The 57671-nt window shown below is 42.2% G+C and carries 52 protein-coding genes, 7 tRNA genes and 7 pseudogenes (1 of these 66 cut by a window edge); 16 read left to right on the top strand and 50 right to left on the bottom strand.

The window, feature by feature from the left end:
* The 3 genes from BTA30_RS11145 to BTA30_RS11135 all read right to left on the bottom strand — a co-directional run.
* On the bottom strand, positions 1-629 hold the 5' portion of the coding sequence (locus BTA30_RS11145; protein ID WP_076761312.1) for a class A sortase. It extends 10 nt beyond the left edge of the window; 629 of the gene's 639 nt are visible here — the first part of the coding sequence; the start codon lies at positions 627-629; its stop codon lies beyond the left edge, outside the window.
* 117 nt (positions 630-746) lie between these two features.
* Positions 747-6668, bottom strand: coding sequence for a SpaA isopeptide-forming pilin-related protein (locus BTA30_RS11140; RefSeq protein ID WP_076761311.1), 5922 nt, complete (start codon positions 6666-6668; stop codon positions 747-749).
* A gap of 327 nt (positions 6669-6995) precedes the next feature.
* Entirely contained in the window at positions 6996-8072 is a 1077-nt protein-coding gene (locus tag BTA30_RS11135) for a response regulator (RefSeq protein WP_076761310.1), read from the bottom strand.
* A gap of 236 nt (positions 8073-8308) precedes the next feature.
* Here BTA30_RS11135 and BTA30_RS23850 point away from each other — a divergent pair.
* From BTA30_RS23850 to BTA30_RS22755, 3 genes and pseudogenes are all read left to right on the top strand, one after another.
* Positions 8309-10183: pseudogene (locus tag BTA30_RS23850) on the top strand (sensor histidine kinase); the annotation flags it as partial.
* A gap of 177 nt (positions 10184-10360) precedes the next feature.
* Positions 10361-11314: a histidine kinase gene (locus BTA30_RS23845; protein WP_239693636.1), complete on the top strand. Its 954-nt coding sequence runs from the start codon at positions 10361-10363 to the stop codon at positions 11312-11314.
* Positions 11315-11431: 117 nt separating this feature from the next.
* Positions 11432-11578: pseudogene (locus tag BTA30_RS22755) on the top strand (NADH-dependent alcohol dehydrogenase); the annotation flags it as partial.
* A 45-nt stretch (positions 11579-11623) separates the two neighbouring features.
* Here the strand turns inward: BTA30_RS22755 and BTA30_RS11125 are convergent.
* From BTA30_RS11125 to BTA30_RS11105, 5 genes are all read right to left on the bottom strand, one after another.
* Positions 11624-12850, bottom strand: coding sequence for a Bcr/CflA family efflux MFS transporter (locus BTA30_RS11125; RefSeq protein ID WP_076761308.1), 1227 nt, complete (start codon positions 12848-12850; stop codon positions 11624-11626).
* 289 nt (positions 12851-13139) lie between these two features.
* Complete coding sequence (arsC, locus tag BTA30_RS11120; RefSeq protein WP_076761307.1) at positions 13140-13559, bottom strand: arsenate reductase (thioredoxin); 420 nt, start codon at positions 13557-13559, stop codon at positions 13140-13142.
* 24 nt (positions 13560-13583) lie between these two features.
* Positions 13584-14882 carry an arsenic transporter gene (locus tag BTA30_RS11115; protein WP_076761306.1) on the bottom strand — a complete coding sequence of 433 codons (1299 nt, stop codon included), beginning with the start codon at positions 14880-14882 and terminating at the stop codon, positions 13584-13586.
* 15 nt (positions 14883-14897) lie between these two features.
* A complete protein-coding gene (gene aseR / locus BTA30_RS11110; RefSeq protein ID WP_076761327.1) occupies positions 14898-15209 on the bottom strand; it encodes a metal-responsive transcriptional regulator AseR in 312 nt (103 codons plus the stop codon).
* A gap of 102 nt (positions 15210-15311) precedes the next feature.
* A complete protein-coding gene (locus tag BTA30_RS11105) occupies positions 15312-16952 on the bottom strand; it encodes an FAD-dependent oxidoreductase (RefSeq protein WP_076761305.1) in 1641 nt (546 codons plus the stop codon).
* Positions 16953-17473: 521 nt separating this feature from the next.
* Between BTA30_RS11105 and BTA30_RS11100 the strand changes: the two genes are divergently transcribed.
* Entirely contained in the window at positions 17474-17794 is a 321-nt protein-coding gene (locus BTA30_RS11100) for an ArsR/SmtB family transcription factor (protein ID WP_275667193.1), read from the top strand.
* A 58-nt stretch (positions 17795-17852) separates the two neighbouring features.
* On the top strand, positions 17853-19151 hold the full coding sequence (locus tag BTA30_RS11095; RefSeq protein WP_083696912.1) for an NAD(P)-binding domain-containing protein: 1299 nt from the start codon (positions 17853-17855) through the stop codon (positions 19149-19151).
* Between the two features lie 15 nt (positions 19152-19166).
* Here BTA30_RS11095 and BTA30_RS11090 read toward each other — a convergent pair whose 3' ends face one another.
* The 4 genes from BTA30_RS11090 to sigV form a co-directional block, all read right to left on the bottom strand.
* Entirely contained in the window at positions 19167-19664 is a 498-nt protein-coding gene (locus BTA30_RS11090; RefSeq protein ID WP_076761303.1) for an arsinothricin resistance N-acetyltransferase ArsN1 family A, read from the bottom strand.
* Between the two features lie 47 nt (positions 19665-19711).
* The gene (locus BTA30_RS11085) at positions 19712-21577 is read right to left on the bottom strand and encodes an acyltransferase family protein (RefSeq protein WP_076761302.1); all 1866 of its coding nucleotides are present in this window, start codon (positions 21575-21577) and stop codon (positions 19712-19714) included.
* A gap of 231 nt (positions 21578-21808) precedes the next feature.
* Positions 21809-22669, bottom strand: a complete 861-nt coding sequence (gene rsiV / locus BTA30_RS11080) for an anti-sigma-V factor RsiV (protein WP_076761301.1) — start codon at positions 22667-22669, stop codon at positions 21809-21811.
* Positions 22669-23166, bottom strand: a complete 498-nt coding sequence (gene sigV / locus BTA30_RS11075; RefSeq protein WP_076761300.1) for an RNA polymerase sigma factor SigV — start codon at positions 23164-23166, stop codon at positions 22669-22671. Before sigV ends, rsiV begins: the two co-directional genes overlap by 1 nt.
* A 358-nt stretch (positions 23167-23524) precedes the next feature.
* On the opposite strand from sigV, the gene BTA30_RS11070 reads away from it, so the two are divergent.
* Together BTA30_RS11070 and BTA30_RS11065 are read left to right on the top strand one after the other, a co-directional pair.
* Positions 23525-23788, top strand: a complete 264-nt coding sequence (locus tag BTA30_RS11070) for a CD3324 family protein (RefSeq protein WP_076761299.1) — start codon at positions 23525-23527, stop codon at positions 23786-23788.
* A 335-nt stretch (positions 23789-24123) separates the two neighbouring features.
* The gene (locus BTA30_RS11065; protein WP_076761298.1) at positions 24124-24957 is read left to right on the top strand and encodes an alpha/beta fold hydrolase; all 834 of its coding nucleotides are present in this window, start codon (positions 24124-24126) and stop codon (positions 24955-24957) included.
* A gap of 222 nt (positions 24958-25179) precedes the next feature.
* Here BTA30_RS11065 and BTA30_RS11060 read toward each other — a convergent pair whose 3' ends face one another.
* Entirely contained in the window at positions 25180-25518 is a 339-nt protein-coding gene (locus BTA30_RS11060) for a YolC/YozM family protein (protein ID WP_076761297.1), read from the bottom strand.
* 271 nt (positions 25519-25789) lie between these two features.
* Complete coding sequence (locus BTA30_RS11055; RefSeq protein WP_076761296.1) at positions 25790-26155, bottom strand: putative zinc-binding protein; 366 nt, start codon at positions 26153-26155, stop codon at positions 25790-25792.
* 484 nt (positions 26156-26639) lie between these two features.
* On the opposite strand from BTA30_RS11055, the gene BTA30_RS11045 reads away from it, so the two are divergent.
* The gene (locus BTA30_RS11045; RefSeq protein ID WP_076761294.1) at positions 26640-27425 is read left to right on the top strand and encodes a cyclase family protein; all 786 of its coding nucleotides are present in this window, start codon (positions 26640-26642) and stop codon (positions 27423-27425) included.
* A gap of 120 nt (positions 27426-27545) precedes the next feature.
* Positions 27546-27731, top strand: a complete 186-nt coding sequence (locus tag BTA30_RS11040) for a DinB family protein (RefSeq protein ID WP_076761293.1) — start codon at positions 27546-27548, stop codon at positions 27729-27731.
* A gap of 69 nt (positions 27732-27800) precedes the next feature.
* Here BTA30_RS11040 and BTA30_RS11035 read toward each other — a convergent pair whose 3' ends face one another.
* Together BTA30_RS11035 and BTA30_RS11030 are read right to left on the bottom strand one after the other, a co-directional pair.
* Positions 27801-28424, bottom strand: coding sequence for a DUF2306 domain-containing protein (locus BTA30_RS11035; protein WP_411813157.1), 624 nt, complete (start codon positions 28422-28424; stop codon positions 27801-27803).
* A gap of 246 nt (positions 28425-28670) precedes the next feature.
* Positions 28671-29567: an ROK family protein gene (locus BTA30_RS11030; protein ID WP_076761291.1), complete on the bottom strand. Its 897-nt coding sequence runs from the start codon at positions 29565-29567 to the stop codon at positions 28671-28673.
* Positions 29568-30028: 461 nt separating this feature from the next.
* Here BTA30_RS11030 and BTA30_RS11025 point away from each other — a divergent pair, with 461 nt between their 5' ends.
* Both BTA30_RS11025 and BTA30_RS11020 read left to right on the top strand, forming a co-directional pair.
* Positions 30029-31336 (top strand): amino acid permease, encoded by a 1308-nt coding sequence (locus tag BTA30_RS11025; RefSeq protein ID WP_411813158.1) that lies wholly within the window; start codon positions 30029-30031, stop codon positions 31334-31336.
* Positions 31337-31488: 152 nt separating this feature from the next.
* Entirely contained in the window at positions 31489-32862 is a 1374-nt protein-coding gene (locus BTA30_RS11020) for a serine hydrolase (protein ID WP_076761289.1), read from the top strand.
* A gap of 218 nt (positions 32863-33080) precedes the next feature.
* Here BTA30_RS11020 and BTA30_RS11015 read toward each other — a convergent pair whose 3' ends face one another.
* The 3 genes from BTA30_RS11015 to BTA30_RS10995 form a co-directional block, all read right to left on the bottom strand.
* The gene (locus tag BTA30_RS11015; RefSeq protein ID WP_076761288.1) at positions 33081-33986 is read right to left on the bottom strand and encodes an NAD(P)/FAD-dependent oxidoreductase; all 906 of its coding nucleotides are present in this window, start codon (positions 33984-33986) and stop codon (positions 33081-33083) included.
* An 82-nt stretch (positions 33987-34068) separates the two neighbouring features.
* Positions 34069-34470: an RrF2 family transcriptional regulator gene (locus BTA30_RS11010; RefSeq protein WP_076761287.1), complete on the bottom strand. Its 402-nt coding sequence runs from the start codon at positions 34468-34470 to the stop codon at positions 34069-34071.
* 767 nt (positions 34471-35237) lie between these two features.
* A complete protein-coding gene (locus tag BTA30_RS10995; RefSeq protein ID WP_076761284.1) occupies positions 35238-36644 on the bottom strand; it encodes a right-handed parallel beta-helix repeat-containing protein in 1407 nt (468 codons plus the stop codon).
* Positions 36645-37156: 512 nt separating this feature from the next.
* Here BTA30_RS10995 and BTA30_RS24250 point away from each other — a divergent pair.
* Positions 37157-37246, top strand: a pseudogene (locus tag BTA30_RS24250) (hypothetical protein); the annotation flags it as partial.
* Positions 37247-37278: 32 nt separating this feature from the next.
* Here the strand turns inward: BTA30_RS24250 and BTA30_RS10990 are convergent.
* From BTA30_RS10990 to BTA30_RS24115, 3 genes and pseudogenes are all read right to left on the bottom strand, one after another.
* Positions 37279-37872 carry a YdeI/OmpD-associated family protein gene (locus tag BTA30_RS10990; protein WP_076761283.1) on the bottom strand — a complete coding sequence of 198 codons (594 nt, stop codon included), beginning with the start codon at positions 37870-37872 and terminating at the stop codon, positions 37279-37281.
* A gap of 81 nt (positions 37873-37953) precedes the next feature.
* A complete protein-coding gene (locus tag BTA30_RS23840; RefSeq protein ID WP_239693634.1) occupies positions 37954-38346 on the bottom strand; it encodes an SRPBCC family protein in 393 nt (130 codons plus the stop codon).
* A 93-nt stretch (positions 38347-38439) separates the two neighbouring features.
* Positions 38440-38673 (bottom strand): annotated as a pseudogene (locus BTA30_RS24115) (ArsR/SmtB family transcription factor); the annotation flags it as partial.
* Positions 38674-38955: 282 nt separating this feature from the next.
* On the opposite strand from BTA30_RS24115, the gene BTA30_RS10980 reads away from it, so the two are divergent.
* Together BTA30_RS10980 and BTA30_RS10975 are read left to right on the top strand one after the other, a co-directional pair.
* The gene (locus tag BTA30_RS10980; RefSeq protein WP_076761281.1) at positions 38956-40065 is read left to right on the top strand and encodes a Rap family tetratricopeptide repeat protein; all 1110 of its coding nucleotides are present in this window, start codon (positions 38956-38958) and stop codon (positions 40063-40065) included.
* 6 nt (positions 40066-40071) lie between these two features.
* Positions 40072-40317 (top strand): hypothetical protein, encoded by a 246-nt coding sequence (locus tag BTA30_RS10975; RefSeq protein WP_076761280.1) that lies wholly within the window; start codon positions 40072-40074, stop codon positions 40315-40317.
* Between the two features lie 39 nt (positions 40318-40356).
* On the opposite strand, the pseudogene BTA30_RS23830 reads toward BTA30_RS10975, so the two are convergent.
* From BTA30_RS23830 to BTA30_RS10955, 5 genes and pseudogenes are all read right to left on the bottom strand, one after another.
* Positions 40357-40493: pseudogene (locus tag BTA30_RS23830) on the bottom strand (lipoprotein); the annotation flags it as partial.
* Positions 40494-40671: 178 nt separating this feature from the next.
* A pseudogene (locus tag BTA30_RS23825) lies at positions 40672-40916 on the bottom strand (MFS transporter); the annotation flags it as partial.
* Between the two features lie 58 nt (positions 40917-40974).
* Positions 40975-41592: an FMN-binding negative transcriptional regulator gene (locus tag BTA30_RS10965; protein WP_076761279.1), complete on the bottom strand. Its 618-nt coding sequence runs from the start codon at positions 41590-41592 to the stop codon at positions 40975-40977.
* 16 nt (positions 41593-41608) lie between these two features.
* On the bottom strand, positions 41609-42127 hold the full coding sequence (gene paiA / locus BTA30_RS10960; protein ID WP_076761278.1) for a spermidine/spermine N(1)-acetyltransferase: 519 nt from the start codon (positions 42125-42127) through the stop codon (positions 41609-41611).
* A gap of 25 nt (positions 42128-42152) precedes the next feature.
* Positions 42153-42605 (bottom strand): MarR family winged helix-turn-helix transcriptional regulator, encoded by a 453-nt coding sequence (locus BTA30_RS10955; RefSeq protein WP_076761277.1) that lies wholly within the window; start codon positions 42603-42605, stop codon positions 42153-42155.
* Between the two features lie 117 nt (positions 42606-42722).
* Between BTA30_RS10955 and BTA30_RS10950 the strand changes: the two genes are divergently transcribed.
* Complete coding sequence (locus BTA30_RS10950; RefSeq protein WP_076761276.1) at positions 42723-43367, top strand: YczE/YyaS/YitT family protein; 645 nt, start codon at positions 42723-42725, stop codon at positions 43365-43367.
* Positions 43368-44181: 814 nt separating this feature from the next.
* Here BTA30_RS10950 and BTA30_RS23820 read toward each other — a convergent pair.
* The 10 genes and pseudogenes from BTA30_RS23820 to BTA30_RS10905 all read right to left on the bottom strand — a co-directional run.
* Positions 44182-44292, bottom strand: a pseudogene (locus tag BTA30_RS23820) (hypothetical protein); the annotation flags it as partial.
* Positions 44293-44493: 201 nt separating this feature from the next.
* Complete coding sequence (locus BTA30_RS10945; RefSeq protein ID WP_076761275.1) at positions 44494-45135, bottom strand: glycoside hydrolase family 11 protein; 642 nt, start codon at positions 45133-45135, stop codon at positions 44494-44496.
* Positions 45136-45611: 476 nt separating this feature from the next.
* Positions 45612-45694 (bottom strand) — tRNA-Leu (locus tag BTA30_RS10940).
* 19 nt (positions 45695-45713) lie between these two features.
* Positions 45714-45796: transfer RNA gene (locus tag BTA30_RS10935), tRNA-Leu, on the bottom strand.
* Positions 45797-45807: 11 nt separating this feature from the next.
* A tRNA-Lys gene (locus tag BTA30_RS10930) sits at positions 45808-45883 on the bottom strand.
* Between the two features lie 9 nt (positions 45884-45892).
* Positions 45893-45967 (bottom strand) — tRNA-Gln (locus tag BTA30_RS10925).
* A 17-nt stretch (positions 45968-45984) separates the two neighbouring features.
* Positions 45985-46056: transfer RNA gene (locus tag BTA30_RS10920), tRNA-Glu, on the bottom strand.
* A gap of 28 nt (positions 46057-46084) precedes the next feature.
* Positions 46085-46175, bottom strand: a tRNA-Ser gene (locus BTA30_RS10915).
* Positions 46176-46177: 2 nt separating this feature from the next.
* Positions 46178-46252, bottom strand: a tRNA-Asn gene (locus tag BTA30_RS10910).
* Positions 46253-46367: 115 nt separating this feature from the next.
* A complete protein-coding gene (locus tag BTA30_RS10905; RefSeq protein ID WP_076761274.1) occupies positions 46368-46826 on the bottom strand; it encodes a SprT family protein in 459 nt (152 codons plus the stop codon).
* Between the two features lie 108 nt (positions 46827-46934).
* Here BTA30_RS10905 and cmpA point away from each other — a divergent pair, with 108 nt between their 5' ends.
* Positions 46935-47048 carry a cortex morphogenetic protein CmpA gene (gene cmpA / locus BTA30_RS22750; RefSeq protein ID WP_094777318.1) on the top strand — a complete coding sequence of 38 codons (114 nt, stop codon included), beginning with the start codon at positions 46935-46937 and terminating at the stop codon, positions 47046-47048.
* A gap of 6 nt (positions 47049-47054) precedes the next feature.
* Here cmpA and BTA30_RS10900 read toward each other — a convergent pair whose 3' ends face one another.
* From BTA30_RS10900 to BTA30_RS10840, 13 genes are all read right to left on the bottom strand, one after another.
* Positions 47055-49217 carry a Tex family protein gene (locus tag BTA30_RS10900; protein WP_076761273.1) on the bottom strand — a complete coding sequence of 721 codons (2163 nt, stop codon included), beginning with the start codon at positions 49215-49217 and terminating at the stop codon, positions 47055-47057.
* Between the two features lie 78 nt (positions 49218-49295).
* Positions 49296-49895, bottom strand: a complete 600-nt coding sequence (locus tag BTA30_RS10895; RefSeq protein ID WP_076761272.1) for a PP2C family serine/threonine-protein phosphatase — start codon at positions 49893-49895, stop codon at positions 49296-49298.
* On the bottom strand, positions 49892-50683 hold the full coding sequence (sigB, locus tag BTA30_RS10890; protein ID WP_076761325.1) for an RNA polymerase sigma factor SigB: 792 nt from the start codon (positions 50681-50683) through the stop codon (positions 49892-49894). Before sigB ends, BTA30_RS10895 begins: the two co-directional genes overlap by 4 nt.
* On the bottom strand, positions 50649-51128 hold the full coding sequence (gene rsbW / locus BTA30_RS10885; RefSeq protein ID WP_076761271.1) for an anti-sigma B factor RsbW: 480 nt from the start codon (positions 51126-51128) through the stop codon (positions 50649-50651). The genes sigB and rsbW overlap by 35 nt, the downstream gene beginning before the upstream one ends.
* Entirely contained in the window at positions 51128-51454 is a 327-nt protein-coding gene (locus BTA30_RS10880) for an anti-sigma factor antagonist (RefSeq protein WP_076761270.1), read from the bottom strand. Before BTA30_RS10880 ends, rsbW begins: the two co-directional genes overlap by 1 nt.
* A gap of 57 nt (positions 51455-51511) precedes the next feature.
* Positions 51512-52519 carry a PP2C family protein-serine/threonine phosphatase gene (locus tag BTA30_RS10875; RefSeq protein WP_076761269.1) on the bottom strand — a complete coding sequence of 336 codons (1008 nt, stop codon included), beginning with the start codon at positions 52517-52519 and terminating at the stop codon, positions 51512-51514.
* A gap of 10 nt (positions 52520-52529) precedes the next feature.
* Positions 52530-52931, bottom strand: coding sequence for an anti-sigma regulatory factor (locus BTA30_RS10870; protein WP_076761268.1), 402 nt, complete (start codon positions 52929-52931; stop codon positions 52530-52532).
* A gap of 2 nt (positions 52932-52933) precedes the next feature.
* Positions 52934-53299, bottom strand: a complete 366-nt coding sequence (locus BTA30_RS10865; RefSeq protein ID WP_026585995.1) for an STAS domain-containing protein — start codon at positions 53297-53299, stop codon at positions 52934-52936.
* Between the two features lie 3 nt (positions 53300-53302).
* Entirely contained in the window at positions 53303-54130 is an 828-nt protein-coding gene (locus tag BTA30_RS10860) for an RsbT co-antagonist protein RsbRA (RefSeq protein WP_076761267.1), read from the bottom strand.
* A 118-nt stretch (positions 54131-54248) separates the two neighbouring features.
* Complete coding sequence (gene ndoA / locus BTA30_RS10855; RefSeq protein ID WP_003179128.1) at positions 54249-54599, bottom strand: type II toxin-antitoxin system endoribonuclease NdoA; 351 nt, start codon at positions 54597-54599, stop codon at positions 54249-54251.
* A 4-nt stretch (positions 54600-54603) separates the two neighbouring features.
* Positions 54604-54885, bottom strand: a complete 282-nt coding sequence (locus tag BTA30_RS10850) for a CopG family ribbon-helix-helix protein (protein WP_026585993.1) — start codon at positions 54883-54885, stop codon at positions 54604-54606.
* 110 nt (positions 54886-54995) lie between these two features.
* Positions 54996-56165, bottom strand: a complete 1170-nt coding sequence (alr, locus tag BTA30_RS10845) for an alanine racemase (RefSeq protein ID WP_076761324.1) — start codon at positions 56163-56165, stop codon at positions 54996-54998.
* A 225-nt stretch (positions 56166-56390) separates the two neighbouring features.
* The gene (locus BTA30_RS10840) at positions 56391-57407 is read right to left on the bottom strand and encodes a LolA family protein (protein WP_094777322.1); all 1017 of its coding nucleotides are present in this window, start codon (positions 57405-57407) and stop codon (positions 56391-56393) included.
* Positions 57408-57671: the final 264 nt, after the last annotated feature.

Here is a 57671-nt window from a genome sequence, read left to right as displayed (position 1 = left end):
TGAACAGCAACATCAATTAATTTTCCTTTAACCGCGAGGCGCCCTTCGGTTCTCTCTGCTTTGTCACATGTGATCAGTGTAATTTCCTTTTCTTTTGTCTCCTGGATCACGTCTGCATCCATTTCTGAAATCACTTTTTTGGATGTCACAGTATAGATGTAGTCTTTTTTAAAATCTGTGACCACAATCCTTGCCCCTTTTTTAATCTTTAACAGAGGTCCGAACAGGAGGTTCTTCTGCCTCATATGATGGCCTGCCAACGGATAGTTTCCCTCACCCATTTTCTGATCTGGCCGCATTGTGGCTGCCCCGCTCAGCAGATTTTGATTGGTTGTGCCTTTTAATATCGGAAGCTCCATTTCGACACTGCTAATGGATATCCGGCCGATGACCGCTTTCGGCTCGCGATCAAAGCCTGCTTTTAATGTTTCGAAAAAAGAAGGCGGCTGAATCGCATCGAATTCAAATAATGCCTTTTCTTCATTATTTTTTTGCGCTTGCGCCGCAGTCAGTTCCGTCTTATTCTGACTATTGCTAAGCCAGCTGATGATGCTTTCTTTTATGAAAGGAGAAAAGATGAGCAGCAAACCTGATAGAACAAGGACCGCAATGATCACTTTTTTATACATGGAGAAAATCCCTTCCTTATGATTAATGACCAAAATGAGCTCTTTCTGGCGGGGGCTGTGTTTTCTAAAAAAAAGCACCTGACCGTATCTTCAATGATCAGGTGCAAAAACATTTAACTACGCCTTTCTTTGTTTCTTTCTTGAGACAAAAGCCAAGGCTCCGCCTGCTAAGAGCAGCAGAATGCCGATCATGATTGGCATCATACTGTCCGTATCACCGGTTTTTGGAAGGTTTTTATCTGATTTCAAATGACTGCTTGTGTCATCGGTTTTAGAATCATGTCCGTCTTCCTTCAAATTATCATCCGTTGTGTCTTTGCCAAGCTCTGGCGTTTTTAATTTTTCATTATGAGCAATGATCTCGACTGCTTTTGACTGTCCTTTTTCAATGACGAATGGAAGCGGAGTTTCATCCAGTTTATAGCCATCGGGTGCTTTCGTTTCGATCAATTGGTAGCGCCCGGGCGCCAATCCTTTTACGGTGAACTGTCCGTTCTTATCCGTTTTCCAGACTGATGGCAGTTCTTTGCCGTAGCCATCAGCTTTTACAGGCTGGCCGCTGGAATCCAAAAGCTTGAATTCAGCTCCCTCCAAAACGGTATTTTTATCGTTTCGATCCACTTTTGTCAGTATCACGTCGCCTGGTGTCAATTGGTTCTCTGCGGTGATTTCCACTGGTTTTGTATCGGTATTTTTGATCTTGAACGGTATTGGTGTTTTATCCAGATCGTAATTCTTAGGTGCCTCTGTTTCAACAAACTGGTAGTCGCCCGGTTTGAGGCCGTGCAATGTGATCTGCCCTTTATCATCGGTGGTCAAGCCTGCTTTCAGCACCTTGCCGTTTCCGTCTGTCAAGTTGAATGTCGCACCTTGAAGAACGGCGTCTTTGTCGTTCTCATCCACTTTTGTCAGCACAACACTGTTTTTCGTGTTGACGGCCGTTAATTCAACCTGCTCCGGCTTGCCGTCGTGTTCAGACTGGATGGCGAATTGTACTGGGCTGGTTGACAGAAGATAGCCGTCAGGCGCCTGTTTTTCAACAAATTGATAACTTCCCGGCGCTAATCCGGCGGCCTCAATTTTGCCGCCTTCTTTTGATACCAGATCGTCTCTGACTGTTTTTCCATTATTGTCAACGATTTTGAAAACAGCACCGTCTAATCCTTTTCCGTCTTGATCTTCTTTCGTCAAAAGGACGGAGCCTTGATAATTAACCGCAATGCCAGCGTTCGCCGATTCCGGTTTTCCTTCCGCTGATTCGGAGATTGTAAACTCAATCGGCTCTCTGTTCAATACAAATCCGGCAGGGGCTTTCGTTTCCACAAAAGCATAGCGTCCCGGCGCGAGGTCTGAAGCCGTCACGTTCCCGTCTTCATCTGACGTCAGTTTCTCTTGGGCGATTTTCCCTTCCTGATCCACAAGCTTAAATACGGCGCCCTCAAGTTTATGGCCTTCGCCATCTTCTTTCGTCAAAAGAACGGAACCTTTGTAATTTACCGCAACGCCGGCATCTGCCGATTCCGGTTTTCCCTCCGCTGATTCGGAGATTGTAAACTCAATCGGCTCTCTGTTCAATACAAATCCGGCGGGGGCTTTCGTTTCCACAAAAGCATAGCGTCCCGGCGCGAGGTCTGAAGCCGTCACGTTCCCGTCTTCATCTGACGTCAGCTTCTCTTGGACAATTTTCCCTTCCTGATCCACAAGCTTAAATACGGCGCCCTCAAGTTTATGGCCTTCGCCATCTTCTTTCGTCAAAAGAACGGAACCTTTGTAATTTACCGCAACGCCGGCATCTGCCGATTCCGGTTTTCCTTCCGCTGATTCGGAGATTGTAAACTCAATCGGCTCTCTGTTCAATACAAATCCGGCAGGGGCTTTCGTTTCCACAAAAGCATAGCGTCCCGGCGCGAGGTCTGAAGCCGTCACGTTCCCGTCTTCATCTGACGTCAGCTTCTCTTGGACAATTTTCCCTTCCTGATCCACAAGCTTAAATTCAGCTCCTTTAAGCTTATGGCTTTCGGCATCTTCCTTCGTTAATTGGACACTGCCTTTATAATTGATCAATGTGCCCAAATCCACGTCAGGCACTTGATTCTTGTCATTCTTTGTTACTGAGAAGTTGATCGGTTGTGTATTCACAATATAACCTGCAGGGGCTTTCGTTTCGATCAAACGATAGTCGCCGGCTGGCACACCCTCTATATCAACTTTTCCTAGTTCATCGCTTTTGATATTCGTGCGTATCGTAGTAAAGGTGCCGTCGCTGAATTTTTTCTCCAGCTTGAAAACAGCTCCTCTCAAAGGATTTTTTTGTTCATCTCTTTTGATAAGCGTCACCTTGTTCTTGTAATTAATGACTTTGTGCAGCGCACCTGAGCTGGAGGAATTGCTGTCTATCTTAACAGAGACTCCGTTTGCGTAGGCATCGCTGATGGTATATCCGTCTGGCGCCTTCGTTTCTTTTAATACATAGGTGCCGTAGCGGATATTTCCGAACGTAATCTTTCCGTCGGCATCTGTCGTTCCTGTACGCAGGAGCTGCTTATTGTCTTTGGTCCACAATTGAAAATCGGCTCCTGAAAGAGGTGTATCGTCCTTCCCTGTTTTAAAGATGGTCAAGCTTCCTTTTTCTCCTGAACCGGAACCGCCGCCGCTTGAAATAGCGACAAAGACTGAGCTTCCGTTTTCCTGAGTCTGTTCCTGAACATTCGTTCCGGAAATTGACACTTTGTTGCTGACGTGGCCGCTCGTGCCGGCTATATTAATCAGGGAACGATATTGAATAACATAGGCGCGGTCTATTTGCTTGTAACTGCCTATAAATTTCAGGATAAATGATTGTTCCCCCGTTGCAGAATCGGTTGTGATGTCTAGCGTATAATCCTTGTCTTTCTGGATCTGTACTTGATCTGCAACAAGATTTCCGCTGCTGTCCTTAACAACGCCGTTTTCATCATATTTGGCTTGATACACTTTAAAAGAATCTGCATCTAATATTTGGTTTTCATCCGGAGTGTCAGTGACTTTGACATCATTCAGCGTCGACTGGCTGGAGTTGACATTGATGTTCCAATCGACATAGCCGCCATCCTGTTTACCGCCTTTGAATATCAGGTTTCCGCCGTTTGCGACCGAAACAGAGCCTGTCAAGGTACGGTCGGAATGGCCGTCATTATGGTACGTCGCCTTGTTTGTGTACTGACTTTGATCAATGACCTGCCCTTTAAGCGATGTTTTAAATTCAATGAGATATGGTACAGAATCGTCTGTTTTAAGGTGTACGGTCAATGTATGATCATTGTCAGCCGACGGCTCTTCCACATCGTATTTGGAAGGGTCAAGCGTGTCTCCTTCTGTGATGGAGCCGTTTTTGTTGATCGAATAGCTCTTCACCACAATCGAACCCGGAACAAATTGCTGGTTACCTGTTATCGAATCTTTAATATAAGGATTCTTTGAAGGTTCGCCATTATAGTTGATGCCGATTTTCCAGGTGATTTCTTTTGAAACAGCGTTATATGAGCCGTTTTTGAATCCATTATGAGAGGTCTGATGATTCGGTGTAAAACCGCTCGACTCTTTGTTCGTGCGTTCATCGCCGCTATGATCAGTCCATGCTGACTCAGCCGTATTCTTAATAGATTCGTTGGAAAAATCAGCATTGATTTTTGTCGTATAGGTGATCTTAAACTGACTGTTTGTTTTCGCATAATCCCCGATGAATGCCAATGTAAAGCCTTCGTGATCGGGCTTTTTTGTCAATGTATAATCTTTGCCCTCTTGCAATGTTTCGTTCTTGGTTGTGTCTTGAATGTTGAATGAGCCGTCAATGAGCGTCAGCCCTCCGCTGTCGAATTGATCATTCAATGTCCAATTATTCATTGTATAGTTGTTCTTATTAATGGTGATTGTCCAGTCGACGGTCTTATTCTCATAATCAAGGTTTGAATAACCTTTTATCAGGTTCTGCTGGATAGCGGTGCCCGAGTCTTCCTTCGATTCCCCTGTTCCTGTCACCGCAGTGTTGGTGTACTTTGTAGATTTATCAATGATCACTCCGCTGTTGACCTGGGTTTGATAAGTGATTTTGTAAGCTCCGGTGATCGTCTTATTAAATTGAACTTCAAAGCCGTTCCCGTTGTCGGCCAGCGTATAGTCCGCACCTTCCTCTAAAGGGGCTCCGGCTTGCTCGCTGCCGTTCTGGCTAAATGTAATCGGAATGACCTTCAAGGAATCTGAAACGAGATGCAAATCATTGGAACCAAACGTGTCCGTGATACTGGCCTTGGATTGCTCGATCTTTTTCTCTCCATAGTTGTACAAAACAGCCCAGCTGAACGTTTGTGAATCGCCTTTGTAGCCGGTCGAGGATTTTTCGAGCATTTTTCCATAATTGGCCGTGACGGAAGCTTCTGCAGAAATTGATTCCAGATTATCTCCGCTGAATGATGCCTTGTTCGTCAACGTTACATTTCCGCCTTCGCCAGGCTTTGCACTATTATCAATGTCTGTTTCGTATACGAGGCGATAGGCTGAATCAATGGTTCCATCGAATGCGACGTTTCCATCTGCGTCTACACTGTATCCTGAAGTCACTTCACTTCCCTGGTTTACTGATCCATCAATGTTAACATCCAGTTGATAAACTGTTACTGAACGATAGATCAATCCGTCTGGAAGGCTTTCGGTGAGTTTAGCATTTGTGACTTGATCCAGTTTTTTATTGACATCGACCGTCCATGTTGCTTTACCGGGGTTGATGCCTTTATCCAAAGTCCCTGATTTATCAATGGTTTTACTCACATTTGGTTTAAAATAAACCGTTACTTCCGGAGTGTCTGAATTGACCGGGAAGGGTATCTTTTGTGTAGTCGAACCTTTAATGTTTTGCTGATTGAACTGTGTATTGACAAACAATGTCCCTTTGACATTGGAATCTGTTTTGACTTCATCGTTGAAAGTCATCACAACATGACCGCTTTTATCAATTGTAAAAGAACCATAAGCGGTGTCGCCGCCGATCAATGGCTGGTCAGTAATGTCGTTATGCATGATAAATTCCTTGGGCAAATCAAATGCATATTGATCGCCGGCGTTGATTGTTTTGCCCAACTCATCCGGAATAGCCCAGGTCATTGTAATTTTGGCCGGAGAATTCGTGCTGGCACGATTGCTTTGGTCATAGGGATTTCCTTTCTCATCCGTCAATGTTACGCCGGTTAATATATTTTGCGTAATTTGATTTCCTTCAGACTCAAGGCTGCTGACAGCCGATGTACTTGAAAATGCTGCCGCCCGTGAATCGCCGCTCTTAGCGTCTGCAGATGGTTTTGATTCTGCCTCTTCTTGCTCCTGGCCGGCTGAAGAATGAGATTTGTCATCTGTTCCTGCCTGATCGTCCGCAGGTTCTGCAGAGTCGTTTTTTGGCGTTTCTGATTCGGAACCCGATGTCTCACCTGCCTTCACTGGAATGATCACCTGCTGCGTCTTTCCGGCGCCCAGATGAAAAAGAGCTGTTACCGTTTTTGTACCGTCTTTCACATCGGCGGCAAATTTCGCCGATAGTATGATGGCCCCTTTTGCATCAGCAGAATCAGCAGCTGCACTGTTCAATTTCACCGTCAGAGTGTTGTCGCTTGCAGTCACTTTATAGCTGCCGATGACCTGTTCAGCCGTTTTCACATCACCTGCGGCATCCTTATCAAATTCAAAACTATTAGGGATCTCTACAGTGATGTCTTTACCGATGACCGCTTCTTCATTATTTTTTAATGACCATTCGTATGTGAGCGTCACTTTATCCCCTGGCGTTAATGCTGGTTCGTCGCTCTTTGACCCGTCAACAGCTTGATCGCTGCCGTTTTTGATTGTCACTGAATCGAAGAGTTGACTGTCACTTGCTGACGTGCCGGCAGCCTCTGATTTAAGCGTAAAGCCGAGAACCTGGCTGAAAACGAAAATCAGCGTAAAGCAAGTGATCAAAAATGTCTTTAGCCTTCTGCTTTTTTTTAGGCCGAGCGGAAATTTTCTCGATCTCAAATTCTTATTCCTCCCCTTTTATATTATTTTTTGCGTGCCGATAGATTCACGAGTCTAGAGATCTCACGGCCTCCTCCCTGAAAATATCTATATCTGCCGAATGATTGGCTTTCGAAATAATTGCTATATGTTTAGCGGCGGTCATCAAGATTGGCCCCGGTATGAGGTTTTTTTGTCCTCTCGTTTGCCAGCTGTTATCATCCGAACCAAACTTCATTGTATGAAATGGAACTATACAATTTCTGTACATTCAAAATGGACTGATTGAATATCCGGTAATACCGCATAAAAAAAGACCGGCTCAGCCGGTCTGGTCGTGTTCATTCTTCAGTTCATCTTATCTTTCGTTCGCTTGTAACGCTCATATTCCTTTATCGCTTCTTCTACATTCCCGGTTTTATTAAATAACTGTATCTTGTATTGCATCATTTTATGATCATAAGGTTCAATTTTCTCGACTTGCAGGCATATGTCCACCGCTTGATGGTAGTTCTTTTCATGAATAAGGAAATCGATCAGTTCATAAGCCTTCCCAAGCCACATCTGAGCAAGCCGCGTCTTTTCCGGTTCTGCCCACAGATAGCCGTGCTCCATAAAGTAATGGTTTTGGTATGACATTAACATATCCATGTGCCGGTTTATTGTATCTGCAGTGATAGGAGGAGCCTCTATCAAAGACTTTTCCCATTCAACAACATCAACTTTTACGTCGGACATCCGCAGGACATACCCTGTGTCGGTCTTCTCGATTGATTGGCTGAAAGGAAGCAGTCCGATTAATTTTCGTATTTGGTAAATCGCTGAGTAAAGCTGGGTACTTGCTTTGGAAATATCATGATTGGTCCAAAAAAGGTCGATCAGCATGTCTTTACTGACCACATGACCTTGATGATGGAGCAAATAAGCGTAAATTTCGCGGGCTTTGGACGTTCTCCACTTGACTGGTATGTATGTTTTGACACCCTCTACTGTTTGGTGAAACTGCAGGTTCCCAAAACATTGGATGAAAAAATTTCCCCCGGCATTTTCTGCAGAAGCCCTAAGCATGCTGTTCTCCCTGATTCGTTCAATCGTCTTCACCAGCCGAACGGCATCAACGGGTTTCAGCAAATAATCAACGGCATTCAATTCAAACGCTTTTATCGCAAATTCATTGTAGGCCGTGATAAAAACAACTTGGGTGTTTTCATTCATCGATTGGATCGCTTCAGCAAGCTCAATGCCGTTTATCCCGGGCATTTCAATATCAAGAAACACCACATCTGCGCCCTGGATCGCCGGATGCCCCCGAACTTCAACCGGATCTTGGAACGTTTCAATGGATTGAAAGAAATTTGTTCGTTCAAGCATATATTTAAAATGAATCAGTGCCAGTTCCTCGTCATCAACAATTAATGCTTTCACGAAACATCCCACCCCATCTGAAAATGATTTTTATTATATCATGCCTAACTGCCCGTTTAGTTGGATCTTTTTCTCTCTTGTAGTTTTTTAACATTTATGATTACAATATTCGTGTTGATGAATAGGAATTTAGTAGTGGTTTATTAGTTGATTTTGAGTAAGGGGTGCTGATTTTGAAAAAGACATTCGTTCTATTTTCGATTATTTTCGGTTATGCGGCCTTCTTTTTTATTTTCATGACCATTAATCATTTGTCCGGGTCAAAACTTCCTGAAGCACAGCAGGGGATCATGAATCTGAAAAACTGGGATTTTCAGAAGGATGGGAACGTAAAGCTGAACGGAAAGTGGACATTATATCCAAATCAGATTCTGTCACCAAAAGCGCTCCATTCAGGAAAAGGGAAAAATCCCATATTCGTCGATGTCCCCAGCAATGTGAAATTGATCGAATCGGGAATCAAGGTGGATTATGGAACGTACAAGCTGACGATCCAATCGAATCAAGACAATCAGATTTTTGGGATCAGCACCTCATTTATTTACAGTTCAAATCGCATCTATCTCAATGGACAATTAATCGGACAAAGCGGCAGCCCCTCAAGCAAAGCGAATTTCACGGCGCAAAACAGACCGTATACGAGCTTTTTCACGATTCACAGGGGGAATAATGAACTCGTTCTGCACTTCTCGAATTTCGGAAAAGTGCCGGGATGGGGTATCGCAAAACCGATCACTTTTGGGACACAGGAGCAAATATTACGGGAAAACAAAATTTCCTTTCTTAATGATTCTATCATGATTACAGCTTTTTTCATCACCGGCTTATATTTTCTGGGCTTTTTCCTGCAAAGAAGAAAGGATAAGCATTTATTGTTTTTTTCTGTGATGTGTCTTCTTTTTTCGATCATCATTCTTTTGGTCGGGAAAGAGCGGATTATATTTCTCCTCTATCCATCTATTTCATTTTCATTGCTAAACTCTTTGAGGGCGATCACTACGGTGCTTGTCAGCATTGCGGTTTTTCTCTATCTTTATTTTGCCTACAGAGAGATTGTTTCAAAGAAATTTATACTTGTGGCGATTGTCTTCTCCGGATTGATTTTGATCACAGATTTTATGTCGGTGGGTTTCATTGACCAACTCTCATACAAATTACATTCCGTTCTTGCCGTTACGACTCTGATTTATATTACTTATATTTTTACGATTGCTGCGCTTCGAAAAATGAAAGGCAGCCTGTATCTTACCATTGCTTCTATATCGATGAGCGCATTTGTGATTTTAACGACCATCTCTGCTTACAGCGGCAGAACGGTCTTTTCATTCAATTCGATCTATTCATTGCCATCAATCATCGCTTTGCTGGCGGCCGTTCTTCTGATGGCACAGCAATTTGCCGGCGCTTTCCGCGAAAATGAAGTCCTGTCCTGGAAACTGCTCAAGATTGACCGATTAAAGGATGAGTTTATTGCCAAAACATCGCACGAATTTAAAACGCCGCTGAACAGCATTATTAATATATGTCAGACGCTACTAGCCGGTAAGCGACATAAAACGATAGAAGAAGAAAAAGATAATATGCAGCTGGTCATCCGCATGGGCTATAGATTGTCAGATTTGGTGAATGACATTCTGGATTTGGAAAAAATGAAACAGGGCACGCTTCAAGTTTACCCGGTTCCTGTCGATATTTATTCGACGATTGATACAGAAATGGACTTCTACCGGCTTTTGTCTAGAAATAAAAATCTGAGCATTGTTCATCACATTCCAGCCGACCTTCCTCCCGTTTTCGCCGATGAAAACCGGTTTCGGCAAATCATGACCAATCTGATAGACAATGCAATTAAATATACGCAAGAGGGGCAGATTACGATCTCTGCTGCCAGAATAAACGAGAGTATGGTGAAAATGACGGTAGCCGATACCGGAGTCGGCATACCTGAGGCTGTCCGCCATATCATATTTGAATCTTTTCAGCAGGCGGAAAACCATAAAGACGACGGGGCCGGTTTAGGCCTAAGCATTGTCAAACAGCTGGTTAAGCTCCAGAACGGAGACATTTGGGTAGAATCGGAAGCAGGGAAAGGATCGGCATTCCATTTCACATTGCCAGTTGCTCATCATGATTCTTTGCCTGGCGCAAAGGAGGGGCTGCCTGAATTACAATCCGCCAGGGATATATCGGATCTCTCTGTGAATACGCCTTATTATTCTGAGAAAATAGAGGCTGCCACTGTTCTGATCGTCGATGATAACATAGAGAGTTTAAAAATTTTAGCCGATATGCTTGAAGGCGTTCCTTATAACGTGATCGCAGCAAAAAACGGAAAGGAGGCATTGGAAGTGGTCTCCCGCTCGAAGCTTGATCTGGTGATTTTGGATCTGATGATGCCGGATATGACCGGTTTCGAAGTCTGTATGAAAATCCGTGAACGATTCAGCATGGTCGATCTTCCGGTTCTTATCATGACAGCAGCTATCATCGACCATGACAAGTACAAGGCTTTTCATAGCGGAGCGAACGACATTTTGCAAAAACCTTATAATTACTCTGAATTTGTGGCGCGCATTAAAAATCTGATCATGATGAAACATACGGCGAATCAAGCGACAAATATAGAAATGGCATTTCTCCAGTCGCAGATCAAGCCCCACTTTCTTTACAACGTATTAAACACGATTATTTCTCTCAGCCATTTGGATATTGAAAAAGCTCGGGAGGTTACCGCTGAATTTACCAACTACTTAAGAATGAGTTTTGATTTTCAAAATACATCTGCCGTCAGTTCATTCAGGAATGAGCTTTCTATTGTCAACTCCTATCTTTCTATCGAAAAAACGCGTTACGGCGATCGGCTGGAAATCCTTTTCGATATTGAACAAGACATTGACTTTATGCTTTCGCCTTTAATGATTCAGCCCTTGGTGGAAAATGCCGTCCATCACGGCATCAGCAAAAAAAGAGGCGGCGGCTGGATCAAGCTGACAGCAAAAAAAGAAAGCGAAAACCAGTATTTCATCAAGGTAGAAGATAACGGAATCGGCATGACGCCGGATAAAATAAAAGATGTCTTGTCTTCGAATGTCGATCGCAGCGTCGGCCTCAAAAATATCAACCGGCGGCTGAAGCATTTCTGCGGAAGCGAACTGAAAATACAAAGCGTTCCTGATGTAGGCACCGCTGTCTCGATGATCATTCATATCAATGAAACTTCGAGCGAACATATGAAACGTTAATCATAATAAAACTATGATCAAATAGTTGCTCTGCTTGCCGATAAAGCCGTTTTTGACCGGGTTTGTCGGCAAGCTTTTTTAATTGAAATATGGCCAGATAGATGCACCAAAAAAGACGCCCAACTGGCCGATTATGATATTGGAGAAGAAAAACTCGAGCTGATTGCCGACATCGCCGCTGAAGAAATGGAGCACGGAGGGTTCGGCAACTTCCAAAAATTAAATAAGAATGACGTTCTTACCATTCTTCGTGCGTCACTATAACAGGAAAGGACGGAATCGATTGATTCCGTCCTTCTTCAAAAAATATCAGCTTTCACTTATTCCGGGCTGCCTCTCCTCCGCCTTTTCCTTTGTCAATGTGAAAAAGGCGACAGACCCGATAACAGATGTGATAAACATGATCGCTCCCATCGGAATAGCTGTCGTTTCATTCATGCCAACGAGAGGTGAAACGATTGAACCGAGCAGCAATGGAAGCATGCCAAGCATTGCACTTGCACTGCCCGCGCGGTGCCCCTGGTTTTCCATAGCCAGTGTAAAGGTGCTTGTCAGTGTCATTCCAATAGTGATCATATAGATAAAGATAGAGATGACAAGCGTTGCAAGCGGCCCTTTAATCATTGTCATCGTCAGCAGGACGGATGTCGCAATTAAAGCCGTAATGACCGCCATCCGCAGCAGTTTCCTCTCATGAATCATTCCCCCGAAGCGCCCGATGATAAAACTTCCTGAAATAATGGCCAGACCATTAATGCCGAACAAAACACTGAAAACTTGAGGTGACACCCCATAGATATCCTGGTATACAAAAGGTGTTCCAGATACATATGCAAAGCTTCCGCCATGAATGAAACCGACAGTCAATGCATAGCCAATGAAAGACCTGTCCTTCATCAAACTGCCCATCGTCTTGACGGACGAACCGATTGAACTTGGAATCCGTTTTTCCGGCGGCAATGTTTCTGTCAATCTCAGCGAAATAATGAGAACAAGGAAGAATCCGATCAATGTTAACGTATAAAAAATCGTATGCCATGTAGCGAACGGCAATAGCAAAATGGCGCCCCCCGTCATCGGCGCGACCATAGGCGCGACAGCAGTGATGACCATTAAAAGCGAGAAAAATTTCGAAAGCTCACGTCCGGTAAACACATCCCGCACAATCGCGCGTGAAAGCACAATTCCCGCCGAGGCGGTAAATCCTTGTAAAAAACGGGCCAGCACTAATGTCCCGATATTCGGTGAAAGCGCGCAAAACAGCGAAGACAGCGCAAATAAGGAAATCGAAATTAATAAAGGTTTACGCCTTCCTTTCGCATCACTGACCGGTCCAATAATAAGCTGGCCGATAGTGAGCCCGATCAGACAGGCCGTTAAACTAAGCTGTACAAGTGAAGCACCGGCAGACAAATCGTCAGCAATTTCGGGAAAGCTTGGCAGATACATATCTATATTAAGAGGGCCCAGTATTGCCAGCATGCCAAGAAGAAAAGCCAATGACAAACGTTCTTTCCCAGTTGGATTATGAAGCATAACATATCAAAACCTTTCTCTTTCAACCTAGCATAAAACGCCAGTTTATTGACTCAGTCAACAAAGCATTTGTATATTGTACCATATTTTTTGAACAGTGAAAGCTGATTAAAGAAGACAAATCCAAACATGAAAATCCCACCACTTAAAAGTGTTGGGATAATTTTTCAAAGTTCAATAATGAATGAACTGATTTTATTAACAGCAGCTATCTTCCCCGCCTTATAGAATCAGTCACTTATATAAAAACTCAAAGCAAAGCCGAGTTTTTTCCTCAGCTCATGTTATTTTACTTTCCGTTCTCTGCAAACCTCTTAATTCTTTCTCCGATTTCGTCGCGCACCCTTTGGAAAAATGTCCATTTTTCTTGCTCTGTTCCTTGTGCTTTGGCGGGATCATCAAAGCCCCAATGCTCGCGTTTTACATGCGGAGGAGTCATTGGACATTTATCTGCAGCATCGCCGCAAAGGGTAACGACTAAATCTGCATGGTTTAGAATATCAGAATCGATGATGTCTGATGTTTGACCCGAGATATCAATACCTGTTTCCTTCATGGCTTTTACGGCATTCGGATTTAATCCATGCGCTTCGATTCCGGCGCTATAAACATTCCACTCCTCTCCAAGGTGTTTTTTAGCCCAACCTTCAGCCATCTGACTGCGGCAAGAGTTTCCGGTACATAAAAAGTAAATTGTTTTCTTCGACATTTTCATCTTCTCCTTCAAATAAGTTTAATGAATGATCAGCAGCCAAATATAAAGACCGGCAAGCGTAATGAAGAGGGTTGGAATCGTCAATATGATCCCTGTTTTAAAATATGTTCCCCAAGAAATCTTCACACCTTTTTGAGAAAGAACATGCAGCCATAAAAGTGTTGCAAGCGATCCAATCGGGGTAATTTTAGGACCTAAATCAGAGCCGATGACATTCGCATAGATTAGTGCTTCTTTCATGATTCCTTGAGCATCAGTTCCCCCGATTGCCAATGCATCAATCATAACAGTCGGCATATTGTTCATCACCGAAGACAGAATGGCTGCGATGAATCCCATCCCAACGGTACCGGCAAACAGCCCTTGATCTGCTACTGCCTGAATGATATTTGAGAGAACATCTGTTAATCCGGCATTCCTTAACCCGTAAACGACAACATACATTCCGATAGAGAAGAACACAATCGCCCACGGAGCTCCTTTAAGCACCTGCTTTGTCTGCACAGCAGAGCTCTTTTGAGCCATAATGAGAAAAAAGATTGCGATAACACCGGCTATAATCGATACAGGTATTGAAAAAAGTTCACTTATAAAATATCCAACCAAAAGGATCCCTAAAACGATCCAAGATATCCGAAACATCTTCTGATCTTTTATCGCTTCAGCAGGCCTTTTAACATCTGTCATATCATAATGCCTAGGGATGCTTTTTCTAAAGAAAAGATAGAGCACGATAATGCTCGCAGCTAATGAAAAGATGTTAGGAACAATCATTCTGGATGCATACTCAATAAATCCGATGTTAAAGAAATCTGCTGATACGATGTTTACCAGGTTACTGACAACCAGCGGCAATGATGTGGTATCAGCAATAAATCCGCTCGCAATAATAAAAGGAAAGACCAGTTTCTCTTGAAAATTCAAAGCACGCACCATGGCAAGAACGATCGGCGTTAAAATTAATGCCGCACCGTCATTGGCGAATAGAGCAGCAACAACTGCCCCCAATACAGAGACATATACAAACATGCGAAGACCGTTTCCCTTTGCAGCCTTTGCCATATGAAGAGCCGCCCATTCGAAGAAGCCAATGTTATCAAGGATAAGGGAAATAATGATAATAGCTATGAAAGCTAAGGTGGCGTTCCAAACAATCCCTGTTACAGTTATGACATCCTGGAAACCAACAACTCCTGCAATTAAGGCTACAATGGCGCCCCCACAGGCTGACCAGCCGATAGATAAATTTTTCGGCTGCCATATGACCAATATTAAAGTAAGTAAAAAAATGACTAACGCTAAAATAGTTGAAGCCAATTGAATACCCTCCTGCTAACAAGAAACTTGAGTTTCTTTTTGTTTGATGCTTTGTAAAAGTTCATCCTCCTCATCCATTTGATTTAAAATATGCTGGATTGTCTCATATTCAGGGCATGATCTGTTGATCGAATAAAAACGCCACTGGCCTTTCCTGTCCTCCTTTAGAAAGCCTGCATTTTTTAATTTTCGCAAATGCTGGCTGATTGAAGGTTGGCTCATTTCAAACATATCCACCAATTGACATACACAATACTCTTTTTCAAGAAATAGCTTCATCATCATCAGTCTTGTTTGATCGCTGAGTGTTTTTAAGCAGCGCAGCATGGCAGCGCCCCCTAATTTGGTACCGACAGTCAATTTAATCCCTCCTTTGATGCAGTATATAAGTGGAATATTATATATGGACGTATTACTTAAAACCTGTTGTTAATGTTTTATATAACTTTGAAAGTTTTTGTTTCCTCCGGAAAGGTTATAGACTTCTTTTACTCCCATATTGATCAACATATTTTGAGCCGCATTTCCTGTTACCCCACTATTGCAATAAGTAATGGTCGGGAGATCGTGATTAAGATTTTTGGCGATTTCTCGAAGCTGTGACAACGGAATATTGATAGCACCAGGTACGTGTGATACTTTAAATTGCTTTTCAACCCTTGTATCTATGATTTGCAATGCTTCTCCGTTCTCCATTCTTTCAATTAATTCCCCTGGTGTTATTAATCGGTTTTTATTTTGAATTGAGTTATGAAGGGCCATACCAGTATACAGAACAGGATCTTTCGTTGTACTAAATGGCGGAGCATAAGCTAAATCCAAATGGAATAAATCTTCAGCCTTGGCTTTAAAAGTGATGGCTGTAGCAAAAATATCAATGCGCTTATCGACGCCTTCTTCTCCGACAATCTGCACACCAAGAATACGTCCTGTATGTCGATCGGCAACAGCCTTAATCACCAATTCTTTTCCGCCTAAATACTCTGCTTTTGAAGGTTTAATGTTATATAAAATGTCAGTATTATAGCCGTGCTCTTTCGCTTCTTTTTCGGTAAGGCCGGTTTGACCTACAGCTAAGTTAAACACTCTTAAAATGCCTGTTCCTAAAATCCCGCGATGTTCCAAATCACCGCCTGTGATGACATCCCCGGCGATGCGCCCCATTTTATTTGCTGTTGATCCCAACGGTCTGTATAAAGGTTCACCTGTGATGAATGAAATACTTTCGGCCACATCACCAACTGCATATATGTCAGGTGAATTTGTCTGCATTTTGGAGTTTACAGCTACAGCACCTGTTGAACCCAGCTTAATGCCTGCTTTTTCAGCTAATTTTGTATTTGGGCGAACTCCAGTTGCTAAGATCACAATATCTGATTGAATCGACTGTCCAGACTTTGTCGTTACTGATTGATCTTCTATTGATGTTGCTTCTTCATTTAAAAATAATTGAACCCCATGTCTTCGAAGTTCTTCTTCAACCCTGAATGCCATATCTTGATCCAAGTTCGGCATCACTTGGCTGCCTCGTTGAATCATTGTTACTTCCAAGCCTTTATGAGTAAGCTGTTCAGCTATTTCAAGACCGATATAACCTGCGCCGATTATCGTTGCTTTTTGAGGGTTTTCTTGCTTCATATATTGGTCAATTGCAGATGTATCTTGTATCGTTCTCACTTGAAATACATGCTCTTTGTAAACGCCAGGAATATTCGGGGTAACCGGTGAAGCGCCAGTTGCCAAAACTAAAGCATCATAAGTATCCATTTTTGTTTTTCCGGTTTCAAGATCCTTAACAACAACTTCTTTCTGATCGGTATTGATCTGGGTAACCTCATGACGAGTGAAAATGTCAACGTTATAGCGGTCTTTAAACCACGCCGCACTTCTTGGTGTCAAGGAACTTAAGTTCTCAACTTCCCCGCCTAAAAAGTAGGGGATGCCGCAAATGGAATAAGAAATGTCATAGTCAGCGTTATAAACTGTTATGTCGATATTTTCGTCATTTCTGCGCGCCTTAGCCGCAGCTGAAGTACCTGCCGCAACAGAACCAATGATGATCATTTTCATGTTGAATGACCTCCGTTTTTAACTTTTTTAATTCATTTCACACCATTATATAAGCGTTTACTTATATTCATGATACATCGATTGATCTACAGAAGAAAAAACCTTTTGGTCCTGTTAGAAAAACAGCTCGAATCCAAATTAGAAATTGCGCCTGTTTATTTTTTCTTGATCATCATTCAATATCACATTAAAATCATCGCTAAATCAAGAACATAAAGCTCTGCTTTACACAAGTCATGAAAGAAAAATGCTCATTGTTCTTATTTTGGAAAGCCATTCACTTCATGATCCAACGCATGAACAAAAAGAAAAATGAAGCATCTCAAACAGACTTCATACTGTTTACCTTGATTTGTACAGCGGAATATTCCCTCTTTAGCGCACATTGTATAATAACAACACAATATAAGTCAACGCTTATATAATCAATTAAATATATATCAAAAAAATTGATTTTTTTCTTGCAACCCGTTATGATTAGTTCATCAAAAATATTTGATTAAATAAATGGAGGTTTGCAGTTGCTCAATATACCGCTGGAAAACAAACCATTACATCGTACGTTTCAACATTATGAAAAGAAATTCAAAGCATTATCAGATCAAAAAAGGCTGCACATATTGCATATCCTTTGTGAACGCGGGTCGACTTGTGTCTGCGATTTAATCGAAGATATACAAATGCCCCAATCTAAATTGTCCTATCATTTAAAAATATTATTAGATGCAGATTTAATCCAAAAAGAAACAAAGGGAACATGGAGCTATTATTCCTTGAACGACAGTGAAATTCAGCATCTGCTGTCTGAAGAATTGTGCTGTTTGTTCCGCCCTTCACGCTGAGGAAGGGAATTCTTTTTGAATAATTAATCAAAAAAAATTGATTTATAGGGGGATACATATGAATAACAAAACTTTACCGGTTGCCATTATCGGCGGCGGGCCTGTGGGAACGGCAGCAGCAGCCCATCTCATTTTAAGAAATGAGCCATTTATTTTATTTGAAGAAGGTAAAGATATTGGAACCAATTTTTTAGACTATGGCCATGTCAGGCTATTTTCACCTTGGGAATATAATATAGATGAAGCAGCAAAAGCATTGCTAAAGAAACACCATGTTCCACTCCCTGATAAAGATGAACTTCCGCTTGGTGCAGAAATTGTGTCTCGATACTTAAAACCGTTGACCGAACTCCCTGAAATGAAGCCTTATATTCATTTGAAAAGCCGTGTTGTTCATGTTGGAAAAAAGGGCTTTGATAAAACAAAAACAAAAGGCAGAGATCAGTCTCCTTTCATCCTTCACGTCAAGGCTGACAATGCCGAAGAGAAACGATATGAAGCAAAAGCGGTGATCGATGCCACCGGCACTTGGCAGAATCCAAATCCAATAAGCGCTGATGGCATCATCACCGATGAAGAAAAAAGAGCTTTCAAACAGATTTATTATGGAATACCTGACGTATTGAATCGTGATCGCGAACGTTATTTAAATAAAACAGTTGCTGTTGTGGGCAGCGGACATTCTGCTATTCATACATTGTTGGATTTAGCTCGATTAAAACAGCAAAATGCGAATACCAATATCATTTGGATTTTGAGAAAAGAACAGGTTGCTGAAGCTTTTGGCGGTGAAGAAAATGACCAGCTGCCCGCAAGAGGCGAATTAGGATTGAGGCTGCGCAAAACGTTAGAAAGCGGCTCTATTACAGTTTTTCCTTCAATGTTTATTCAGTCTGTTTCATTCGGTCAAGATGGGAAGCTGCGTATGATCGGCCTCCAGCATCAGCAGCAAAAGAAGCTGGAAAACATCGATGAAATCATAGCCAATACCGGCGCAAGACCTGACTTCCGTTTTTTGAAAGAAGTCCGGCATACGTTTGATCCTGCTTTGGAATGCGTGCCTGATTTAGCTGAATTAATTGATCCCAATATTCACAGCTGCGGCACTGTTCGCCCTCATGGCGAGAAAGAACTAAGACAGCCTGAAAAGAACTTTTATATCATTGGTTCAAAAAGCTATGGAAGAGCGCCGACCTTTTTATTGGCAACAGGCTATGAACAAGCCCGTTCCGTCACTGCACATATTACAGGCGACAAAGAATCCGCCAAAAGAGTCGAGTTGAAATTGCCTGAAACAGGCGTATGCAAGTTGACCTCTCCTTCCTCTGACACCGGGTCTGCCTGCTGCTCTGATTAAAAAAGACAGGTCTCATCAGAGGCCTGTCAGTATTTTCTCCATCGCCATAACGTCTACATAGCGACCGTCTATTTTGCCCTGCTCTTTAAATACGCCAACTTCCCGATACCCCATTGAATCATACAATCCCTGTCCAAGTTTGTTAAAAGGAAAAGTAAATAATACGATTTTATGTATGCCGGATTGAACAGCTGCTTTTTCTATGCTTGATAAAAGAGCTTTGCCTATCCCCTTCCCGCGATAAGAACGGGCAATATAAATCGATAAGTCGGCAACGCCGTCGTATGCACACCGGTGGGAATACGGATTGAGAGAAGCCCATCCAACAATCGCACCGTTGTCTTCTGCCACAAGAACCGTATCCTTTTCAGAACGATTGTGAAACCAATCCGTCATATACTCGATATCTTTTTCACTCGTTTCTAATGTAGCAATCCTGTCTTTTATACCTTGATTATAAATTTCCAAAATGCTCGCTACTTCTGCATCTTTTGCAGTTCTAATCCGGATCATTTCCGTCCTCCCCCGTTTTAATCAATACAATGTAAAGCATAAAAAGGTTATTTCATTGCTTGAACGATGAGATCTGCCAAAGCCTCTGCCCCTTTCGGCACAAGGTGCACGCCGTCAGAGGTGAAGTATTCGGGATGTTGAAGGGCTTCGCTGTGCCAATCAACCAATGTTACATTTTTCCGGTTATTCGCCTGCCGCTTTAATGATTCATTTACCTTGCTTTCCCATTGACGGGGAACACGAGTATTGACGAGGTAAATATCAGCCTTTGAGAAAGCATTAAGCAACGCATCCATTTGGCCGTCTGTAAAATAGCCGTTTGTTCCCAGCTCAATGATCACAGCTTTATCCGGCTGATTAAACGATTCGTATGCTGATGTCAATTGGAGCGCTGGCGACACCTGCCTTCCAACTTTTCCGTCGATTGTGATCCCGGGCAACCGATGCCGGAGATTTGAAGCGATGTCAAGCATGACGGAATCGCCGATGGCCAACACTTCTTTTTCGGAACGATTTGGCGGTTGCTGATCTTGATTTTCCTTTGTTTGCTGATCGCTCGTTTCAGCCTGATCTTGGTTTTCATCTGTTTTCGTCTTTTCGTCTTTCTCTTCCTCATTTTGATCAGACGCCTGATCTGGTGCGGCGCTTGTTTCTTGGTAAGATTTAGAATACGTCCATTGCGGTTGTTGTTTTTCGTCGGCCAATCCGGACAGCCCTCCCGCAAAAATGAGAAGGGCGGCAATCATGAGCCCCATCGATACTTTATTTAAGACGGAAGACGTTTTCCATTCCAACCATTTATTGAGAAAAACCGCACGGAAAAATGGCCTGAATCCGTCCTCCCGGATCGGCTTCTCTATAAAGCGATACGATGCCTCGGCAAGAATCAACGTAACAGCTACCTTAACAGCAGCATGCCAGTACACTGGATTTCCGATCTCCTGAACAGGCGTACTCAGCACGATGACAGGATAATGCCAAAGGTATATGCCATACGACCTTGTGCCAATCCAGCGCAGCGGTTTCCATGAGAGCAAATAGCCTACAAAGCTGATCGGATGACTCACACATGCAATAAAAACGGCTGCAAATAGGCTGATCAGCAGCATTCCGCCGTGGTAGAGAAATGGGGCGTATTCATCAACAAAATAAATGCAGAGTATCAAAAACGCTAAAGCCGCAAGCTCAGTTCTGTGCAATGCATGCTTCAGCTTGTTTGGCAGCCTGTTTGAAGACAGTCTTTTCATCGGCCACACAAGGGCTAAAGCACAGCCGGACAGCAGTTCAAAAGCACGAGTATCTGTCCCGTAGTATACGCGGCTCGGATCACCGCCCGGGACATACAGAACACTCATCCAGACGGCTGAACCAAGTGCAAGCAGCAAAACCGCTACCGCCAGCCGCTCTCGTTTTTTCAATATGTACATTCCGAAAAGCAAAAGGATGGGCCACACGATATAAAACTGTTCTTCAATCGCCAATGACCATAGATTCTTGAGAGGCGATGGAGATCCGAAGCTATCAAAATATGATAGGTTATGGAAAATAAACCACCAATTGCTGACATACAAAAGTGAGGAGGCCGCATCTCCCCGTACGGTATGCATCAGCTCTCTGTTGAACAATACGGTCCAGATGACAGTGGCGATGATCATAAGCACCGCCGCAGGAAGCAGCCGCCGCATCCGGCGCAGCCAAAAATCCCGAAAACTCAGGGTGATGTCATTTCCATACGCCGGCAATATAATCGATGTAATCAGGTAGCCTGATAAAACAAAGAAGATGTCCACCCCAATAAAGCCGCCGTTTGCCCAATTAAAGTCGAGGTGGTAGGCGATGACCGCCAAAACGGCAAAAGCCCGAAGTCCGTCAAGCCCCGGTATGTAGCGGTGATGTTGTGTCTGATCCAGCATGGTATTCCTCCAATGATTTGTGCGGTTGTTCTCGTGTTTTTCTCGCGCCTTTTTCAATGGCTCCGATAATAGACGCAGAAGGGGCGGTTTTTTGTTTCAAAAAATATGTATGAAATGTCCTAAACTTTTTTTCTCAGAATGCCGTCTCTTTAGTATAATAGTTTCAATCTGCTGTTACAAATTAACAAAAAGGAGAAAAATCCATGATTGCAGGGATCATGGATTTTTTGATTAATGGATATAGCGGCTGCCGACGAGGAGCTTTGAAATGACGCCTGTCGGTATTTCAAACTCTACAGCTCCCATATACCCCGGTGCGACTTCATATTCGTCAAACGATATCACCAGTTTATGGTCTTCAGTAATGTAAAAGTTTTGATCAGGCTTCATTCGTTTGAAAGACTCTACCTCTTCATCATTGAGCCAGTATATTTTATTAGGGTCATCCTTCATTTGCTGTTTCATTTGTTCTTTCATGTTTTCGCTGATGACATCAATATAGCGGTCGTCTTTAAACAAACTCTTCAGCGTAAGCAGGATTTCGTTCTTTTTGTCGATGGTGGTATAGCGCCGCTGTGTATAGCTGGACGCCTGCGTTTTTTCGATATTGCGGCGGATCGAGATCAAATCCGGCGTGTCTGTCACCGTCTCATAATCGCTGTAAATGCTGAGATGCCCTTTTTTATTTTTGGATGTCGCCTTCATAAATTCCTGATACAGCTGCCGGCTTTCTCTTACATATTTTTCATTGATGCCATCCTCAAGCTCCCGGTTGTTTAAGCCGGACAGCGCCGGGGTCTTCACATCAATGCTGGATTGATCATTCTCCTGTTTGATCTCGATGAATGTGATGGCTTTGACGACCTTGCCGATGACGGGTATGCTCGACATGGCCTGCGCCGCTCCAGGATTGATATTGACAACCGCGGTCAATAATACAGCAGCTGCAACAGCTGTTGATGCGGGCCACATCACGATCCTTCTCTTCTTCTTTGGTTTATTCCGAAGCGCTGTTTCAACAACTTGATCCAGCTCTTTAGGTATCGGGACATTTTTGTACTCTTCTCTTAGTTGTTCTAATTTCTTTTCCATTAAGAAAGATCCTCCTTCGTCAAATGGATGCGCATAAGCTTCAGCCCTCTGTAAAGGCGAGTTTTGACGGTATTCAAGTTTTCGCCAGTGATTTCCGCTATCTCTTCTAATTTGAGATCTTCGAAAAAACGCAGAATGATAATCGTTTTATATGGATGCGGCAGTTCTTCAAGCGCCTCATACAGGTCTGTATCGCGGTAGGTATCTTCCTTTCCGCTGCTTAAAAACTCTATCGTTTGCTCATCCATGACCTTGAGTTTTTTCTGCTTTCGCAAAAAGTCAATTGCAGTGCGTACCAGAATTTTATAAAACCAGCTTTTAACCGTATCTGGATTGCGGACAGAATCGACGGAAGCCAGCGCTTTTTTAATGGATTCCTGAACAATATCTAATGCGTCTTCTTGATTTTTCACATAACTATAGGCCAGCCGGTAAAAGTCTTCTTTCCTGTCTGTTATGCAATCGACAAGCGACGCCTTGGCTGTTTGTGTCTTCATTGCAATAAAGAGCTCCTTTTTTGAATATACGTATATAAGCTGTTACATATGGATAGACGTGGGAGGCTGAAAAATAGTTTGCGCGGGGACCATTCTTTTTAGTGGAAAATATTTGCTCATCCGGGCTGATAATCAAATGCAAGTAAACTTGATTTCATTTATAATAAAAAACAACTTCAGGGAGGTGATGAACGTGGCAAACATCAAAATGCCAGATAATGCAGCGTCTCATGCAAAGCCTGTTATTGGAAAGGCGATACTTTGCATGGGGTGGACATTATAAATCGCCTGAGTGAGCTTTTCTGATATATGGCTTTGCACCTTATTTTGCTTATTAAAGAATAAGGAGCTGGCAAACATGGCATACGTAAAAGCAGCCGCTGTTCTACCTGAAAAGCTGATATCAGAAATTCAAAAATATGTTCAAGGGGAAACAATCTATATCCCCAAACCTGAATCAGCCCGCCAAAAATGGGGTGTGTGTTCAGGAGCGAGAAAGCTGATTGATGACCGAAATGCTTCGATAAAAAAAGCTTATAAAAATGGCGCGACGATGGATCGGTTAGCCGAGGAATATTACCTCTCCGTCGAAACGGTTAAAAAAATTGTTTACACAAAATAAACTTCCGCACTGATCCTTGTGATCAGTGCTCAGATTGTTGACAAAATCCTAAAACGGTTTAAAGTTTTAGGATTTTGTCATCCTTTTCAGCGTGATTGAAAACCCTTGCAGTCTAGGAAGGACGAGCATCGGAGCGGAGCGAATGTTGGAATTCGTGAGCACCGACGCGCAGGCCTGACAACGAATGCGAGGGTTTGCCGACACGCTGCGCACTGATCCTTGTGATCAGTGCTTTTAAGTATGGCAAGTTTGTTTATTAGCTGATTTCTGCATTTCATACCCTTTCTGCATCATTTAATGTAAAAGTGATGATGCAACGAGAGGAGAATGTTGTCATGACTTATACAAAACATGGCGTATTGCAGGTTCCAGGCGCAAGACTCTACTACGAAATGCGCGGATCGGGTCCTGTACTGCTTATGATACACGGGGGCAACGGCGATGCTGATTCATACCCGATCGCAGACCTTCTTTCAGACCGCTACACCGTTGTCACCTATGACCGCCGCGGACACTCCCGCAGCAGACTCGAAGACCCAACCGAAAACTACCGGGTTTCTGCACATAGTGATGACGCCCATCGGCTGCTCGCCAGCCTGACTGATGAACCGGCCTATGTGTTCGGCTGCAGCTCCGGCGCGGTCATCGGTCTTGATCTTGCTATCCATCATCCTGAACAAATTCGCATGATGGTGGCACACGAACCTCCAATTCCGCAATTGTTGACCGGCAGCGATCACACCAAAGGGGTAAAGAGCCTGGAGGGCCTTGAACAGCAATATAAACGAAGCGGTTTGTCGGCTTTAGAAACGTTCGCAGCAGCGATGGGCATCACTTCATCCGCTCAGCCGGAGCGTCCTCCAGAACGGACGGACCAGCTCATGGCCAACATCGATTATTTTATCCTATCTGAGGTGCCGGGCTTGAGAGAATACAGACCGGACATCGGCAGATTAAAAGCCTCATCAATTGCGGTCACACCTGCCGGAGGCATTGATTCACAAGGCTTTCTCCCGTACCGGTATGCAGAAGCATTGGCGGATCATTTGGGAACGGGTGTTGTGGACTTTCCCGGCAATCATGTGGGCTGTGTATTATATCCGAGGGAATTCGCGGAGAAGCTGGATGAGGTTTTTAGAAATAAAACAACAAAAATACCGAGGGTTTAAACCCTTGGTATTTTTAAAGCGGCCGGAAAATCACAGTTTAAATAAATCCTCCATTGACGCGGATCGTCTGGCCTGTGATCTATTGCGATTTTCCGCTGACCAAAAGGTTCATTTCTGTCAATTTGAAATGGGAAAGGCGTTACGAAACCATTAGATCGATAGCACCTCCAAGAGATCAAGTCAGAAAAGGAAAAGCAGGCGACTCAGCCTGTTTTTCTTAATTTAATTCTTCTCTTGTTTGCGATCCCCAAAGACTTCTTTTTCTAAAGCTTCAATGTCCCTTTGAATGATCTCAATGTCGTATTTTTCTTTTGCTTCTTGAGGTAAGTTCTGATCTAAGTATTCTCGCAGTCTTTCTTCACTTTTGGTTTCATCCATGCCGATTGATATAGTGGGATCTGTATCTCCAATCATATAACTAACTAAACCAAACTTATCCCATGCGCTATCCAGTACTTCTTTAGTTGTTTTTTGATTTGAAACTTGTGTGGCCGTATTAAACAGAAACAAGAAAAGGGCTAAAATCAAAACTCCAACTAATTTCTTCTTTTTTCCCGGCACATCACAGAATTTAAAACGATGTTGTAAAGTTCATAATCTCAAAAAATAAGTTTTTTTAAAAGAATCAATCTTACCATAGAGATGCATATAAACGGTTGTATTGTATTCGCCGTACATACCACCGCCTTGATGTCATTAAAAGACAAAAGATGACAGACACTTAACCGTGAAACGCCAACCTAACAGCGCAGAATCACGATGTGAAGGCATAACAAAACGACTACCTAGATAGCCGTTTTCCAAATGAATGATAATCGTTTGATTCATCCGGTTAAGTCTCAGAATTCATGAGATGCAATATCTTTTCATAAGCATTCATGTAAAGGACAGGATCAGGGTCTGCGCCTTTTTTCTTTGGCACATCAAAGTCTGACAATACAAAATGATGCTTCGGCTGAACGTCATGCTTCGCTAAACAGCTCTTGCAGCAGCACAAGGGACAGCCGTCAATCGCAATGATATCCCGTCCGGATTTGGCTGTTTTGACAAGCGGTTTCACATCACCGCCAACACCGGCAATGCAAGACATTTCGGCAATTTTTTCCCGATCCATTTTTATCGCGATCATGTTGGCCGTTTGTGCGGCTGAAGAACATCCGGAGCATGAATACACAAGAGGCAAATCCGTTCTTTTCATCGGTTAACTCATCCCCTATTTCTCTTCATTTTTCCAGCAAAAAAACTATCATTCACACTACACGAGCTGCTTCGTTAAAACTGTGAGCTATATCACTTTTTTCAATTCACAGCCAAACTTTACAAAAATACTAATCATACAAAATCCGAGCCGAGACTTAAATGATGCTTACACAGATTTTAAGAAAGAATCCGGAAGAAAATTAATTTTACATTCGCTGATCGCCTATAAAAGAATCCTTGAAAATGAAGCGGCCTATACAGTTTGGGCTCATTTCCAGCAGCTAGAAAATGACGCCGCTGAAACTTTAAGAAAAACAATATCCTAATGCATCCTTTCATCCGTGTTTCATTTGCTATGATAATAGATGCATTTTTGTTTAATGTACATAAAGGAACATTTTTAGAAAAACTGTAGGTTGTTCATTTCCCATTCATTTTTTAAAATTTAGATATCATCATTTTCCAGCAAAGGAGAGAACCATATGAAAATACGTCAAATCATAGATTTATCAGTATCCTTAAGAGGGGATATTCCATCTGACCCGCCGGGCTTTATACCTGAAATTGAGTATGCGGACCATAAACAAGGCGCTCGGCAGATGGCCCAAAGCTTTCCCGGACTTTCTGTAAACGACCTTCCCGGCCATGAAGGCTGGGCTGTAGAAAAAGTAAATATGTCGACGCATGCAGGGACACATATAGATGCCCCTTACCACTACCGCTCTGTTACGGATGACGGCAAGCAAATGCCGACGATAGACGAGATTCCCCTTGATTGGTTTCACGGCCCCGGCGTTATGTTAGATTTCAGACATTTTGCAGATGGACATGTCGTCACTGCAAAAGAAATCGAAACTGAACTGAGCCGAATCAATCACAAGCTGGCTCCCGGCGATATTGTGCTTGTGAATACATCGGCTGGCGCCAAATACGGGGAAAAGGATTACCTTGACAGCGGCTGCGGAATGGGGCGCGAAGCAACGCTCTATTTAACTGAGCGCGGCGTGCGGCTTGTCGGAACCGACGCTTGGAGCTGGGACGCGCCATTCAGTAAAACAGCTAAACGCTACGAGAAAGAAAAAGATCCTGCCATTGTGTGGGAAGGACATTTCGCCGGAAGCAAAATTCCTTACTGTCAAATTGAAAAGCTTGCTAATCTAGATCAATTGCCTTCTACCGGTTTTTATGTAATGGCTTTTCCAGTTAAAGTTCAAAAAGCCTCAGCCGGCTGGGCGCGTCCTGTTGCCATTCTTCATTACGAGGATTAAATCAAGGAGGGCATCATCTATGGCAAGAATAAAATTGCTTGATATTGATTCAATGAACTTGCGCTTGCTGAACAGCTAGAAGAACAAACAGCATCAAAAGAAATCGGGGAATTGGGGAAAGTGTTTTTTGAATTGGCCGAGCGTTACAAAACGTTCCTTCATCTAAAAGAAAATTTCAACAAGTCTCTTGTCATTGAAAATCCGGCCGGCAATATCACAGCCATGCTGCGGCAAATGGGGCATCCTTCTGTTATGACTGATTACAGCCTTTACTTATATATAAAAACAAAAATACCAGGGGGCTAAAACCCATGGTATCATTTGATGGAACAAACAAAACTTTAACCTAACAGCCTTTTACCACTTCATGCCGACCTAGCCATTCACAGCTGCATGCCACGTATTTGGCGCTTTTCGAAATATATATCGAATGATACATTCAGCTATAGCAACATTCAGCACAATAGCCCCATAAACGCCTATCGTATAGCTTGTCTCATATATTAAACCAAATCCGCTATGACATACAAAAGTAATCAAATGAATAAACAAGTTGGTAAAACAGAATAAATAGCTGCGGATCATCCACTTCCGGTGCTTGTGAAACTGCTTTCGCCTCGCTTGAATGACAGAGATAACCGTGGCAAACGGCCAATACATGTTTACCATATTAAAAGCGATGCTCACGATTCGCCCTCCCGTAGAGTTCGGCGCCATATAGCCTGACGAAAGCGTTACGATCATCACGCAAACGACATAGATATAGCCATTCAACCGGTGGAACTTGCGGCAGCTTTTCAATAGCCTTCCAGAGAAATTGACAGCGCCGGCCAGCATGGCCACACAAGCAGCAATCACGTGGACATACATGACATTTAACCAAACCGGAAGATCAAAAGAAGCGCGTAAATTCGTTTTATGGATGAGAAAGGCTGTCGAATGCGGATCATGAATCAAATTTGCAAACAAGGTGTACAGTATATATATCGTGACGAGCATTATCATTACCGAAAATATCGTTACTCTTTTTTTGCTCAGCTTATATTCCTCCTCATTTTAAGTTCTTTTCAACAAAGGAAGGGAGCTTTTTAATGCAAACGCAGTTTCCTAAGACCGGGTACCCGATTCCTTTTTTTAGAATACACCAATCCGGTTATGATGCAACGACAAAAAAGTGACAATTTGAATGGGATTTCGGTGAGGAAGGAATGAGGGGCTCCGGAGATTCAATCCCCGAAGCCCCTTTTAGTCTACAGAAATGTTTTTTTGTTTAAACTCAAAAAAGTGATACAATGCTCCAAGCAAATTTGCATCATTTTTAAATGTGCAGGCAACGACATTCGGGCTTGCAACATGCATCGGGTTGTTTTTCTTAATTTTATCGATTGCCTGCCGGATCGTTTCTACAACGACAGGCTGCGCGCTGATTCCTCCGCCAATCGCAATGATTTCCGGGTCGAGCAGGTATTGCAGATTCATCATTTGGACCGCAAGCTGCAAGCAATACTCTTCAAAAATAGCCTTTGCTTCAGAATCCTGCTGATTGATCAGATCAAATACATCTTGGCCCTCTGCCTTTATACCTTTCTTTTTTGAAATCGCTTTGATCATAGATACGGAAGAACCTGCACTTCCGAAAAATTCTGCACGCAATGAAATGGGGTTGATATGATTCATCATATAGCTGACTTCCCCTGCCGACAGGTGACTCCCACGATGCAGTTGTCCATTGATAATCAATCCGCCGCCTACTCCGCTTCCCAGCACCAGGACGATTGCATTCCTATGACCTTTAACACTTCCAAGCCATAATTCGGCTAATGCCGCACATTTCGCATCATTTTCTACGGTTATCGGAACGGCGCACTTTTCTCCAAGCAGTTCGATCAGATTTTGATTGTGCAAATAAGAGACCATTCCTCCGTGGTATACGGTTCCCGTATTGATATCGACCGTACCCGGGCAGCTGACGGCGATGCCTTTTATTTTTCTCGAGCTCGATGCATAAATGTCTGTCATGCTTGCAATCAATGATTTTAGACAATACGGGGTAGGAAACTGATCTTTTGATTGTATATTTCCTGCCGTATCTATTAATGCCTGCTTCACATAGGTCCCGCCTATATCAAAAGCCAAATACATGTCCATGCCTCCAAAAAAATCTGTTAATGAATGCTCCGGTTTTTGCTCCTTTTGCCTTTCAAGCGAACCATACTTAAGAATGCAACGCTATACATATATTTTAGACCGATTTTCTGATCAACGGCTATTATAGAAATTTGCTCTCGGTTCCTCTTTCTCCTGCTCATCGTTTAAGCTATCAACACCTCTCTGTCTCAAGGAACCAGTTAAAGCCGCAAAAACTCTATCGCTATAACATGTTAATGAGTCGGATCTTGGCTTTCTTAACATCGTTTGCGGACGAATCAGCAGAAAAATTCTTTTAATAAATTCCTATAAATTTTAGTGTTATAATAGTACATAAAAATTACGGGAGCAAAGGGGTAACAAAACAAGTTTATTGGAGGCACATCAAAGTGACAGACGATATCACACATCATCAAACATTATCGAGAGGCCTGAAAAACAGGCACATACAGCTCATGGCCATCGGCGGGGCCATTGGAACCGGGTTGTTTCTCGGCTCGGGGAAATCGATCCATTTTGCCGGGCCGTCAATTTTATTTGCTTACATGATCACAGGGATCATTTGCTTTTTCATTATGCGTTCCCTGGGGGAACTGCTCTTAAGCAATTTGAACTATCACTCATTCGTTGATTTTGTACGAGACTATTTAGGCGATATGGCTGCCTTTATCACGGGATGGACCTACTGGTTTTGCTGGATTTCGCTGGCGATGGCCGATTTGACAGCAGTCGGGCTCTATACCCAGTATTGGTTTCCTGAAGTGCCGCAGTGGCTGCCCGGATTTATCGCCCTTATGATTTTGCTCATCATGAACCTGGCGACCGTAAAGCTTTTTGGAGAATTGGAATTCTGGTTCGCATTAATCAAAGTCATTGCGATACTGGCGCTGATTGGCATCGGCCTTTTCATGATTATAAAAGGGTTTTCCACAGAGTCAGGTACAGCGAGCTTCTCAAATCTATGGAGCCACGGCGGCATGTTCCCAAACGGACTGCATGGATTTCTCCTTTCTTTCCAGATGGTCGTCTTTGCATTTGTCGGCATTGAACTTGTCGGACTCACGGCAGGAGAAACAAAAGATCCGGAAAAAGTTATTCCGAAAGCGATCAACAATATCCCTGTCCGGGTTTTGCTTTTCTATATCGGTGCACTTCTTGTCATTATGTGCATTTATCCGTGGAATGTCATCAATCCGAATGAAAGTCCATTCGTTCAAGTCTTTGCTGCGATCGGCATTATTGCAGCTGCGAGCATTATCAATTTTGTCGTGCTCACATCGGCAGCTTCGGCAAGCAATAGTGCGGTCTTCAGCACAAGCCGGATGGTATATTCGCTCGCCAAAGAACACAATGCACCCGATGCCATGACGAAACTGACTTCGCGCAAAGTACCGAGCAATGCATTATTCTTCTCGGCCGTCGTCATTCTGATCGGCGTTTCGCTGAACTATATCATGCCGGAAGAAGTATTTACGCTGATCACAAGTATATCTACCATATGCTTCATCTTTATTTGGGGCATTACGGTCATCTGCCATTTGAAATACCGCAGAACAAGACCCGATTTAGCGAAAGCGAATCAATTCAAGATGCCGCTTTATCCGTTTTCAAACTACGTGATTCTTGCATTCCTGGCGTTTATTCTCGTTGTGCTGGCACTTGCCACGGATACGCGTGTTTCCCTATTTGTCACACCGGTTTGGTTTATTTTGCTGATTGCGATTTATAAGATGAGAATAACGAAGAAACATTCAGGTGCATGAGGAAATGTGTTCGGCCTGCAGAGGAAAAAGATTTTTCTCTGCAGGCTTTTTATTTTTTCATAAGGCGATCGGTCATAGCCTGCCAAAACCAATGTCTTTTTTGGTGGGAACCTCTATTTTCCATATACGTATAAAAAAGAGGAGGTGGAGAAGTGAAACAGAAAAAAAGAGATCGGCTTGCCAATCTGTTTAGTGTGTTAGGAGAAAGAAATCATCTAAACGCAGCGGTGTTAGTTGCGGAGGACGGCGATATTCTTTATCAAGACTCCTTTGGCTATTCAAACGTGCCAAAAAAGCGTTTATTACAAGACAATTCATTATTTGAACTAGCATCGCTTTCAAAGCCGTTTACCGCCTTGGGAATCATGCAATTAGCACAGCAAGGGGCAGTGAATATCGAAGATTCAGTGGAGTGCTGGATTCCGGAATTTCCCTATCAGGGCGTAACGATTCACCATCTATTGACACATACGTCGGGCCTGCCGGATTATTTTGAATGGTTTCTGAATCATTGGGATCATAACAAGATTGCTGTTAACCAAGATATCGTTGATATGCTGATAAACCATCAGCCGCCAGGTTATTTTACTCCGGGGGAAGGCTGGCTGTACAGCAATACGGGATACGTGCTATTGGCGGTGATCATTGAAAAGGCATCCGGTTTGAGCTTTGCCGATTTCATGAAAAAAAGCATCTTTCATCCGGTGAACATGCGGAGCACAAGGGTGTACAACAGAAGGCTTCAGCCTGAAATCATTGACGATTATGCGTTTGGATATGTGTATGACGTACATACAGGACAGTATGTGCTGCCTGACGACCTTGAGGAAACCGAATATGTCTATTATCTTGATGGAATACAAGGAGACGGGACCGTAAACTCAACAATTCAGGATTTATTTTTGTTCGACAAGGCTTTATATACAGACAGCTTGATCAATCAAGCTTCCAAAGAGCTTGCTTTTTCTCCCGCGCGTCTGAAAAACGGCGAGACTGTAGATTATGGGTGCGGATGGGTGCTTCAAGACAATCCCGAAAAGGGACGGATCGTCAGTCATAGCGGAGGCTGGCCAGGCTATTCGACGATGATGATTCGATATATTGATCATCAAAAAACGTTCATCTATTTGAGCAATGTGGAACAGGACGATGAATATGAACAGGCCATCTTTAAAGCGGTGGACAATATCTTGTTTGATCAAGCATACACAATACCAGACCGTCCTGCTGATAAAAAGAAAAAAGAAATCGATCCGGCCATTTACAGGCGCTACATCGGCATTTATTCATTTCAAGACGGAACCGACGTTTATGTGACATCTGAAAAAGAGCGCCTCTATATGCAAATCGCCGGTCAAGTTCGGTTCGAGTTATTTCCATCCTCGGAAACACGCTTTTTTCTCCGGTCATTGTCTGTGGAAGTCGAATTTATTGTAGAAGAAAATGCTGCAAGCCGATTGATCATCTTCCAAAATGGGGCTGAAGAAGAAGCGGCGCGAGTACCTGAATCAGACAGAAAGGAATGACCGCTAAGCTTGGAACTATCGGCCTCTCTAATTACTTGATTCTAGATTCCAGGCGTTCATTCTGATTGTGCCGGCACTGGCGACGGATTTGTCACACCGGTTTGCTGCGATTTAAAAGGTGCGGAAGCCGAACAAGCATTAGGTGTAAGTAAAGCGAACACATCAGCCTGCAGAGAAAACTGGGTTTTTCTGCAGGCTTTTTTATTACTTCATAAGACTTAAAACCGCTCCAACGTTATATCGGTGTTGACGGAAACGGCAGCTTTTTGACCATCGGCAGCAGAAATAATGAGTGAAGAGGAGGCCGACTTTTCGGTTTCTCCGGCAATATACACGTTTTTGCTTGTTGTGCGGCCCGCGCCGTCTGTTGCAACTGTTCCATCTTCGTCAATTTCACAGCCAAGGTGTTTAGCAAATTGATTAGGGCGGTAAAAAGATGGCACAACAAATCCGCCAGATCTTGATATGGTTTCCCCTGTTTTAAATTCAATTTTTTCTAAATATCCGTTATGACCGTTTAAGCTTTTGATAGGCTCAGTTTTGATGATGATCTTTCGTTCCTTCAGTTCTTGAGCACAATCTTTAGAAAGCTCCACACCGTTAGTGGCGACAATTAAATCGCTTGACCAGTTATAAATCAATCTAGCCATGTGCATGGTATGCTCTTCTTTGTCCGCGATGATGATGAGCGGCTGATCCTTCATCTCCCAGCCGTCGCAATATGGGCAGCTAAACAAGCTTTTGCCATAAAATTCTCTTACACTTGGAAAAGGAAATTCTTCTTGAACACCTGTTGCCAAGATTACTTTTTCTGTATAAAATGTCTCGTCATCCATTGTTCTGACGATCATTCGTTCTCCGCCAAACTCCTTCCGAATTCCGGTGACTGTTGTATGAAAATAAGATACGGACGGGTAATTCTTCAACTCATTTACTCCAGCCTCCTTAAATGCTTGAGGGGTTATGCCGTCTCTGGTCAGATATCCATGTGACTGCTGCGTCACCCTGTTTCTATTCGTTCCATTATCCATTACTGCAATATACCTTCTTGCCCTTCCTAAAGTTAAACCTGCACTTAATCCTGCCGGACCTGCGCCGACAATCACGCAATCAAAAGTATTCATCTCTATCCATCCTTTGCTTTTATATATAATTAAGGATAATAAAACTCCGTAATATCTTTAATAAGAGGGTAAATAAAGCGGCTTAATCAGCCACTTTCATTTGCTTAGCAATATCGGCAATTTTTTGATCCTTTAGTTCATCCAGCATCTTTTCTTCCGCAGAACAGATGACCTTTTGTATCAAGCAATTGGGATCATGACTGATACAATAATCAAACATTGACACAGGGCCTTCGATGGCCTGGATGATGTCTAAAAAAGAAACGCTCTCCCAATTATGCTTTAGCTTATAACCGCCATTCGCGCCAGAAATGGATTCAACCATCCCAGCCTTGACAAGCTTCGTCAATATTTTCGACAAATACGTTGTCGACACCTTTTGGTACTCGGCAAGCTGGTGAACGCCTATGTGTTTCTCTGGTGTATGGACTGCCAAATATAGCATTGTATGTAATGCATAGTTCGTCGCCTTTGAATATTTCATCTCAATCATTACCCCTCAATTAAAGATATCTAGTGTCTACAATATCCTTTATCCGGGTGTATGTCAAGGTGCCATTGATGACAGCCATCGCCCACCTTAATCATTATTGCATTTTTAAACCGGTCTGGGGATCAAATACAATAACGTAAAATCTTATTTTATTTCAGAATGTTTATTGAAAATCAACAGTATGATGCCTGATGCTATGATGCTTATGATGAAAGAAGCTGTGTCTAATTTCAATAAATGTTTTACTCCATTAATAAAAAATGATGATAAAACGTATATGGTAATAGCACTGAGTGTAAATATTCTAAACCATCTAGGTATTGCAAGCCAGATTTTTAAAAGTTTAATTGAGAATTTCCCCATGTTGCCGCTCTCCTTATTTATTTCTCGGCTTTTAATGCTCCAAAAAAGCAGGCTTATGCCTGCTTTAAATCTTGCTCTATAAATGATCCAATTCAGCAAAACCGACTTAGTCATAAAACCTGGGTAAATAAGCAATAAAATGAATACAGGAAAGCCGAGATTCCCGCCATTACATTAAATGTTCCCGTTTTATCATCCTTTGTTTTCAACATCATGAAGAACAGACCCGAAAAGAAAAATCCTATAAACCAGCCAATTGAGATTTGGACAAAGGCTAAAATGAAACCAATGATCCCTAACATTTGAAAAGCTTTAGGCACAAATTCGTTCAAAAATATTCCCACCTTTGATTCTGAAGGAAGTCTGCTCATGTCCCTTTCTTAAAAAAATATGCTTTACTCAATGACAGATCGAGCTGGTGAATCTGGATCTAATGTAAAGTCATAAGACTCCTCGTCACGATACATCGGATCGGAATAAATAGAATCTGCATCATTATTTGTTGCGTTTTGATAAGACGAAAACGAGTCGTATTCATTCTTTTTCCAAATCCATAAGCCGTCTTTGCCGGCTTCCTTATGGTAAACGTTATGATTCATCGTATTCCCTTCATTTTTCGTGAAATCGTTCGCAATAAATAATCGCGAATCACTTGCTGTCATGATGTTCTTTTCGATTTTGTTATTTTTTGTATCGTACTGCAGCAGCAGCTGCCCGCCATACAGCCCCTTTGTATCATTGCGGTACACAATATTGTGAGAAATGACAGAATCGATGGTGCCTCCCCGCTCTTTGTCGTATCCGCCGATTGAAATACCTGTATAAGCGTTCTGATACACCGTGTTATCGGTTATTTGAATATCTGCGGCATATTTCCCTTTATGTTCAGACGTTGCTTCAATACCGATATCATTGCCGCAGACTGTGTTTTTCTTAATTTCAATACTTTGTCCTCCATCGACATATATGCCGCCAGCCGAGTAATCATCCCCATAGGCGGGATTTCCGTAAGTCGAGTTATGAGAAACCGTATTGTTTTCTACGACACCGTTGCGCACAAAATCATTTCGATCCGCAGTTCCTTCATAGCCGATAAGATCAATACCGATGTTGTTATTGTCACGGACCACATTGCCCGCAATCGTGAAACCGTCGATGTTTCCATTTAGCACAACCGCTTCACTCGCTCCGAGTGTCAGTTTTTCCACCGTATTGCCCTCGATCTTAATGTCTTTCATGCTGCCAGTTCCATAGACCGCAATTCCGTGGGCATTGCCCTCATCCGCTGTTGTCTTTATATCCCGGACGTGATTGTTCTTAATGGTAATATGACTGCTGGAGCCTGAAATGTAAATTCCCATGGCGGTTGCTTCTTCGGATGAAACAGAAAGATCTTTCATTGTCAGACCGCTGATTGTGATGTACTGTTTATTGTGAATACGAATTAACGGTGTTTCATATTCTGCGTCCGCAACTGATTCCCCGCTCATCACGACTTTTTCATTCTCATAGTTTCGGAATGTGACAGGCTTTCCGTCCGTCCCGCTATGCTTTACATCAAGTGTTTCATGATATGTACCTTCCCGAATCATGACGGTTGTGCCGGCAACAGCCTCTTTTGCGGCATGTGCCAGTGTACGAAACGGCTTTTCTTTCGTTCCTTCATTTTGATCATTTCCATCCGGAGAAACATATAAGCGGTTTGCTTGTTCGTCTTCATTCGCTCTTGTCTTATCATAAGCTAAGACAAGCATAACAGAAGCTAAAATACCTACTGATAAAATAAAATACAATACTCTCATCTTCAGCCCCCCTTTTCTAATAAAAATGGATTGCATCACAATTATAGGCTATCCATTTATGGAAAACCATCTCAAAAATATGAACATGGTGTTTATGAATCTCAAAAAGGCTGTCGAGAAAATCTCGGCAGCCTGAACGGCATAACGGTGGAAAGGTGCATCATCTGTCAACAATTCAGGAAGTAAAAAGTCTAGATTAAGAACTTATGATGCTGAATGAAGAAGAATAGGTGATTAAACCTTATGGAAAGAACAAAGAAATTTCATGTGGATTTTACAAATAACAGCGGAATGGAGAGTTTTGAGCTAAAGCCCTCAAGTTGAGGGTTTTTTTGTTTCACTGCACCACAAACAATCAACACTTTTGTTCCATCAATATCTGACCTCAACAGCTTTCCAAACCTAGATGCGGCATAATCTCACAAAAACGTCTCCCGCTCAAACACATGACCATAGAGGATACTCGTCTCGATCGTATCCCGGTTTAGTATTGCCGCGTAGCTTTATTAAAAAAAGAACGGCTAGTACATGCTTCTATAAAGATGACAATAGATGTTTACGGACACCTTTTTCCAAATAAACAAAGTGAGGTCATATCATAAAGTTTGATTCATTTATTTTCTCATCGGATATACTAATCCTTTAATCCCTTTCCATCGAGAATTTTCTGTACATATTTTTCAACCCTTGACACTCGAGTTTTGGATTGTTTGGCTTGAGAAAAATAAAGAATGTATGCTCTTTGCCGTCCCGGGGTCAATGCTTCAAAAGCAGTTTTCAGGGCAGGGATTTCATCGAATTTATTTTGAAGTTCTTCTGGAATGATGAATTCCGTATTCTCTTTAAAATTCACTTCCAAACCGGCATTTTCAACTTCAACGGCTTCATCAATATAGGCTTTCAAAATGGGTTCTATTTCAACTATCTCTTGAACATTGGTGAACCGAATTTGGCGCGCCGCCTGTACATTCTCCGTTTGTTGGATGAGAATCCCATGGGGATCCTTTAACAAGGCGCCTTTGTGAAACAGAAGCGCACAATATTCTTTAAATCCATGTATTAAAACGACGTTTTTTTTATTTAACGTGTAGCAAGGATGCATCCACTTAAATTCTTCGGTCAGCTCACAGTCAAGAACGATATTTCTCAACTGCTTATATTCTTCCTTCCACTTTTCAGCTTTACTTAAAAAGTCATCAACCTTAGGATTCATTCTACTATTTTTCATCAAGGAACACCCCTATTTCCGAGCAGTTTCTTTTTTCTTATATGTTAGCTAATACTTAAAAACAGGTTTAGAGTTTTGGTCTTACATTTCCTCTAACAATTTTTTAAGTTCTTCGCCCATTCTAACCCAACCATATTTCGCACCATTGAACGCTTGATCTTCTTTTTCGAATCCTGTGTGTTCAAGATGTAAGTAGGTTGTTCCATCCTCATGCTTTAATGTCCATGTGACTGTAGTGTTTATCCCGCCGCCTACCCAAGTGTAAGATAACTGATAAGGCTCGTCCACTTCAAGAACTTCGGAATCAATAATTAAATTCCACTGTTCATTCCGAAACTGAAATTTATGTCCGACGACAGGTTTAAAGTCATTAGCCATGATCCATTTTGCAAGAGTATCTGTATCTGTTAAGGCGTGCCATACCTTCTCGATCGGGCTCTTAAAATGAAAATCTTGTGATACTGTTAAACTCATTTTTTGTTCCTCCTGTAATATTTGGTTTAAAATCAACATTCTTTCACTCCAGAATTTCCTGTAAAACGATACCCAGTCCTCAATTTCTTTCAATGGGGCAGCGTTCAGCCGATAACGCGTTTCCCTGCCGACCTTTCTGCTGATGACGAGATCAGCCTCTTTAAGAATGGCCAAATGCTTCGAAACCGCAGTACGACCCATTTCAAAATGAACGGTCAACTCTTTGAGCGGCACTTCTTCCACGTCCGCCAACAAACGCAGCAATTTGCGTCTTGCTGGGTCAGCAATGGCTGCATAAATATCACGCTCTTGATTTTTTTCGTACAAAATCCACTCACCCTTAATTGGACACTAATTGGTGTCTTGATTATAGGACACTAATTGGTGTCACGTTAATTTTATTTTTGACATCACGGTATTGTTTTATTCTCCTATCATCAACTATAGGTTCCTTCTTTATAGTAAAAGAGTAAACAATTCATGGCAAAAAAGCCTTATTGCGGCACACCGAAAACTTTCAATTTTTTAATTCTCGAAATCGAGAAAACATGTTAATATATGCAATATATGGATATAGAGAACGTATTGATTATGAGAGGGGTTTGCATCATGAAACAAAAAATTCCATCAGAGAATGTGGCAATAAAAATTAATGAATGGTATTCGAAGATACGCAGAAATCAAGTCACAGACGCAGAATTCATTAAAGCCGAAATTCAACGAGATTTCGAGGAAATGGAAGAAGACCAAACAGTATTGTTGTATTACTCTTTAATTGATTTCCGTCACAATATTATGTTAAGAGATTTGAAACCTAACGACGCAATTGACATTTCTGCTTCATTATCAAGTATTGAAACCAAAAAAGAGGACATGCAAAGCACCCAAATTGATGAAATGATTCACTGCTACTATTGGTTTTTTAAAGGGAGGTATGAATTCAAGCAACATAATTTCAATACAGCAATAACCTGTTACAAAATCGCCGAAAAAAAATTAGCCTCTGTTGATAGCGAAGAAGAAAAAGCCGAATTTTATTATAAGCTATCCGAAGTTTACTACCACCTCAGACAGAACTATATATCCATGAATTATGCCACAATGGCGATCAATACATTCAAAGCACATGAGACCTTAATAGAAAAAGAAATATATTGCTATTTCGTTATAGCCGGAAATCAAGTTGATACCATGAAATATAAAGACGCCTTAAAAACCTTACAATTTGCTTTACATAAAACTAAGAAAATGGATAATAACCACTTATTAGCGTCAGCTTATTTCAATTTGGGGAACTGCCATTTTTATTTGAAACATTTTTCTGAATCATATGAACATATACAAAAGTCTTTATCAATATTTAAGAAAAAAAATTCTTCATATATACCTAAAGCTTTATTTCAGTTAATGTATGTTTGTTTAAAACAAGGGAATTTTCCAGAGGCACTAAGCTTTTATGAACAAGGTGTAGAGAATGCCAAGTCTATAAATGACAAATCCCATGAAGCGCAACTTAACATATTGAGAAAAATTTATTTTGATCATGGTTCTACAGAGGAGGAATTCAAATATCTTGAAAATAAGGCGCTGTATGCAGATGTTGAGGAATTGGCTTTAGACGCAGCAGAATATTATAATAAAATTGGTAAACTTGAGGAATCAGTCCAATTTTACCGAAAAGCTATTCATGCAATGAATATAAACAAAAAGGGGAGTTGATTTTTTATGAAAAACAAAATTCTACTCTGTATTACTTTATTCTCTTTGGCCGCATTAACAACAATTCCGATTAAATTTACTACCCCCTCCGACTCTTACCAAATCGCTGGAAGAATGATTACATCGTCGATCAATGAATTTCAAACCACCGGAAGAATGATTACATCGTCGATCAATGAATTTCAAACCGCTGGAAGAATGATTACATCATCGATCAATGAATTTCAAACCGCTGAAAAAGCTATCACTTGAAAAAGCAGGCATATGCCTGCTTTAAATTTATTCTTAATTCTAACTTTCTAACTTTGTTTCTTTTCCTTTTACTTCTTCATAATCTGGTGTTTTCCTATCAAGTCCCAAACGATCACGTTTTCCGTCTCCTGGCATATGATCAAGTTTTGATATGAATCACTGACTTTTTCATAATAGCATTTGTAGTCATTCATTACACCAGTTTTCATCATTTTATTATTCATTTTGGGCACAAAATGGGCCACTGTTTTTAGACTATAATAAACCACTGAATAAGTATGTAATTATGCACATGTCACTAATGCCCTGTCTATTAATGAAAAATAAAAAAAAGAATAGCCTTTCGACTATCCTTTATTTCTTGCGGAACCAAATGACAATCGGTATAAGAACTAAGAATAATAGCTCTATGCTCAGAGATAGTGCGACATCACTTGTATTATTAAAGAGCCCCGCCAGAAGCCCATGCTAATGCAGTAAAAACATCAAGTGTTCCTTGAACTGTCGCGCGAGTTAAAAGCTCTGTAGAATTAACAATTTGAGCAGTACCACTAATTAATCCAAAGTTCGCATCCCAATCCAATTAAAGAAAGAGCAATTGCTCCGTTCCGTTCCTTAATTCTTGCATCTGAGGATTTAATAAAAGTTGGATTATATTTAATTTTTTAATCTCTTTTCCATCAGTTCTGCCATTTGTTTCGAATGTGGATTTCCTTCATTTTGTAATTGATCAATGATGTTCATATAATCCGTTTCATTTCGGTTCTGACTTAATTTATATGCAGCCTGAATTTCTCCCACCTTAATCTTAAATCCGACAATACCTTTCAGTTGACGTTCTAAGAGTTGAGGAGAAAGTTTATCCATTAAAATTGGATTTTCTCGATGTTTTTCGTATTTTCCCATCATTATTGTTAATCCTTCTAACAATTCATCTTTCTCTAAAATGCTTGCTTTACCATATACATGGACGGCTTGATAATTCCATGTTGGAACTTCTTCATGCCCATACCAAGAAGAAGAAATGTAAGCGTGCGGCCCCTGGAACATAACAAGCACATCTTCACAGGTTTCAAATGTTCTCCACTGAGGATTTCCATAAGCGATATGCCCAGTAATATAGTAATCATCACCTTTTTTATTTAACACCAAAGGCAAATGAGTGGCGATTGGTTTCTCTTGTTCAGTTGTGACGATTGTGCCAAAAGAGTTTTTTTGAACAAAATCCAAAATTTCATCAACGTTTGTGATCTTAAAATATTTTGGAATATACATAATAATCCTCCTTCAGTTATAGGAGTGTTTTGGTCATTATAAAGTCCGTTTGTTCTTCATCCCCCATATAAAAAGAGTGGGCTCCGGTTTGAACAAACCCCATTCTCTTATAAAAAGCAATAGCATTTTCATTTTTTCCCCATACGCCAAGCCAGATTTTCTTTTTATTAAGTTCCAGCGCAATTTCCTCAGCTTTATTTAGCAGATATTTACCAAGTCCGTGTTTTTGACATTTGTTCTTGATATAAATCCTCTCGATTTCAAGTGATTCATCCCTCATTTTTTCAGACTGAGCATCATTGATATTGACCTTTAAATATCCAGCGACTTCATTATTTAAATAAACAAAAAAGAATTGCGAAGACTTATTGGATAATTCTTTTTCTAATTGTTTTAAGTTAAATGCCCTTTCCAAATAGGCATTCATATTTTCGGGTGAATTCTGATGCTTAAATGTCTCATTAAATGTTTCATAACTAATTTCTTGAAGTTTGCGTGAATCTTCAAGGGTGCACTTTTTTATGTTTATCGTCATTTAAATCGGCCGCTCCTTTATCTCATCAATAATTTCTCTTGTTTCCCTTTTTGACGAATTCCCAGTCTTTTTCTATATTTTTTCTTACTCTTTGAAGAAGATTGAAGATGGTTTCCACTTCTCTTTCGGAAAATCCATCTAATGCGACACGATTCGAATGGTCATTTTCTCTTTTTATAAAAGGAAATACCTTTTTTCCCTTTTCTGTTGGAAAGAGTTTTTTTATTTTTTTGTTATGTTCATCATCTTTCCTTTCAATAAAGCCCTTCATTTCAAGTTTTTTTATTGCACGAGCTGCGGTTGTCCTGTCTACTTTAATCATCTCAGCAAGCTTTTCTTGAATGATTCCCGGGTTTTCACATATTCGGACAAGGTACAAATACTGCCCTTTTGTAAGGTCATGTTCTTTAAATTCGATATTGCTTATAGAATCTAATGCCCTGGCAATCATTCCAATTTCACGAAGAATGTCCTTCATCATTAACTCCCTGCGTACATATTTTTGTTGCAAATACAATAAAATTGGCGTAAATTAAATATAACTCAACTTTATTGCATTTGCAATAAAAAAATAATGATGAAGAGGTCGAGTAAAGTGAAATATGTTTTTTATGTATTAGGAATTTTAATCTTAACCCTTGGTATTTCTTTCACGATCCAATCAGACCTTGGAACTTCACCTTTTGATGCACTTCTGATAGGACTGTCTATCAATGCGGGGCTCACTGTGGGAAGTTGGGAAATCATAATAGCTTTAATATTGATATGCTGTAATTCATTTTTAAAAAGACAAAAACCGGAAGTTTTGGGGATGTTAACAGCATTTATAACGGGTATGGGTATTGATATGTGGCTTTTTTTATTGCACTTTTTTGTAACACCTGAACGATGGTACAGCAAAGTTATTTGTTTTGGAATCGGCTTAGTTGTTATAGGATTAGGAACTGCAACATATTTACACACAAATTTCGCACCGATTCCAGTTGACCGATTAACATTAATCCTCCAAGAATTAGCGAGAACAAATGTATTTTTTTCCAGAACATTCATTTACCTCGTCCTCTTGATCATGGCTCTGATTTTAAATGGACCAATTGGCGTTGGAACTTTATTAACCGTTTGTTTAGGAGGGCTGATACTTAATTACTTTATGCCATTTACTGAAAAAGTATTGGACCGCATATTAATACAATCCAGTACATCACCTAATGATGATAAAGGTAAAAAGCATTCAATATAGAATGTATTTTAAGTAAGTGGGCACAACAGGCAAAAAACTAGATGAATACAAAAAATACCAAGGGCTCATAAACCCTTGGTATTCCTATGATGCGGCCGAGAGGACTTGAACCTCCACGGGGTTGCCCCCACTAGGCCCTCAATAAAGTGGAAGCTTATCACGATTTATGAAAGCTTGTTTTCATTGTATCTCTTTACACCAATTACATAAAATTTCATTGTTTTTTAAGAATTATGGAGTAAAAATGGAGTAAGCTTTTCAAACGAATTCCGTAAAGCTTACCAAAGTGGTTCTTAAGATTTTTTTGCTTTTTAACATGGTCTATCCATGAGATTGATGACAAAAAAGAGTAATCAATCCAACGATTTTTGTAATAATAGTTCTTCCAAGATTCGATTCCACTAATAATGTCATTCACAATTTCACTATTGTCTATTTTTTCGTTAATTCGAACCTCGACCGCTATCCTGGAGTTATTTTTTATAAATTGGACGGAATCCTCGATTGAACCTTTTTATATTTGTTGTAAAAGCTCGTGCCTTCACAACAGAAAAGTCTAAATATAATTCAATCCACGCAACAACAATATTATACTTCCAATGATAATATTCTGTTCTTCTTGCTCGTTCTTTGTATTTTTCAATTTGCTCTTCGGTTGCGAAAATTTTAGAGAAAAATAGTCGAAATAAAAGGAATACCTCACTTTACGAATGAAGCAACTGAGGAAATACATTTAGGGTACAAATCAGTGGAATACACGCAAAAATCGTTAATAACGCATTAAAATAAAGCAGGCATAGGCCTGCTTTAAAATTTATATCAGTTCAAATTCTAATAACTTTGTTTCTTTCCCTTTATCCTCTTCATAATCCGGTGTTTTCCTATCAAGGCCTAACCGATCGTTTTCCCCACTCCCAGGCATATCAATGCCAAGGCCGTTCGCCTAGTAGAAAACGACCTTTAACCATTACTAACGATTTTAATAATCATTTACCATACCCGAGGCATATATTGGAACTCCAACTAAAAGACCGTCGCCTCTTAGTAACTCACAATAACAATGATTATAAAATCTCTCAAGGAACGATCAGCAGTCCGTTAGCTACCCCTGATTAAAGATGACCTGTTACCACACTGTTACGTTAGAACTTCCACTACTTTGATATCCTTCTGTCGCTAAGACTTGGTAAGACCAATTACTACCCAGATTCATTCCATGACTCTTCCATGCTTTAACATGATTGCTGAAAGTGATTTTAGCGTTGCTTCCAGTTGGTCTCTTCGACTGGCGAACACTCCAGTACTGCGTGAAAGTAGTTTTTTCGCCATCAATGGAAGGTGCGTTATAACGTGTAGTTGTATATATGTCATATGTACCCCCATCACTGTATACAGTACCTTTATACGTTCCAGTAGGTCTATAAGTACCCCATGAATCCACTACATAATATTCTATGAGAGGTGATCTCGTCCAACCATATAAAGCCAAATATCCATTGCCATTCGGCGCCCAAACTCCGGCATTATAGTTTATTGTCCTAGATGGCGAACCTGTAGTCCAACCTTTACCAACAACGAAATTTCCGGTATTAGACCAATTAACACTGTAATTCCCTCCAGGCCCATTGACAGCGTTTACTGTTCCGCCGCCATCAGTCCAATTTTGCCAGTAGTCTGGGCTAGCTGCAGAGGCGGTTGCCGAAAACAAGCTAATACTCATTAAAGCTGCTGTTAATCCAACTAAGAAATTCCTTTTAAACTTAAACATATGTTACCTCCTATAATATTTTTTCTGACTTTGACATGAGGTAGCACTCGTAAATATTTAAAACATTATTAATTACTAACGCCAAAGCCTTTGATCGTCCCCTTCAATATAATATCACGAATTCATGAGTGAATATTAATAATATCTGTAAATTAATTACAAATACCTAAAAAATTACATTATAAGTGTTCTTGTAACACCATAGCCTTATCCTTTTTTCGCAGAATCACAATTCTTGTTTCTAAATCTGATGGAGTAATATCTGCGATTAATTCCCATTCGAACCATTTCGTATGAAGGAGATATACATTAGAGATTGTGAAGTTCCGGACACCTTTTTCCAAACAAACAAAGAGAGACTGCTGACCGTTTAGATGACTTACTTTAAGTAACTGGAGTAAATGTGGAGTAAAAAAATTAAATGAAAAAGAAGCAAAAAAATACCAAGGGCGTCAAAACCCTTGGTATCTCTGGTATGCGGCCGAGAGGACTTGAACCTCCACGGGGTTGCCCCCACTAGGCCCTCAACCTAGCGCGTCTGCCATTCCGCCACGACCGCATGATATGTTGTTTTAAAGTGCGGGTGAAGGGACTCGAACCCCCACGCCGTAAAGACACTAGATCCTAAGTCTAGCGCGTCTGCCAATTCCGCCACACCCGCATGAAAAACAATGGTGAGCCATGAAGGACTCGAACCTTCGACCCTCTGATTAAAAGTCAGATGCTCTACCAACTGAGCTAATGGCTCAAATAAAAATGGCTGGGCTAGCTGGATTCGAACCAACGCATGACGGAGTCAAAGTCCGTTGCCTTACCGCTTGGCTATAGCCCAATAATCCATATGAGAAATGACCCGTACGGGATTCGAACCCGTGTTACCGCCGTGAAAGGGCGGTGTCTTAACCACTTGACCAACGGGCCATATGAAGTCGGAATCATATTTTTCTAATGGCGGAGAAGGAGGGATTTGAACCCTCGCGCCGCTTACGCGACCTACACCCTTAGCAGGGGCGCCTCTTCAGCCACTTGAGTACTTCTCCATTGGCTCCACAGGCAGGATTCGAACCTGCGACCGATCGGTTAACAGCCGATAGCTCTACCACTGAGCTACTGTGGAATGATCAGACTCATTTCATTATATATATGACGACAAATTGTGTCAAGAAAACAATTTATCTTCATGCCTCGTCTTGCGACGGCTTTTATAATTTATCATAGACGAGCCTGATCCGTCAACCTTTTTTCGTCATTTCTTTTATTTTTCCTCCGCATTTGCCGCAAACATAGCGATTTGTATCCATAGCGCGTTTTCTCAGGAAAATTTGCCCGCATGACCCACACTGGTAGGTGCGGGTTTTTCTCGTTTGTTTTTTCGCGCTTAGCGGCGTGCAGAATCTTGGGGCTCCGACTTCATTTAAGAGCATTCTAAAATCCCTGTCCCGGTGTTTGTAGCCTTTTCCCTCGAGATGAAGGTGGTAATGGCACAGCTCATGCTTGATGATGCCTTCAAGCTCTTTTTGGCCGTGCTCCGCCAAATATTTTTTGTTCAGCTCGATATCGTGCGAGTGCAATAAATATCTGCCTCCGGTTGTTTTCAGACGGCTGTTGAAATAGGCCCGATGCCGGAACGGCTTTTTAAAATATGTCAGAGAAATCTCTTCTGTCAGCTGCTGCAATTGCTGATCGTCCATTGATTGTACCCACCTCATTTTCAAAAAAATCGAACGGGACAAATTCCCGCCGGCATAAACTAAAACAGAACCCACACTCTATGATCAGAGCCTGAGGAGGGATGAGCAATGCCGAATTGGCTCAAAAACCAGATGCAAAGAGCTTTTTACGAAAAAGATCATTATCAGATTAAATTGCTGAACCAATGCTGGTATTTTTATAGAAAAAAACACTGCTTATGAGCAGTGCTATTTTTCCTTCACCATTGATAATGACACCCTTCCTTTTGCAGCATCTGCATGCTCTACCCACACCGTTACGATATCGCCGACCGATACGACGTCAAGCGGATGTTTGACGAAGGAATGGCTGAGCTTTGAAATGTGCACAAGCCCGTCCTGTTTCACCCCGATGTCGACGAACGCACCGAAGTCGACGACGTTTCGCACCGTGCCCTGCAGCTCCATTCCTTCTTTTAAATCCTCAAGCTGGAGCACATCGGTTTTTAAAAGGGGTTTAGGGACTTCATCCCTTGGATCGCGCTCAGGCCTTGTCAGCTGGGCGCAAATGTCTTTCAGTGTGATGTCGCCGATTCCTAGCTGTTCAGCGGTTTCTGAAATATTCAATTCATTTATTTTGCCCTGAAGTTCGGCTGTACCGATTTGGTCTTTTGCAAGGCCAAGCTTTTTGAGCAGCTCTCTCGTTTCTTTGTAGCTTTCCGGATGGATGCCTGTGCGGTCAAGCGGTTCATTGCCGTCAGGAACCCTTAAAAAGCCGATACACTGCTCATATGTTTTCGCGCCCAGCCGCGGAATATCTTTCAATTCTTTCCGGCTGGTGAATTTTCCGACTTCATCCCTTTTTTTCACGATATTGGACGCAACCGATTTGGATAGTCCGGCTACATACTGCAATAGCGCCGCCGATGCCGTATTCACATTAACGCCGACTTGGTTGACTACGGTTTCGACGACAAAGCGGAGGGAGTCGTTTAATTTTTTCTGGCTGACATCGTGCTGATATTGGCCGACACCGACTGATTTTGGATCGATTTTGACGAGCTCGGCCAGCGGATCTTGAAGCCGGCGGGCGATGGACACGGCGCTCCGCTCCTCAACCTGCAAATCAGGAAATTCTTCCCTTGCCAGCTCTGAAGCCGAGTAGACGCTCGCTCCCGCTTCGTTGACGATCAGGTAGTATACCTTTCTGTCGATGTCTTTCAAAAGATCGGCGATAAACTGTTCCGTCTCTCTCGAAGCCGTCCCGTTTCCGATCGCGATGACTTCGATTTGAAAATCTTCCATGATGTTTTTCACTTTATCAATGGCGGCGCTTTTTTTATTGACAGGCGGATGCGGATAAATCACACCGATTTTCAGCATTTTCCCTGTTTCATCCACGACCGCAAGCTTGCAGCCCGTACGGAATGCCGGATCAACCCCAAGGACGAGCTTTCCTTTCATTGGCGGCTGAAGCAAGAGCTTACGCAGGTTTTCGGCAAAAATATGAATCGCTTGATCTTCCGCTTTTTCTGTCAGCTCTTTTCTGATCTCTCGTTCGATGGACGGCTGGATCAGACGTTTATAGCTGTCTTCTATCGCATCCTTCAGAATGTCTTTTGCGGTTGTTTGTTTATGTTTTAATATCCGCTTTTCCAAATAAGCTTGGATATGATCGGCCGGCGGTTCGACAGACACTTTTAAAATGTCTTCTTTTTCACCGCGGTTGACGGCGAGCACACGATGGGGAACGATTTTCTGTATCGGCTCCCCATATTCATAATACATCTCATAGATTTTCTTTTCGTCCGCTTCGGCGTCTTTTGCCGCAGATTTCAAGGTTCCTTTTTTGAAGGTCTCTTGGCGGATCCATCTTCTGAATTCAGGTTCATCAGAGATTCTTTCAGCGAGGATGTACTTCGCCCCTTCAAGCGCGTCTTCCGCGCTCATCACTTCTTTTTCTTCATTTATGTATTGCTTTGCTTCAGCTAGAATGTCTTTATTCTGAGGCAGAGCGATGATGAAGTCGGCCAATGGCTCAAGCCCCTTGCTTTTGGCGATTGTCGCTTTCGTTTTCCTTTTCTGCTTATAGGGCCTGTATAAGTCTTCTATTTCTTGCAGCTTGTCCGCTTTTTCAATCTTCTGCTTCAGCTCGCCGGTCAGCTTGTCCTGCTCTGCAATCAGCCGGATGACTTCTTCCTTTCGCTGATTTAAATGCTGAATGTATCCCCAGCGTTCGGAGATCGTTTGAATTTGCACTTCATCCATGGAACCTGTTTGTTCCTTGCGGTATCGCGCGATAAATGGCACGGTATTTCCGTCTTCCAACAATTGAATGACATTGCCGACGTGCTTTGCGGCCAGTTCCGTCTCTTTTGCGACTTGTTTGACGATTAACGCTAAAGTATCCATTGTAGCCTCCATAAGAATGTTGTCTTCTTAGTGTACCAAAAGATGTTGAAAAACACCTATATCAAAAGGACAGCTCCTTTAAAAAAGCTGTCCGATGATATAGGTCAGATCGTCTTTTCCCATCAATGTGTATGCTTCAAGCTGATTTGAAATATCTCCGGGCGAATGGTGCTGTTTTAAATAAGTCCGAAGGGCGGGAACGTCCAAACCGTCTGAATGGATGATGAACTTTGACCCTTTTTCATAAGTATAGGTGAATGTTTTGTATGTTTGCGGTTTTCCCGACATGTATCCCGTTACAGGGGGAGGATAGATATATTTGTCTGAAGGAGCGTACAGGATAAAGCGAATATTGCCTACTGAGCTGTAAGCGATTGTCCTCGTTTGAAAATCGGCTTTTAAAATCGAGACAGTCGCACCGCGCTTTTGCTTCAGAGCTTGATTGCATCGTTCCATCAGGCTTGCGACATCTTCATCCCCATGCTCTTTGACAACCTCGCTGATTGCTGAAGAGGATTCATAAGCCAGCGCACCGCTGCCAAGTCCGTCGGCCAGCGCACATATCATTCCTTGGTCAGTCGCATTGAAATAAAAGCTGTCACCGCAGACGGATTTCCCTTCTTTGGGCAGCTGATAGACAAGTGCGTGAATGTGTTCATTCGACTCAGTCCAGATCATTGCTTCAACTCCATCAAGGGATCTTCCGCCAAAGCTTCCCTCAGCCGTTTGACAGCTTTCCGCTGCAGTCTGGATACGTGCATTTGTGATATGCCCAATATTTCTCCGGTTTCTTTTTGACTTTTATTTTCGATGTATGTCAGCTCAATAATTTGCTTTTCCCGGTCGGAAAGGACGTGCAATACACTGTCAAGCATCAGCTTTTGGTTCACCTTTTCATAGCCTTCTTCCTGTGAGCCGACGATATCAAGGATCGTCACCGTGCTGCCGTCGGCATCGGCTTCAATGCTGTGATCCACAGACAGCGCCTGATAGCTTTTGCCCATTTCCATCGTTTCCAGCACTTCTTCTTCCGTCACCCCAAGAAACTCGGCAATCTCCTCAACTCGGGGAGATCTTTGGGTTTCTGCTGTTAATTGATCAACAGCCATTTTAATCCGGGGCCCCAATTCTTTGATCCTTCTCGGCACGTGGACGCTCCAGGTTTTATCCCGGAGAAACCGCTTGATTTCCCCAACGATGGTCGGTATGGCAAAGGCTTCAAATGATTTCCCCATATCAGGATCATAGCGTTTGATCGCTCCGAGCAAACCGAGCATTCCGACCTGGCAAAGATCTTCGTGAAAGCTTTTGCCTTTTGAATATTTTTTAGCTAGTGTTTCCACCAAATTGGTGTAAGACTCGACAAGGGTAAGCTGAGCGTTTTCATCCTGGCTTTCCTGATATTGTTTAATCAGTCGATCGACTTCGTCTTTAGTTCGTTTCGTAGTTTTGGACGGTTGTGCCATCATCAACTCGCTCCCTGTTTAAGAACTTTGTCATCGAAACGGTTACGCCTGAGTCAATTTGCACATTCACTTCATCCATCAGCGTTTCCATCAAATATAAGCCGAGCCCTCCTTCTGACAATTGATCTACCGTATGCTCGGGAGAATATGGCCCAAGCGCCTCCTGGTCCCGGATATCGAAGCTGTCCCCCTGATCTGCGACAACAATTTCGAGCCGATCCTCAAAAACGCCGAATCTGACGGAGACCTCTCCTGATTTATCCAGTTTGTAAGCGTGCTGCACAGCGTTCGTACAAGCTTCGCTTACAGCGATTTTCAAATCTTCGATATCATCATAGGAATACCCCATTTTGCTTGCAATTCCCGACAGGGTCAAACGAATGATTCCTACATATTCCGGTTTGGCAGGTGACTTCATTTCAATGTAATCAGCTGCTGTCTTCATTACAATCCACCCTCTGACTTTCCAGAAATATCAATGATGTCCTTTAAGCCTGTAATATCAAATAAACGGATCAAACGGTCAGACAAATTTTCAAGCACCAAAGAACCCCCAGTTCTGTTCACCGTTTTATATATTCCTACAAAAACGCCCAGTCCCGTGCTGTCCATATATGAAACGTCTTTCAGACTAACCTTTAGATCTTTTCCGTCTTCTGCGAGCGGCAGCAGCTCTTCCCGCAATGTGGGGGCCGAGTGGACATCAATTTCTCCCGCTACTTTTATCTTTACCACATGATCATTTTTTTTCGTATCGACTGCCAAATTCACAATATCACCTCTAGTTCTCTTAATCGCTATAGTTTTATTACCCGGCAAAGAGAAGCTTTAAACCTTTCTTTTTAAAACAATGAGGGTGAAATCATCATGAAGCCGAAATTCCTGAAGCTTAAGCAGATTGTCGTATATATTTTCAACCATTTGCTGTGCCGGTTCCCTCATATGTAAGCTGATGAGATCCTGAAGGTCAGCCTGGTCCAAAAAGCCGTTGTCCGTTCTGCATTCAGTAACTCCATCCGAAAAAAGAATAATCATATCGCCGATTTCAAGCTTCTGCTCATACTGTTCATAGTCATAATCTGAAGAAATGCCGAGAACGAGGCCTTTCGCATGTAAATCGTAAAATTTGTTTTCCCTGCAAGAATAATAAAAGCCAGGTTCATGACCGGCAGATGCAAACGTGAATAGGTGTTTTTGAAGGTGATAGTTGCCATAAAACATCGTAATGAACATGCTCGGATCGACATTTTGCTCGACGACCCTGTTCAGGTTTTTGAGCACCTGTGAAGGATGTGAGCCTGAATCCGGCAGGGAATCCATCGCATACTTGATCATCGACATGCATAATGCAGCTGGTATTCCTTTCCCGATCACATCTGCAATGGCGATACTGATCGATTCCTGGTCGCGGACAAAATGATAATAATCCCCGCTCATTTGTTTTGCCGGAACGCTTACCGCTCCGATCTCGAGCGCTTCGTCTTTCGGAATCGTTGTTTCAAGCAGCGTCTGCTGTACATTTGCGGCAATTTCTATTTCCGATTTAATTTCCTGCTGAATGCCTCTTAATGTCTGATGCTCTTGATAGGCCAATCCGTATCCAATCATCACTTCAATTAAAAAGTCGAGCGAATGGAACACATGGTCCGGAAGATCCGGATACAATTCAGACAGAACTTTTCGGTGTATGCTGATAATTTCTTCCGGCGGTACTTGATGTTCGATCGTTTTTCTGCTGAATTTCTGCCCTTGATAAAGGGATGTCTCTGTCAACTCAGATATATAACGGCTAAGCAGCTGACGATAGCGCTGCTCAATCACTTCCCTGAAATCCATTCCTTCCCTCCTACCGAAGCCACTTTACGGCTTGTATGTCCGTTCCATTTTCAGCGTCTGAATTCAATTCGAATTGATCCATTAAACGCTTTACTCCCGGGAGTCCGGCTCCAAGGCCGCCTGAGGTTGAAAAACCGTCTTCCATCACTTTACGGATGTCGGCAATTCCCGGTCCCTCATCCTCCGCAACGATTTTCAATCCCTTTTTCCCCCTTTCTTCAACCTGTTCAATACAAATTTGGCCTTTGCCGGCATATAAATAGATATTCCGGGCCAGCTCTGAAATAGCCGTTGTGATCCTGGCCTGATCAACCGTGCCGAATCCCAGTTCTTTTGCGACATTTCGCCCGAGCTGTCTGGCAGCTACAATATCCCACTCTGTCAAAATCTTTACACAGGACTGGTCTTTCATATCTATTCCCCCAATTCCCGCTGCAATGTCTCGAGCCCTTTTTCGAGATCAAGCGCCGTCTCGATCTCGTCCAAAGAAATGCCGAGTTCAATCAATGTCACCGCAACAGCCGGCTGTATGCCGGTTAGAACGACTTTAGCCCCCATAAGTTTTGACATCGCGATTACATCGCCCAGCACTTTGGCGATGAATGAATCGATGATATCCACCGAAGTCAGGTCGATCACCACTCCGTTCGATCCAGTTTCATAAATTTTATTGAGCAAATCCTCTTGAAAGTTCAGAGCGGTTTGGTCATCGAGCTCTACCTGAATGGACACCAGTAAACAATTATACAGTTTCAGGATCGGAATTTTAGGTACTCTCAAAGTCTATTCCTCCAATGAAACAATTTTTCTGTCCGTCATTTCCAGTGCGGTTTGAATTCCTTTTTGCAGGGTATTTTTTGTAATAACCTGGGTTAAATCGATTCCCAAATTGACAATCGTCTGCGCGATTTCCGGGCGAATTCCGACGAGCAGGCACTTGGCGCCGACCAGTCTGACGGCTTCAGAAGCTTGAATAATGTGGTGCGCAACCATCGTATCGACGACAGGCACTCCCGTAATATCGATTAAAACCACTTCGGAACGATGTTTGGCAACGCCGCTCAAAAGGTTTTCCATGATTTTTTTGGCGCGTTCTGTATCGATCGTTCCGACGAGAGGCATCACCGTAATGTTATCAAAGACCGGGATCAGCGGCGCTGAAAGCTCTTGTAAAGCGACCTTCTGCATAGCGACGGTTTTTTCCCAAGAAATGGCGTACTGATTTAAAATTTCACTGTTGATCGGTTCGATCAATTTGTCGATTTGCCAAATCAGATCATAGCACTGCTTGTCTTCAGGAACACCCTTGTTCATTTCATAGTAAAGATGCTTCCAGAACGCCGCCAGCCCTGAGGACAGAAGCTTTAACGGAATACTCCTCTGCACGGCTTTAGAAGAAAATTGATAAATCGTGTCGATCACGTTTTCATCATCAGCCGCTGAATAATTCATTAAAATATGAATATATTCATTGCTGATCGTCTGATACATGTGCTCAGTCAGTTTTGCGTTCGATATTTTTCCGTTCATTTCTTTCAGAATACCTGCCAAATTTTCAGAAAGTTCATTTTGGTGTTCTGAAATAAACTTTAATACCGCTTGATTCGACATGTTCATCCCCCTAACTACATACGCTAACAATTTTTGGACTAACATTATCATTATATCGTTTGTTATTTTTGAACACAAAAAAAGTTGCTCTTTCTCATCGAGCAACTCTGTTCTCTTATTAAAAATCAATAAGTGCCAAACTGATTTGTAAGGCTTCGTTGACTTTTTCCATCATTTCATCATCGAGATGAGTGATTTTGTCCGTTAATCTTTGCTTATCAATCGTCCGAATTTGCTCGAGCAATATAACGGAATCTCTTTCAAAACCATAGCGTTTCGCATCAATTTCGACGTGGGTAGGTAATTTTGCTTTCTGTATTTGGGCTGTTATGGCTGCAACAATAGCAGTTGGGCTGAAGCGATTGCCGATGTTGTTTTGAATCACTAAAACTGGGCGCACTCCGCCTTGTTCTGAGCCAACAACAGGAGATAGGTCAGCAAAATAAACATCGCCGCGTTTAACAATCAAATGATTATCCTCCGCTTACTAAGCGCTCTACTGTGTTTTCAGCCTCATACTCTGCAAATTGTGCCTCAGAAGAGATGTTCAAATTGATTTTTGCCATCTCCATATAACCGCGTCTCATCGATTCCCGAATTTGTCGATTTTTGCGTTCGCGTAAATACATTTTTGTGGCTTGGTAAATCAGTTCATTTCTGCTCCCGTTATCTTGCATGACGACACCATCCAGTTCTGATACTAAGGCTTCTGGCAAGCGAATCATAATTTCAGTTGTAGCGCTGGATTCAGACAAAAACATACACCTCCACCAAACTTACGGATACAACATGTTATCCATTCCAATCATAATCATATCACTATTCGATCCGCAAGCAAAGCTGTTTTTCCGCTTATTATTTATTTTCAAATATGATTTGGCAAGATCGGATTCCTTATTTCCATTATACTCCCATTTTCCAAAAACATACGGGGGACCCGTGAACTTATCATACATGTGATTTCATAATTAATCGTCTGCAGTTTTTGAGCGATTTCGTCGACTGATATCCATTCGTCTTCTTGTTTTCCGATTAATGTCACTTTTGTGCCGACAGGATATTCTTCATCAAGAGAAATCATGAACTGATCCATGCAGATTCTTCCGGCAATCTTCTGCCTTTTTCCGTCTATCAGCACTTCGGTTCCTGCAAGGCGGCGCAGCCACCCGTCCGCATAACCGACCGGTACGGTTCCGATCCATTCGTCATGCTCGGCGGTATACGTCGCTCCATAGCTGACGCTTTCACCTTTCTTGATTGTCTTCACGTGGGAAAGTTCCGTATGGAGCGAGAACACTTCCCGCAGACGAAACGGGAGCTCGTCTTTTATTTCTGTAGATGGTGACAAGCCGTACATGCTGATGCCGAAACGAACGGCATTAAAAAGCTGTTTCTTAAAACGCAGACCAGCGGCGCTGTTTGATGAGTGCACCATTAAACGGTCAAGCGGGAGGGGTTTGGTCAGTTCTTCAAAACGGTTAAGCTGCATGTTGAAATAATCCGTATCTGTTTCATCGGCTGTCGCAAAATGAGTGAAAACGCCTGTGCAATTGAGCTTTGAGCTCGATTCTGCCATCTCCATCATTTCTTTTATGTCCTCTTCCGTTTTGCAGCCGAGTCTTCCCATGCCCGTGTCGATTTTCAGATGAAACTCAAGAGGGGTGTCGACCCCATCCAAGAAACCGAGCACTTCTTTCAGCCATTGGACGGAATAGCCCGTTACAATAATCCTCTTGTCTGCGGCAATGCCGGTGTACTCAGGCGGCACTGCACCAAGGACGAGAATCGGTTCTTCTATTCCTTCTGCTCTTAGTGAGAGCGCCTCATCAAGTAAAGCAACGGCAAGAACTGACGCTCCTTCTTCAAGAGCCGCCTTTGCCACTTGTGCACTTCCATGACCATAGGCATTCGCTTTCACGACGGCCATCAGATGAACATGCTCGCCAATATGCTGTTTCATATTGCGGACATTTTCTTTTAAAGCCGTTAAGTCGATCTCCGCCCAAGTCTTCCTATAGAATGGTTTTAAGCTCATCATGACACTTCCTGTTCCTTGTTTCAAATCATCTTCCCCCATCATACTAAAAAAGCAGGAGGAAGGGAAATTTTGCACTGTGTATGATGCCGCAGCCCAACAAAAAGTTCTTGGTTCCATATACATTTTACGGAAAACCGACCGAAAACATACACGCAGGCATTAAAATAAAACAGCCTGTTCTCCGTATATCGAAGAACAAGCTGTTTGGACGTTTAGTCTAGTCTACTTGGATGACTGGCCTTGCATGCTTTTAGCAACCATCAGAAGTTCATCTTGGGAAAGATCCTCTGATGAGATGAAATAATCGACTCCGTCATATGTCCAAGAAACCGATTTGTCTGTCAAAACACCGACTGTAAATCCGAGATTAACCGGTTCACCGTTCATGGAAACCGAAGCGGAAGTTTTGGCAACACGGGCTTTTTCCTGGATTAGAGTGAATGATTTTTCTCCGCCGTATGTGATGATGATTCTTTTCCCGTCATCTGTCGTCACCTCTTTCTCTTCCAGCTTTTTGACGCCCTGCGGCAGATCAAGCGGCGTTTTGACGGCAAATGAATCCGACGGCTCAGCGCTTGTGGTGACATCTATTTGAGAAAGCGTCATGTTTTTCTTTTCATCAAATGAATCTTTATCAAAAGGTTTATTAAATTCAAAGCTCTTGAATTCAACTTTTACCATGGCTTTGCGGTCTGTATCCATCACTTTGACAGATTGAGGGGCCATATTTTTCTTATGGAATACGATTTCTTGTGTAGGCAGCATCTGGTTATGCTGATAGTTTGTCTTCGTTTCAAAAATATACTTTGAATCCTTTGCTGAGAAGGAAGCTTCTCCATCATTTTTAATATCTTTTACGAGCGATTCAAACAAATAGACCTGGCTGCTGTTGTTGGGCCAATCACTGTGAAATCGGAAGCTTTTGTTCAGGGACGGTGTCAATACAAACACGCCGTTCTCATTCCGCAAAATCACCTGGCTCTGGTCTTTCTTCGGATTTTCCAAATAAACCCGATAAAAAGAAGGTTTTTTATGCCAGATCTCTACATCGTACTCTTGCGGTTCATTTCCCGTTTCAATCGTCATTTTTGCTTTTGCCTTATAGGACGTGTATTCTTTTGCCTTCTTGTCGAGCCCCGTCACAACATCTTCTTGCGATTTTTGGCCGCAGGCAGAAAGCATAAAGACAACAAGCAGCCCCGTTAAAAGCAAAACAAAGCTTTTTCTCACCTTTTTCAACCCCTTTTTAATCATTGATGTAAAAAGGAAGAAACCGCTTGTTCGACTTTAACGGTACGCTTTTGGAATAGGGGCCGGCTAGATCGGCATGCGTACCATAAAAGCCTGCAACGACTTGTCTCCCTTATTGCACTACCCAATATATGAGAGTGGGGGAGACAATATGCAGACTAGCATGACAACCTTTCAATTCATTTTATCGGCGTACTATTTATCAAAGCATGGTCATAAACGTGTTACTATATCAATATGTACGAGATCATT

The sequence above is a fragment of the Bacillus swezeyi genome (assembly GCF_001969815.1).
Classification (GTDB): Bacteria; Bacillota; Bacilli; order Bacillales; family Bacillaceae; genus Bacillus; species Bacillus swezeyi.
This window is presented reverse-complemented; position numbering and strand designations above follow the sequence as displayed.

Excerpts from the sequence above, each read along its gene's own strand:
- BTA30_RS11015 (WP_076761288.1), bottom strand. The coding sequence starts at position 33,986 with ATGAATACTTTTGATTGCGTGATTGTCGGCGCAGGTCCGGCAGGATTA.
- BTA30_RS11045 (WP_076761294.1), top strand. The coding sequence starts at position 26,640 with ATGAAAATACGTCAAATCATAGATTTATCAGTATCCTTAAGAGGGGAT.
- sigV (WP_076761300.1), bottom strand. The coding sequence starts at position 23,166 with ATGAAGACACAAACAGCCAAGGCGTCGCTTGTCGATTGCATAACAGAC.
- BTA30_RS11030 (WP_076761291.1), bottom strand. The coding sequence starts at position 29,567 with ATGTATTTGGCTTTTGATATAGGCGGGACCTATGTGAAGCAGGCATTA.
- BTA30_RS10900 (WP_076761273.1), bottom strand. The coding sequence starts at position 49,217 with ATGGATACTTTAGCGTTAATCGTCAAACAAGTCGCAAAAGAGACGGAA.
- BTA30_RS10995 (WP_076761284.1), bottom strand. The coding sequence starts at position 36,644 with ATGAGAGTATTGTATTTTATTTTATCAGTAGGTATTTTAGCTTCTGTT.
- BTA30_RS10860 (WP_076761267.1), bottom strand. The coding sequence starts at position 54,130 with ATGTCGAATCAAGCGGTATTAAAGTTTATTTCAGAACACCAAAATGAA.
- BTA30_RS11055 (WP_076761296.1), bottom strand. The coding sequence starts at position 26,155 with ATGAAAAGAACGGATTTGCCTCTTGTGTATTCATGCTCCGGATGTTCT.
- aseR (WP_076761327.1), bottom strand. The coding sequence starts at position 15,209 with ATGCTGCGCTGCTTAAAAACACTCAGCGATCAAACAAGACTGATGATG.
- BTA30_RS11090 (WP_076761303.1), bottom strand. The coding sequence starts at position 19,664 with ATGATCCGGATTAGAACTGCAAAAGATGCAGAAGTAGCGAGCATTTTG.
- BTA30_RS11095 (WP_083696912.1), top strand. The coding sequence starts at position 17,853 with ATGAATAACAAAACTTTACCGGTTGCCATTATCGGCGGCGGGCCTGTG.
- BTA30_RS10955 (WP_076761277.1), bottom strand. The coding sequence starts at position 42,605 with ATGAAGGACATTCTTCGTGAAATTGGAATGATTGCCAGGGCATTAGAT.
- BTA30_RS23840 (WP_239693634.1), bottom strand. The coding sequence starts at position 38,346 with ATGAGTTTAACAGTATCACAAGATTTTCATTTTAAGAGCCCGATCGAG.
- BTA30_RS11010 (WP_076761287.1), bottom strand. The coding sequence starts at position 34,470 with ATGAAATATTCAAAGGCGACGAACTATGCATTACATACAATGCTATAT.
- arsC (WP_076761307.1), bottom strand. The coding sequence starts at position 13,559 with ATGTCGAAGAAAACAATTTACTTTTTATGTACCGGAAACTCTTGCCGC.
- BTA30_RS23845 (WP_239693636.1), top strand. The coding sequence starts at position 10,361 with ATGCTTGAAGGCGTTCCTTATAACGTGATCGCAGCAAAAAACGGAAAG.
- BTA30_RS10895 (WP_076761272.1), bottom strand. The coding sequence starts at position 49,895 with ATGATCTGGACTGAGTCGAATGAACACATTCACGCACTTGTCTATCAG.
- BTA30_RS11065 (WP_076761298.1), top strand. The coding sequence starts at position 24,124 with ATGACTTATACAAAACATGGCGTATTGCAGGTTCCAGGCGCAAGACTC.
- BTA30_RS11125 (WP_076761308.1), bottom strand. The coding sequence starts at position 12,850 with ATGCTTCATAATCCAACTGGGAAAGAACGTTTGTCATTGGCTTTTCTT.
- BTA30_RS11025 (WP_411813158.1), top strand. The coding sequence starts at position 30,029 with ATGGCCATCGGCGGGGCCATTGGAACCGGGTTGTTTCTCGGCTCGGGG.
- BTA30_RS10875 (WP_076761269.1), bottom strand. The coding sequence starts at position 52,519 with ATGGATTTCAGGGAAGTGATTGAGCAGCGCTATCGTCAGCTGCTTAGC.
- sigB (WP_076761325.1), bottom strand. The coding sequence starts at position 50,683 with ATGGCACAACCGTCCAAAACTACGAAACGAACTAAAGACGAAGTCGAT.
- BTA30_RS10990 (WP_076761283.1), bottom strand. The coding sequence starts at position 37,872 with ATGAAAAATAGTAGAATGAATCCTAAGGTTGATGACTTTTTAAGTAAA.
- BTA30_RS10905 (WP_076761274.1), bottom strand. The coding sequence starts at position 46,826 with ATGGACGATCAGCAATTGCAGCAGCTGACAGAAGAGATTTCTCTGACA.
- BTA30_RS10965 (WP_076761279.1), bottom strand. The coding sequence starts at position 41,592 with ATGTATATTCCAAAATATTTTAAGATCACAAACGTTGATGAAATTTTG.
- BTA30_RS11035 (WP_411813157.1), bottom strand. The coding sequence starts at position 28,424 with ATGCTCGTCACGATATATATACTGTACACCTTGTTTGCAAATTTGATT.
- rsbW (WP_076761271.1), bottom strand. The coding sequence starts at position 51,128 with ATGAAGACAGCAGCTGATTACATTGAAATGAAGTCACCTGCCAAACCG.
- cmpA (WP_094777318.1), top strand. The coding sequence starts at position 46,935 with ATGCCGAATTGGCTCAAAAACCAGATGCAAAGAGCTTTTTACGAAAAA.
- paiA (WP_076761278.1), bottom strand. The coding sequence starts at position 42,127 with ATGACGATAAACATAAAAAAGTGCACCCTTGAAGATTCACGCAAACTT.
- alr (WP_076761324.1), bottom strand. The coding sequence starts at position 56,165 with ATGAGCTTAAAACCATTCTATAGGAAGACTTGGGCGGAGATCGACTTA.
- BTA30_RS11085 (WP_076761302.1), bottom strand. The coding sequence starts at position 21,577 with ATGCTGGATCAGACACAACATCACCGCTACATACCGGGGCTTGACGGA.
- BTA30_RS11070 (WP_076761299.1), top strand. The coding sequence starts at position 23,525 with ATGGCATACGTAAAAGCAGCCGCTGTTCTACCTGAAAAGCTGATATCA.
- BTA30_RS10870 (WP_076761268.1), bottom strand. The coding sequence starts at position 52,931 with ATGAAAGACCAGTCCTGTGTAAAGATTTTGACAGAGTGGGATATTGTA.
- BTA30_RS10975 (WP_076761280.1), top strand. The coding sequence starts at position 40,072 with ATGAAAAACAAAATTCTACTCTGTATTACTTTATTCTCTTTGGCCGCA.
- BTA30_RS10980 (WP_076761281.1), top strand. The coding sequence starts at position 38,956 with ATGAAACAAAAAATTCCATCAGAGAATGTGGCAATAAAAATTAATGAA.
- BTA30_RS11105 (WP_076761305.1), bottom strand. The coding sequence starts at position 16,952 with ATGAAAATGATCATCATTGGTTCTGTTGCGGCAGGTACTTCAGCTGCG.
- rsiV (WP_076761301.1), bottom strand. The coding sequence starts at position 22,669 with ATGGAAAAGAAATTAGAACAACTAAGAGAAGAGTACAAAAATGTCCCG.
- BTA30_RS10945 (WP_076761275.1), bottom strand. The coding sequence starts at position 45,135 with ATGTTTAAGTTTAAAAGGAATTTCTTAGTTGGATTAACAGCAGCTTTA.